The following is a 57671-nucleotide window of genomic DNA, read 5'->3' on the forward strand; positions in this document are numbered from 1 at the left end:
CGCGATCTTCTCGTACAGGCGCACAGTCTTCACATCGAAACCTGTCGGACTGGTCCGGTCTGCCGTTTCAATCATGTCGAGATATCGCTGAACGCTTTCCTCGATCTGCTGCTGACGCTTGTCGATTTTGCCTGCCGTGTAGTTTCTGTCACGGCTGTTCACCGCCTTGAACTTGCTGCCGTCGATGGCCACCATGTCGCTGGATAACAGCTTCAGCCCACGACACAGTTCGACGAAGCGACGGCATACGCTACGAATGGCCGGGCCGTTGTCGCGGCGAAAGTCAGCGATCGTCTTGAAGTCTGGCACCAGCCGTCCTGTCAGCCACATCAGCTCGACGTTGCGTTGGCATTCGCGCTCGAGACGCCGGCTGGACGGCACCCGGTTCAGATACCCATAGACGTAGATCTTGAGCATCACGCCTGGGTGGTAGGACGGGCGGCCCGTGACGGCGGGCGTGATACCGTTGAATCCGAGTACCGCAAGCTCCAGTTCATCGACGAAGACATCTATGACCCGAACCGGATTGTCCTGTCCGATGTAATCGTCGACGCATTCGGGAAGTAGTGCGACCTGCTTGCGGTCATCGCCTTCAACGAATCGCTTCATGAGTCACCCGATCTCAGTGCGTTGATTCAGTGTAGGCGATCAGTGTGTTTTCACACACCCTCGGCCATCTACCGCCGTTCGAAGATCATTTGTGAATGTCCGCTTACCTGTGAGCTTGAGCCGGTGGCGTCTTTTAGTCATTGAACTCAGGTTCTACGCTGCAATCGAGCCATACGCGCGCAGATGCTCGCCGTCGTCAGTCAGTTGTGCTTTGTACGTGCATTGGCACGCGCGGCGTCGCATTGTCTCACTGCTCACCCGGGTTACTGATGGATCGGCTGAAGCGTCGATCTGCTTTCGTTAAGCCAGAAGATAAGTTCATTGACACGCATGGCCTTCGCAAACAACCAGCCCTGTCCATACTGGACGCCTCTCTGCACCAGATATTCGACCTGGACATCGTGCTCGACGCCCTCCGCCACGATTTCCACCCCCAGTTCGTGTGCCATTTCGATGATATGAGGCGCGACGACGCTGGATGCTGCGTCTTGTGCAATGGTGTCGATAAATGACTTGTCGATTTTCAGGACATCGATCGTAAAGGTTTGCAGATACGACAGGCTCGAATACCCGGTCCCGAAATCATCGATATAGACAGGGTGGCCGGCATCCCTGAATGCCGCTATGGTTTGCCGCGTTGCGTCGGCATCCATGAAGCTTCGCTCTGTTGCTTCGATTCTGACCTGAGCAGGTCGAATACCCGTCTCGTGCAACCGGGCCGTAAGGACGTTCAGGAAACGGCGTGTCCGCAAATCATCGCTGCTCACATTGATTGAGACGTAGAACGAAGGACGCGAGCGCAGGAGCTTCGACAACTCGTCAATCGTCTTGTCCAGTATGAGGTCCGTCAACTGCTGAATAAGACCGTTCTGCTCCGCGACCGCGACAAAGATTTCCGGCGAGATGTTGCGTCCGTTCAGGTTCCATCTGACGAGCGCTTCCACGCCAACGCATTCGCCACTCGTGAGGCGGACGATCGGCTGGAAAACCACGTCGATTCTCCTGCGTGCTATGGCCCATTCGAGCGTCGCCGGGAAGGAGACTTGCCGCGAGATTCGCCTGAACGCAATCCAGCCAAGCACACCTCCGACAACGACACCAATCGAAAGCCACATCACGAGCAAACCTGGCCAGTGACCCACGAGGCTACTGCGCGGAGACTTGACTACCACCCCGAGGGGCCTGCTTGACGAACGGGCGACAGCGTAGTGCCATTGTTCGCTGTTCACGTGCCCAGCCAGCTTCCATGCGTTGAGCATGTCGTCGGCGTCCGCACCAGATGACAACGCCAGGATTGTGTTTGTCTCGACATTGACCACCGCGATCGGTCGTCGGGCGGGGTCGATAAGATCGACGTAGGACTGCGGGTCGATCGAGACATAGTGTCCGTTGCGGCCGATCTGGATATCCTGGCGCTCGTCGCTGAGGGGGTTCTTATGCCTGAACCAGACCAGATAGCCGTCTTTGGTTCGCCAATCGGGCGCAGGCATCGTCAGCTGTTGCGCTCGAACGTCGCCTAAAAGCGGTGAGCACAGATAGCGTCCACCACCATACGCCCCCCCGTCCTGCACGTATCGGTAGTTAAAAGACACGCGGGCAAACCTTGCGATCTGGGCGGGAGAGCAAAGACTGCCGGGGGCCGCCTCCATGTCCGCGATAGCGGCGAATGCCTGGTAGGTGACAAGCTCCGTGCGCATCACCGCTTTCGCCGCGAACTGCTGCAGATCTTCCTGCTCGCGACGTTCTGCATCCTCGTCGGCGATATAGATGCTGGTCAGTACCGGGGCAACCGTAACTATGCAGCCCAGTGCGACAGAAGCAGAAATAAGCGACAGCCGCTTGATCATTTCGCAAGTCCCGTCGTAAATGACCCTAAGGGAGGCTTCGCGCCACAAGTGCGGCATGCTCAGGGTCGAACGCGTGGAATTGCGATGCCAGCATGAAGAATAGTATCTGGAGCTATTTTTTCAACGCGCGCCATCAAACTAATGATGTGCTTCAAGGATTCCGAGTGCGCCCGCATCATGCTGTCACGCATCGAAGTGCCGCACATGATCAGGAAAGGACAGGTGCTGAACGATGGTGCTGTGCAAACCACCGCCGCTCACCTATATTCGCTAAAGGGGTAGGAATCCTCACAACAAATGAGGTATTTCGCCGCGTCGCTCTTATCGCGATACAACCCGAAAATGACCATTCGTAAAACCGCTCTCCAGGCGTCTATGGCGGCGCTAACATTGCCGCTCCTCATCTTTGAGCCAGCCTGGGCAGACGGAGGGAACGGAGGCGCCGGCGCCGACAGCGGCATCGGCGGCGGGAGTGGCGGAACCACGAGCAGCCCAACTGGCAACTCCGGTGCCGCTGGCAGCGGCAACGATAGTGGTGGCGGTGGTGGTGGCGGCAGCGTGAATCTGGTGACCGGCGAAGGCGGCGCCGGCGGGACTGGCGGCACTGACAGTGCGAATGACCCACCCGGTGCGACTGGCAGTGGTGGCTTGGCCGGCACGACTGGCAGCCCGACTGGTCAGTCTGGGAGCAACGGTGGCGACGGCACCAGCAGCCTGGGTGGCATCGACATCGGCAGCGGCGGCAGCGGCGGGGGTGGCGGCGGATTTGGTCTGGTGCTCCCAGGGGCCAGCGCAATCTCTAATTCCAGCCCGATTACCGGCGGCAACGGCGGCAGCGGCGGCAGTGCCGGCAGCAACAATAACAGCGCCCCCTCCGGCGGTGGCGGCGGCGGCGGTGGCGAAGGCGGCGGGGGTGCACTGCTCACAGGCTCTGCTACATTCGATAACTTAAGCGCGATTAACGGTGGCATCGGCGGCAACGGCGGCAACGGTCAGAACGTCGTCGCCAACGGTTTCGGCATCGGTGGCGATGGTGGCAGGGGCGGATTTGGCCTCGTTTCTACAGGAACCGGCTCAGTCACTAACGAGAACTCCGCCACGATTACCGGCGGCGCAGGAGGCAACGGCGGTTCCGACACCGGCACCAGCATCAGCGGCACCGTCGCCGACGGCGACAGCGGCGGCGACGGCGGCGGTGGCGTTCAATCCACGGCGGCTGGTGCCACGCTCACCAATAACGGCGCCATCACAGGCGGCGGTGGCGGCGCTGGCGGCGGTGGCACCGGCGGCGGGGCCGCCAACGGCGGCAACGGCGGCAACGGCGCTCAATTCACCGCCACCACTGCCACGCTCACCAATAATGGAGCCGTCACCGGCGGTGTCGGCGGCAGCGGCGGCAGCGGCCCCGCCGGCAACGGCGGTAGTGGCGGCAGCGGCGTTCAATTCACAGCCACAGGCGCCACGCTCACCAATACCAGTAATGGCACCATCATCGGTGGCGATGGCGGCAACGGCGGCATCGGCAACGGCGGCAACGGCGGCAACGGGGTTCAATTCACAGCCACAGGTGCCACGCTCACCAATAGTGGCGCCATCACTGGCGGCGTCGGCGGCGGCAGCGGCTTCGGCGGCGGCGTTGGAGTCGGCGGTATCGGCGTTGTCGGTACAGGCCTTACGGTCATCAATAGTGGGACGATCTCGGGCGGTTTTTCCGGTGATGGTACGACGCAGGCCGACGCCATCGACTTTACCGCGGGCAGCAACACGCTGACGTTGCAGAGCGGCTCGACGCTGAACGGCAATATCGCGATCGATTCAGGTAGTGTCACCTTCAACCAATCGAGCGCGCAGACCCTATCCAACAGCATCACTGGCGGCGGTGGTGTTGTGCAGAACGGCACGGGCACGCTGACCCTGTCGGGCACCAACACCTACAGCGGCGGCACGACGATCAGCGGCGGCACGCTGCAGGCATCGGCCGACGCGAACCTGGGCGGTGCGGCGGGGGGCATCACGTTCAACGGCGGCACGCTGCAGCTCGGCAGCAGTTTCAATCTGAATAGCACGCGCGCGATCACGCTCGATGCCCCAGGCGGCACGATCGACACGAATGGCTATGTCACGACAGTCTCGCAGGCAATGGGGGGCGTCGGTGGGCTGACCAAGGCGGGTGCGGGCACGCTGACCCTTTCGGGCGCGAACACTTACAGCGGCGGCACCACGATCGGCAGCGGTACGCTCGCGCTAAGCGGTGGCGGATCGGTGGCCACCTCCTCGGTCGTGACGGACAATGGCGCATTCGATGTGTCCGGGACCACTAGTCCCGGTACCTCGATCATGAGCCTCGCCGGCAACGGTACGGTCAATCTCGGCAGCCAGACGCTGACCCTCACCCATGCCGCCGATACCTTCGCCGGCACCATCGGCGGGACCGGCGGACTGAGCCTCACTGGTGGTACCGAAACCCTCACGGGCGCGAACACCTACAGTGGCGGCACGACGATCAGCAGCGGTACGCTCGCGCTCAGCGGTGGCGGATCTGTGGCCTCCTCTTCCGGCGTGACGGACAACGGCACGTTTGATATATCCGGGGCGAGTAATGGTGCCTCGATCAAGAGCCTCGCGGGCAACGGTGTGGTCAGTCTCAGCAGCCAGACGCTGACCCTCACCCAGGCCAACGATACCTTTGCCGGCACTATCGGCGGCACTGGCGGACTGAACGTCGCGGGCGGTACCGAAACACTCACGGGCGCGAACATCTATACGGGCGGGACCACGATCGCCCCCGGCGCGACCCTTGCGCTGGCCGCAGCTGGCAGCTTGCCGACCAATGGCGCACTCGCCCTGACCGGCACGGGCGCCACGTTCGACATGTCGGGCGCAGGCGGACAGAGCATTGGCGATCTGAGCGGCGTGTTGGGCAGCAATGTGAACCTGGGAAGCAATACGCTCAGCACAACGGATAACACGACCTCGACTTTCGCCGGAACGATTGCCGGCACCGGGGCGCTCGTCAAGAAGGGCACCGGCACGCTGATTCTCAATGGTAACAGTGCGGTGTTCGCCGGCACGACCGAAGTGGCCAACGGCCTGCTGGAAGTGGGCGATATCAATACGCCGGGCGCAGTGCTTGGCAGCAACGTAAGCGTGGATGCAGCCGGCACACTTGGGGGCCACGGGACCGTAGGTGGCAGTGTGACGAACAATGGCACCGTGGTGCCGGGCGGCACAATCGGCACGCTCACCGTAGGGGGCAATTACATCCAGTCGGGCAACGCGACGCTCGCGATTGAGGTCAGCCCCACGGCCGCCTCGCAACTGAAGATCAACGGCAGGGCCACGCTCAACGGTGTGCTGGCGATCACCTATGACCCGGGAACCTACACGGCGAGGCAGTACACTATTGTCTCGACCGCCGGCGGCGTCAGCGGAAGCTTTGCGCATGCGACCAGTACGTTGCTGAGCGGCGCGAGCCTCGGTGCGCTCCAGCAGAGTCTCGCCTACGGCGCGAACAGCGTCGATCTGGTGCTGGCCGCTGCGGCGCCCGCCACACCGCTCGTGGTTGCCCCTGCGGATACGAGCATCTTCACCGCTGTCGGTTCCACCGCCCTGCTTGCCGCGCAGGCGGCCAATGCTGAGTTGCTTGACCGGCTGGGTAGCGCCTCCGCCACAATGGGCAATTCGCCCAGCGGCTGGATTTCGGCCACTGGCGCACACACGAAGGTGAGTGGCACCAGCGGCGAGCCGGGCTATCAGGCGAACCAGTACGGCTTTCTCGCGGGTCTGGACCGTAAGGTCGGCGACTACATGCTGGGTGTCGCAGCAGGCTATACCCATGCGGACATCGACGAGCAGCACACCGGCGACTCGGGCACGGTCGACACGCTGCGCGCAGCGCTGTACGGCAGCCGCTGGCTGGGACCGGTCGACCTGTCGGCGACCGTGGGCTACGGACTTGATTTCCTGTCGCAGAAGCGGCCCTTCGGGCCGGTGGGCACGGCTGAGGGCGACCACATCGGCCAGGAGGTCACGACGGGCGCGCAGGCGAGCCTGCCGATGACGCTTGGCAGCGTGGTCATCACGCCGCGGGTGGGACTGCGCTACGCATATTTCCATGCCAACGGATTCACCGAGAGCGGTGCAGGCGGACAGGACCTGGGCGTGGGAACCGACAACATTCATAGCCTGCAGCCGTATGCCGAAGTGACGCTCGACAAGGCTTTCGGTGATGAACTGAAGCCCGTGAATGTGCAACTGAGGCTGGGCTATGCGCACGAGCTCCTGGACGCAAACCGTGCGGTGACAGTGGGCACGCAGGACGGCACGCTGTTCGCTGCGCCGGGTACGAGCTTGCCGCGCGGCTATCTGACGACGGGGGTGAGTGTGAGCATGAAGCCGGCTCGGGCACTGACGCTCTCGCTCGGCTACGACGCGTTGTTCAACACGACGCATGCGTCGGCGCAGGCCGCGAAGGTGAATCTGGATTACAGATTCTGAGCAACGAACGCAATAGGGAAAGCAGGGAGGCGCCGTCGGGTGTCGTCCGGGCTGAACAATGGCGAGGCACGAGGCAATCATCCATTTCGTGCATGTATGGCAAGGACGGATACCCTGAGGCGGCCGGCATACTCGAAGTACGATCATCCTGCGTTGGCCAAATAGCTGCGCCGTGCGAGCCCGCGCTGGATGCGCAACAGTCATGCGGGTTACGCACTGGCGCACCATGTTGAGTGCAGAGTACCGAGGCCTTTGGTCCACGCAGGACCGTACCGCTTCCGCTCACTTATCGCACTTTGGCGCCCCATTCGACGGACGCCCCCCGATTTGCGCGCCCTATCTCCGCTCCAGGGCGAGTGCGAACAGCCGATCTTCGACGATAAGCGGACGTTTATAGGTTCGTCGTCTGAGTCCGCTTCGGGTCGACTGCTGCCTGACGTGGCCGAACAACGACCGACCACGGGCAGGACGCCCGCGCTTTTGCCGTCGGTGCAGTCAACCGCGCAAGTGCCGGCGGTATGAGCACACCTACGTGTTGGTCCTGCGAAAGGGCGGAATCCGCTTAGGGGACTGGCGCTCAACCAGTTGTCGTTTGTCCGGTAGCGAAATGCGAACGTCCTGCCTCGCGTATCTCTGTTTGCGCAATCGACATCAGGAGCGCGTAGAGCACGAACAGCATGACCACCCGCGATGCCCGGGGACGCGTCCCGACTCCGACGACCTGACATCCCCATTCTGTGTCCCAGCGCGTGGTTCCGGTTTTCTGAATGGCGCGGCCGCTCAAGCAAGGCGCAACAAACCACAAAACCGGTAGCCCGTACCCGAAGCCCAGACCCCAAACCCAAAGATTTCGCTGGAGGTATTCAGCGGGCGAGAGTGGTTCGCCAGAATTTTTTTGCACGGAGAGGGAAAGAAGCGCTTTACCGGGAGTATTTCCAAAACAGCTATAAAGAAGCGCGTCGAAGCAAATGTGCACGAGGAAAAACAGGAACACACAAAAAGCACCTACGACGAACTGCGCGATAATGGGATCTTCCGCGAAAGATACGGCTAACACGATCGTGAAATGCGTGAATAAGTAGCTCAGCGGATATCCCAGCAGAAAAAGCAATAGGGTAAGGTCGAAGCCGCGCGCCTCAAAGCGGGTCGTAAGCGACCGGACCGGCGCCCTTGTTTCCGGGACAGGCTTTGACTCGGGTTCCACTCCTGCCTCGATGGCGCTCCTTGGACCACGGAAGGCAGAGGCGACCCAAGCCAGGCCCCATACGAAAACTAGAGGTACGACGCACCATACGACAAATGTGGGACCAGACATGTGCCCGTCCGGCGCGGCGACGACGTATGCGAGGCAACTCCAGAGGACCGACAGCACAATCGCCACTCGCATCCACCACAACGACATACTAGGCATCGCGCCTCCCCATATTTATTCGCGTCCGCCGGATTTTAGCGGGCGTTAAACGAACTGAATGTGCGGTATATCGCGTTGTATCCGTCAGTGAAGTCGGACCAGCACAAACCGGCGGTCGAAAGGCTACTCGACAAGGGAAATCTAGAATCCGTTGTCACGATGACGAGGCGGATCGTACTAACGCTGTAGCGTTGAAGGTCAGTCGCAGAAACTTTGTCCCAAAGTCGCACAAGTGTGGCGCCAGTCGCACTTACTCTGGCGCCCGCCGACGCCTCTAACGCCTTCATACGCGGGGACGTCGCACTGCAGATTCTTGCTAGCGCCCTATGTGCGTCCAGTCTTTCCTCGACATTCCTGCAACGCCCCGCCGGCGTGGCTTCTGCGGTCTCACGCGCGACACACTCTTAATCTGTTGGTGTGGGGCGCTATTCGCTATTTCAACCAAAAGAAGTGTCGCATTGCCTCTTCAATCGCCTGCCTCCACTGAGGCGGGCAGGGCTTTATTCTCATTGTCGCGCGACCAGATCGTAAAGTCAGTCCACATAATTCTTTGACGTGCGCAATCCAGCAGGTCTGCACAACAATGCCGTGCTCTGTCTTCACGTAGTCCTGTATGTCCTTGTACGTCGCCATGTTTCCCCCTGTCGTGTTTGTCATCGTAGCTAGGGCGACGCCGGAAATCGAGTCGAAAGTAGTTCTTCGTAGCGTAACAAACAGTGCCGCCTGAGACTGCCCGAAGAACCTTTGGTCGACAGTCGGCCTGACGAAGGCGCCCCTGCGGCATCTGGTGTCGGAATTGGTCTCCTCGGTTGGAGGCGACAGAAGCTTGGCTGCACGTGTCGCAAAATATGCAAACCGAAAGGTTGAGTTTCGGCCGAAAAGCAGGCTTTGCCCTTTCTCACTAAATCAGACGCTCGTTCAACGTCCGCGAGCTCGGGTCGGCTGCTGCGCCCGCCAGATTAATTTGGTTGGAACTCGCGCCCTCAAGTGCGTGAGGAGCTCGCGGATGGCGAGTGTCATCACTGGAATTCCGACCGACGACTCTCGATAGGTTGCCTTGTTCGCTGATGGCACAGTCGTCGCAGTACAAGAGGTTCTGGTCAGCACCTGACGCGAAGCTGCTCTAGGCTTCTTTCGAAACGAGAATTGTCGCTTGCAGCTCGTGCTGAATCCCCGGACGCGCAGGCTGGACAAAAAAGAACGGGCTACCTATGCTGCAACGCATATCCGAGCAAGAAAGTCGGACGGACATTTGGACTAAGTGAGGGGAGGAGACCCATGGAAACCGCCGTCATTGCTGCGACCATCACTGCCACTGCTGCAGTGATCGGCCCTATCGTCACCTACTACGTGACGAAGCGGACTCCGTCCGATACGCTCACCGTGGAGGTCTTGAAGGGACGTGCCGGTGTCTATGAAAAGGCGGCGTCGCTACTTCGTGATGCTCGGTCTGTATATGACACTACTTGGGGCAGCGACTCAGTGCCCACAACTCAAACGGAGATTGAGGCAAAAAACAAGTATCTGACTAACATGACGAGAGCGAAGGAGCGCGATAACACGACGTATCGAGAAGTCTTCACATTGACAGACTCGGAGGATCGCCGCCAACGGTACGAGCGCGCGCGTCAAGAGGCATCAACATGTCCAAGTTGCGAAATACGTTGCCTCGCAGGACTTGACACGGACTTTCCCTTGATCGACTTTCTCGTTGTTGATGAGGAGCACGTCATTCTTTCGCACCTCAGCGCGTCGGGGGCACGTGAGGGCTATCAGCATATCTACGTGAAGTCATCCGCCATCGCGAAACATTTAATCGAGTATTTTGAGATCTGCTGGCAAATGCCCTCGCGGCCACTCCACGCAGAGGCGGCGCAGAACACCGGTCTTGGCACTGACCAAATTTCGAGTCGGCCGCCTGAGTCCGACGCAACATTGCCCGCGGTCATGCGGAATGAAGCGCGACGGGTCTTTGTATCGCATGGACGTTCTCCAGACTGGCGCGAGGTCCAGTCGTACATCGAGAAGGATTTGATGCTCGGCACGCTAGAACTGGCACAAGAGCCAAGCGGTGGTCTAACCATCATTGAAAAGCTCGAATCAAACTCGCCACGCTGTGACAGCGCAGTGATTGTTATGAGCGGTGACGACACCGACGCCGTCGGACAGGTGCGGGCTCGGGAGAACGTGATACATGAAATTGGTTGGTTTCAGTCCCGTTACGGACGCGGAAGGGTCGTACTAATGCATCAAGAAGACGTCACCATTCCGACTAATCTTAGTGGCGTTGTATACGTTTCCTACCCAAAGCAATCCATCAGTGCAGGTTTTTACGTGCTTGCGCGTGAGTTGAAAGCAATGTATATCGCGTCTTGACGCGTCGTATTCACAGCTTCATCTAGTTCTCGTATCCGAATTTGCCTGCGGCAGAAAGCTTGGCCGATGTCTGATCGTCTTGATCGGTATCGTCCACTATGGGTCGACTCGGCTATTCGCGATCTAGCTTGTGGCGTTGTGCAGTGCTGCCTTTACACGAAATGGGGCGATAGAAAGCTACGGTGCGTGCGCTGTTATGCGCGGCGCGTTCCGTTTTTGCAACACTTACCCATCGACCCGCCTTGCGCCCAAAATGCGCCCGGTCCGAAATTCAAATTCACGTGTTCCGTGCTGGCGGTGGGCTTGCGGCATGTCACCAACACACTTCCAGTCTGTTTGCTCTCTGTGCCTTGTGGAATAAGGCTTGCGGGCCTGAATCGTGTTTGTGTAAACTTCGATTATTGACACAGGCTTCTCAAGGGAACATTAAATGTCGAAGTTTTACCCTCGCGCCGCTGTTGCGTATGTCAACGTCGAGAAGCGCGCTGGCCGCGTCGCCGATCAACCGTCAGAGGTGCATTCGTTTGAACGCACACTCTCCGAAAAAGACTACATGGTCCTGCGCAACGCCAATCGCCTGCTGGCCGTCTATCGCATCCGGCGCGACAACGAAACGTTGAAGCGGTTGAAGCGCTGGCCGGGCCTGCTCGACGACGTCGAGTAACAGAAGACGCTCGCCGACAGGTGGGTACCGTTCCGTCTACGTAGTACTACTAAAAAGGTAAGAGGATGAGCAACGGCACAAAAGCAAGGTTTATGGCGGTACACCGCGCGAAGATGCAGATCGCTGTGGCCGCGCAAGAGAGGGTTCGCGAGATCGAGCCGCCGAAGAGGGCTGAGCAAATGCCTCGCCGTCCGATGCATGGGATTGGACACGATGTTTTGCCGGACCACGAGGAGAAACAGATGAAGGTCACGGTTTCGGAGCGCGCCCTGCTGGCGTGCGTCAATCGGCAGCTTGCCAAGGAAGGGAAAACCTTGCGTACGTCGCGTAGCGCAGCGGAGCGGTCGAGCTTCAGCAACTACTACGCGAGGGACGCGAGCGGCAATGTGACGGCCAGCGGCATAGACGATTTGGAAAAGTGGGTGCACAAAGAATTCGCGGGGATGCTAAAGCCGTTCGAGACGCTGGAGTCCGCCGGAGGTGCGCGATGAGCTTCGACACTTCGGAGGTGATCGAGCAGCGGCTCGAGAGCAACCAGTACTTTGAACTACTCGGCCACAACGGCGACGCCGTTTTCATGCGCCACGCGCGCAGCGGATCGGTCGTCAAGTTGCGCGGCAAGCTAACCCCGTTCATGCTTGCGCAGGTCGCGCCGATGACCTGGTGGGAGCGTAATTTTCCCAAGCGCCCAGGGTGGCACGACAAGCTGACGGCCGCGAAGTCTTTCGTTATTCACGCGGCCTATCGAATGGGCTTGTACGACGAGGAGGGCATCGCGCGGCGCCGGATCGCAGACGAAAAACTGGCGGCGCAGCCGGCGCCTGTGATCACGGGAAACGGATTGCCGGCGGCGCTCGTCGTGAAAGAGACGAAGACTCACTTTCACGTCAGGTGCCCTTTCTGTGGAGATGAACATCAGCATGGGGCGCCATTGCTGGGCGCGCGGGTGCCGCATTGCTCGATGAACTACCCGGGCGGCCTACCCGATTACGAGCTGGTGCGCGATAGCGTGGCGAGGGCAAAGTAAATCACGGCCGCCGGCGGGCAGTCATCTGGTTGTAGCAACACGACGAGCTCGGCATTGTCCGGGCTTTTCTGCATCTGCCGTCGGCTCGTGCATATGTGTGTATGTACCGATGTACCAGTGTGCCCATGTACCCACGTATGTGCCTGAGGCGCGACGTCGTGCGCGTGGCTGGGTTGGTGGCCGGCGGAGGTGGCTATGTGGTGGTGCTCGAGGAGGGCGTGTGCGTCACGTGCGCGCGCGGTGACGTCGTCGGCGAGATGGTGATCAGGGAAGGGCTTAAAAACCGGCCGTAAAAACCAAAACGCCCAATTGGTCCGTGACGAGCGGATGGTTCCAATTGGGCGACTACGTATCTGGTTCAGCGGGGCTGAAGGCAAAAGCTTTGAACGGCAAGTTCAGGAACGATTATATCCGAATGACGTGCTGTCTCAAAGAACAAAATGCACGCATGTAGTCCTGCTCAGCGCGTGTCACGAAAAATCGCGCGCGTTTTAGTCGGTCAATGGAGTGGCGTGAAAATTCCGAAAATAAACGCCTTTGAGTTCATTTGCGAGGTCGGTAGAATTTTTCGAATTGCATGATGGACCGACGATCCGGAATGTTTAACCTAGTCGACCTGCCGTGACGAGACGGAAGGGCGGCGCATCTAAAGGCACCTTAGTTTTGAACGGCAATCTGAATAATAATCCGGCCTCAGCCGGAGATAGAGCACTTCGCTCTAAAAAATTGCCCCTTCTCGGGGGCACGCATGCTGGTTAATGAGAGCGCCGATCTCCTGGCGTCGTCCGAATCGGCCAGTGCTATCGCTAAGGCGCGTGCTTCAGCGAAGTCTGTCGGGCATACGCTGAAGGCGATCGTTGATACGGCGCCTAAGCTGCCGGTGTTCGCGGATCCGTGGTCGCTGCCGAAGGTTGATATTGGTAGCGCGTCGCTGTACAAGCATCTGGAAAAGCTGCTGCCTTTTGCCAAGCTCGACATCACGCACGAAGGCGTATGCCTCGATGCCGCTGCGCTGGCGTGGTCGATTTGCATACGTCATTGCAACACCGTGCCGGTGAAAACCAGTGTCGACGCCATCATATCCGGCATCCGGTGGACGGGCGCACCGCTGCACCCCGACACCCTGGCGGCAATGCAGTCCGCTATCGAAACGCTGGTCGACAAGCGCAAACGCGAAGCGCTGGCGCACGTAAGTACTTCTCCTGAGGTGTTGGCGCGTCACGATCATGTCGTGCTCGACAAGCTGCCGGAGCTGACCGAAGACGACTACGCCGGCGGCATAGTGTTGTGGGCACCGATGGCAAGCGGCAAGACGCGCCATGTCATCAAGCCTTTCGCGGAGTGGTCGCGCGACGCAGGAGAGGGCCGGTTCGTCGCCGTATTTCCGCGCCAAAGCCTGACGCGCGAGGGCACGAATGTACTCAGCAAGGACATGCCTGAAGGGCGCGCCGTCGCGCACTATGAGGCTGTCGACAAAGAAGGCGCATTCGGCGTCGACCTGCTGGGCACGTGCCTGCCGTCGATCACCAAAGAATCGCACGCGCAGATCATGGGCGAGTGCAAGTACCTCGTGATCGACGAGCTCACACAGAACCTCGGGTTCATCCCGGCCGATATGTGCCGCACGAAAGACGGCGACAACCAGGACGTCTATTTCAAGCTGAAGTCGATGATCGGAAGCGCGAGGTGCTTTATGGTCGCCGACGCCGACATGAATGACCGTGCGATCGCGTTTCTGGAAAAGTGCCGGCCAGAAGGTGAGCGGCTCAAGATTTTCGAGGTCCGCAAAGCCGCCCACAAGATGCCGGCTCGATTAGGTCACGACGATCGCGATCACCTGATCCAGCTCGCGGAAGCCTCAGCGTTTCTGGAAGCCGATAAGCCTATCATTTTCGCGTGCGAGACGGTCAACCTAGCGACCGACGTCGAGCAGTACCTGCGCGATGAGAACCCGACCAAAAAGATCCTCCGGATCGACGGCGACAATAGCGGTCACCCCGATCAAGCTGCATTTCTAGCTGACGCTGAGAACGAAAGCCGGAAGTGGGATGCGGTCATTCACACGCCGGTGATCTCGAGCGGCCTGTCGATCACGCACAAGGTTTTCAACCCGGAAACGGGCAGGGACGAGTGCGTGCCGCACTTTCATCATGCGTTCTTCGTTGGAAACGGTCACGCGATCAAGCCGTCTGACGCGCTGCAGATGATGCGCAGGGTTAGATACGTGACCGGATTCACGGTCGTCACCATGACGAACAACCGGCGGGGCGGCATCAACGACGCCGACGAGCTGCTCGACGCACTTGAAGACGGCGCGCGCCTCGAGCACCGCCCCGACGAGGGCAACGCCGACGGCGGCGACAACGAGTTCAACCGGTTCGTGGCGGACGAAAAGACGACGGCCCTGCGCGCACGCGTGGCTCAGTTCGCGGCCGGGCTGCGATGGATCATGGAATACGACGGGTTCGCACTCGAGGCCATTGATCAGACTGAGCAACAGGCCGACCGGCTGCAGCGCGACATGCTGGCTGAGAAGTACGACGAGCGGGTCAAGGCGGCCATTCTCGCTGCCCGTGATCTGGAAAAGGAAGGATTCGACCAGATGGACCGTGCGGGATCCAGGACTGAGGAGGAGCTCGCAGAACTGCGTCGCTACTGGATCAAGGCGCGCCTTGGTGCCGATGCGCTCGACCATGACGACGTATGGGATGCGTGGCTCAATGGATCCGGCGTCAAGCTGCTAGATCTGTTCATGGCGGCCGTCGATGGCCGGGCAGATACGCGCAATCAGGCCGTGCTGCTCGCGCACCGTAAATTCAACGCGGCGCGTGTGCGTGGTCTCGGGTACCTGTTCGACGGCGACGCGGTCAAGCTGTCGATGATCAGGCCGGGAATGTTCTTCACACAGGACATGGCCGATGAGATCGTGAACCGGGCGATAGCCAAGCGCAAGGTGTTGTCGGCGATCGGCGTGGTTCCGGAGTCGATGGGCGAAGGCGCGACGTACACCCCGCCGGAAGGATCGATGAGGCTGGCCCTGTCGATGTTCAGGCGGATGGGTCTGAAGTTCGATCGCGTCGATCCCGTGAATGGCATCTACGCGATGAAGGACGAATCGTTCCTGTTCATGCGCCGGTGGGCAGACATGCGCCGTGAGGCGATCGGTATCGGTGCGCGCGTAGTCGACCCGCTGGTGCCGGCGGCGCCTACGACCCTCGATCAGACCGTGTGCGACGTGTTGCACCAGTTCGGCGGCGGTGATTTGCCGGGCGCAATTTCTGCCGCTGTGCTGCTGACTGCGGTCAACGAGCGGATGCCGGAGGATCGGAAGGTGGGGAAGGCTGACGAGCTGGCTAAGCCCTTGCGGCTGGCTGGGATGGCTCGGCACGGCGTCGACAAGAAGCGGGTCAAGTGGAACGGCAAGATGCACAGCGTATGGGTTATTGCCAACACGAAGCCGAGCGATGCGCAGGCCCGCTTAGTCATGAATGAAGGGCTGAAAAACGCCTCTCGGGAAAAGGATCACCTTTTACACATCAGTCCTGTTTTAAAGAATCTATTGAAACACCCGGGAAGTGTAAAAGGTGAGCCTTCCCAAGAAGCGACTGGATACCACGTCGACGAGCCCGTGAATCTGCCCGTGCCGGGCAACGACGGCGAGCGGGATCTGAACCCTCTGGCAGCGATGGACGACGGCGCCGGATACCGTGCCAAGGGTGCAGCTAAGCGCCCCGCGAAGCGGATTCTGCCGAACTACTCGCACTTGTCGCGCGAGGAGATAGACGAGCTGATTTTCGGGTGATGGAAGGATCGGCACCGTGAACGTGATTAGGATCACGGCGCCGAACCCCTGCGGCGACGGTCGAGCTGCTCGAGGTGATCCGGATGACGGTGTGCCGGCGACGCCTGATGATCGATATCGACTGTCCGATAACGGCGACGGGTAACCCGGCTTTCCTCCCAATTGCGCCCCGCAAAGGCCACGTCCAGCGCGGCCCGTATGCGTCGACCCGGCATTCTCCCAATTGGCGAGCGCCCCCCATTTATGCGCGCCCGGGATCCGGATGTCGTCCGGATGAGGCAAGATGGGTGCATGGTGCGGCCGTCATGGCGAGGCATCAACTCAGTGGGTTTTTCTGCAGGAGTGACAGATGAAAGACCAATACGAAAAGGCCCCGGCCGGAGCCTTCCAGCAAATGAAGGCGACGCTTGAGGAAGTCGAAGAGGATGTCAGGACGCTCGAAGAAGAGGGCCATCCTATATCGGCGGAGATGCGCCGAAAGCTTGAAAAGCTGCGAGTTCAGTTTGCGGCTCTTAGCGGGGAGCGGCTCGACGACAAATGACGTGCCGACCGACTACGTCGACGACGAGATGAACGGCCGAATCGCGGAGGCCTGCCGGGAAGATCGTGAATCGCTGGAATACGCGGTAGCCTGGTGAGCGAAGGGATCGGCAACCGTGAACGTAATCGGGATCACGGCGCGCGAACCCCCGCGACGACTGGCGAGCCGCTCGACATGATGATGCGCGACGGCGCCGTGTCTAGGTCATGACGACGTGGCGATGCCGTGACCGTGTGCGGCGGGACGGCGTCGCCGATGGTCTGCCGGATCGCATGCTCGAGTTCGAATGAAACGGCATTCCCTGGACAGCGACTCGGACGCTCTGAAGCGTTTTGGGGCCAGATTCGCTACACTGTGAGCACTTTTGGAGCGGCGAAATATGCAGCGGCTCTATCGACACGAACGCGAAGCGCAATCGACAGGTGAATCTTCATGCGAGGTCCGATGACAAACGCCGAAATTCTCACGCTTGTGTTCTCCGCCGTGATCGCGGTTACAGGGGTCATCGGAGCGATCATTTTCAACAACCAATTGTCCGTAATGCAAGGGCAATTGAACGTGATGCGCGCCGACCAACGCCCTTGGATTTCGCTCAGCATGCAAGCTGATGGGCCATTGGTTCACGACGCAACCGGCTGGAGCTTCCTCGTAAAATACAGCGTGGCGAACGTCGGGAAGTCTCCCGCTGCTAACGTTGATTTCGTCGCAACGATGATCCCGTGGGGGCCGCCGCAGCCCAACAGTGATGGCTCGCCGACGACGTTCCCTGACGCCACAGCAGACATACATGCCGCCACTGAGAACATCTGCAATGCTATGGAGGGTTTCGGCGGGGCGGCAGGATATGGCCAAATTCTGTTTCCCGGCGAGCAGCAAGGGCAGCAGTTTCGCGTGCACCCCAACGGCACGATCGCCGGCACGGGTTTTGTCCGTGATTTCATCGTTATCGGCTGCGCCACATACAAATTCCTCGGCGATCCCGTTACCCATAGGACCGTGAGGATTATTGACGTGTCCAAAAGCGCCTATGGCCAGTTGATTCATCTTGGCGGAGAGACCATCCCGCTTGAGGGGCTCGCGCCCATTCCACATCCCGGCGGGACCTTCGCCAATTGATATCCGCTGTGCCAGGCGTCCAAACAGGCGCCGGTAGCAGAAAACAGCGTGCATAGCGTCCGAGCGGCTGTCTGCGCTGGCCCGCGCGACGCCTGTTCGTCGTGATGCCAAACTGTTCGTGTTGCATCTCGAACATGACGAACGAACAGGGCGATTTATGGCTGCAGCACCGCACCCACAAAGGGATGAAGCGATTTCCGTCATTCGGAACATGACGGCGTTTCACGGCCAGGCGGAGGGCGAACGACTCGCGCGTGCGAAGTATTCCAGTATTCCCAAGGGCACCTTTAGCGGCTGGCTGAAACAGGCAAGACTACCTGCTGAGCCGCCGTCGCTGGCTGTGCCGTGCTCGGCGGCGGCAACCGGCGGCGATGCAGCACCGCTGACCTTCGAGGAGCGGATCGCGCGGATCGATCAACACGTGCGGCTGATCGTTACACAGTGCACGGGCGAGGTTGTAGACCCGGCGACAGGCGTGCGCACGGTCAAGGCAAAGAATCCCGTCGTTTTGGGCCAGGCTGTGCGGCTGCAGGTCCAGGCGGCGGAACTGCTCACGAGGCGCGCGGAATCCGTCTGGACGACCGAAAAGCTCCAGGAGTGGGCGGAAGGGTTGATCGAGTGCATCGCAGGCGTCGTAAATCGCGCGGGCGACCGCCAGCTCGCCGAGCAGATCTTTGCAGCGATGCAGGCACACGATAAACGCTGGGCCGGCACTGGCATCCGGTTTGGCATAGCTGGGCGCGCGCCGAGCGCCACCCCGGCATTGGAAGGAGCGCGCGATGGCGAAGCCTAGAGTGTGTACTCAGGCAGATTTGGCGCGCATGTTCGGCCGCATGATCGAGACGCTCGAGGCGAATCTGGCGGCCCGAAAAGCGGCTGAAGCGCAGAAAACTGAGCAGGCCGCGGAGACCGTCGGCGAGCGGCCCGCGCGGGCACACTACGGATTCGCCGGCGAGGCTTCTGTATGACGCTCGATCAAATGATTGCTGATCGTATCGCAGGCCTAGCGCTCGACGCACCTGGCTCGACGACTGACGACACCGGCGCGGCGTTTATCGCCGGCTACGTCAAGGCATTGTCGGATCTCGATCGCGGCGCTCTGCCTGCTGACACGCTGCAGCTCGCGCGCGACGTGAGGCTCCAGCTCGGTATGCTGCGTGGTCTGTACCTGCGCGATGACGACGCCGGCATTGCCAGCGTTTTCAGGACGGTTGAGCGGCTCACAGCGGCGACGGATGCTGTGCTAACGGCTCGCCAGCGGCGGATGTTTTGGTCGGTCGCGACGGCGTAGTCGACCGCACGCATCTGCAGATACGCGGCCGCCCACGGATGGCTGCTGTCACGTCCTGCACGCTGTACGTCATAGGTGCATGTCCCTGACGATGAGGCCGACGGCGCTGGCGTACGGCGAGGTCCATGCGGACGTTTATGGACTGCCAACTCGGCGATCACAGCGCACCGCCACATTCTGTTATCCTGACTACATAGAAGGAGATCAGCATGGCAGAGCAGAATAGACCGGAAGACAGTGAGCAGGTGAACGGTGTAGATCATCGCCTGTTTGATGGGTATGACGGCTCGGCGAGGGAACCCTCAGATGACTATATCGCATATCTCATCGCTTCCGCTCCAGATGCTGTACGCGCCAGGATTGCGGAAGCCGCCAAGGAAAGAGCGGGGCGACAGAAGTAGTCGCCCTCACGGCACTGACCCGCTACACCTGCAACGCGGCGCCTACGTACGCCGTTTTAACGTCCTGCGCACGGTGTGCCGCTCGAGTGGCTCTGATCGATTCGCTATTGAGCCGCTGTGAGCTTGAGTCCCGGCCGCAACGCCTGTGAGGTCTCTTGTTGACCTTTGCGTTGGTCGGCCACCTGCTCGATACCGTTTTTGATGACGTCCTCGCAAAAAGCCAGGCGTGCACGGTAGTAATCCGCATGCATCTGCGCATCGAGGATTCGTTGCTCCGCCTGGAAAAGCTCCAGACGTAATTCCCGCAACGCTCTTTCAGCTTGTTTCTCAGGCGTGAGTGCGTTGTGCGCAGCCCAGTTCGCGATCCATCTCAGCATGGCGAAGTCCTCCTGTCGTTGGATGCTCGTCCTCTGCTACGACAAAGGCTACCAAAGTCTGGGATAGGCGTGTGTTAAATAGTAGGCGTCGCCTGTTGCAAACCGCACACAGTTCTGTCCGGTTCTTGGTATAGCGGAGACGGTCGTTCGCGGCAAACGGCGCGCCCTATCTGCGCCCGACCGAGTCATCAGATCCCGGAAGCGCTCACCTATATAGCCGCCGCGCGCCGCTGCAAACAGATCTTTTATCTGTTGATCTTCGAAGTGCATGCCGCGGTCCAGTCCCTCAAGGCTCATGGCCAGAGCACATCTCAGCGACTAACGATCGCGAGATACCAATGCGGCGTCTGGAAGTGTGCGCGCCGATAGGACAGGTTTGCAGCTAAACGCGATCTATACTGCTTGCGGTTTGCGCAGGTATGCGAAGCGCGCTGCTAGAATCGACTGATTCACGGGCACGTGCTATGCCGGTTGGGTGACCAGCTCCCCCGCGCAGAGATCGCCGGAGTGCCGCTCGTAAGGGAACGCGGACCGCAGTATGCGCAAACACACAAGAAAGATTCCAATGAGAAAAAATAAGGTCAAGGGATTTCTATCGTTCACGTTACCTCAACTGCTTGCGGCAGACGTTGGCAGCTTACAGGCTTCGGTGAAAGTGACGACGAAGATGAGCGAGGACGAACGCTCAGAGCTACATGCCGACTTACTCGCGAACAGTGAGCAATGGGTTGATGCGACTCACGCGTACGAGGCATTGCGGCGCGCCACGTGGCGCACCAAGGAGAAACTGGCTTATTGTCTGTTCCGACAGGGCGACAATTCAGGTGCGCTCGCGGTTTTTTCGCAGGCGCCTGCAAAGCAATCTCCGGTCGCACACTGCTTCCATATCTATTGCCTTCTGGACGGCAAGCAGTGGGTGCCGGATGACGTCAAGCCCCAGGTGAAACAGATATTGGCCTCAGCTTTGTCGGAGATTAGGCTAGCCCCGCGCGCTGCGTTTCGACTTCTCGATATTTTGTACGGTTCGAGTAACGACGACGCAGAGCAGCGCCAAGCGTGGCTAACGCAAGCGATCGACCTCTATCCGACGTCTCCAGACGTGCTCTCGGCGTACGCGCGCCTTGCTATCGCTCACCCTTTCGAGTCACTTGAGAATGTGAGCAATCGACTAGTGGCGAATGCTCACGAAAATACGAGTCCGCTATTCATTTGGCTGGCCTACACAGTAGCCGTTCGCGCGGGCGCAGACGCGGCCGAAGGGCTGTTGGATAACCTGCGACGGCGAGCGGACCTAGAGAACAACCGTTGGTTGTCGCTGGCAGCTGCGGAGGAGCAATTCACGGCAGGAAACTGGGATGCCGCGACCAAACTTTATGTGGAAGTTGAGCGGGGAGGCGCCGAGTTCCGGCGCTACGGGGGCAGCGAGCGGCATGATTGGGAAATAGTTGCATATGCTAGCAGGGGACGATTGGCCGTCGCTCTGTCGATGAATGACGAAAGTCTAATTCACCAGCGCGCGATTGAGTTCGAGAAGAACGTCAGACGTACGTCGGACGAGTGGCGATATGCCGGGGATGGAATCATGGGCGGTAGCCCACGGCCGTTCTGGATAGAAAACGAGATGTTCAACTATGAGCCGTGGTTCAACTTGCTGCCTCATCGTGACAGATTGTTAAATTCGGTAATTACGTCCGAATCCCGTGGTTTTTTGCGGTTGGTGTGGGCGCAGTTTGAACGAGACGAGGAGGGGGAGTTTACGGCCGATGGGTGTGAACAGATTGATCTCGCTTCTCAGGAGTTGACGCACCCCATGCTTGGTGAAGCTTTATATGAAGTCGCCAGGCGGCGGGGTGACTGGCTTGCCGCCGGCAAAGCGCTGACGCGCTTCGAGATTTTCAGGGAGCTCGAAAAGGAATGGATTGGCGATTCGATATATATGGGCGTGCTCGAAAAGGAGAAGAAGAAGCACGTGCGCGACTTTGTGAAAGGATTTCGCGATGCTGTCCAGCACGTATCGATGCAAACGGAACTAGAAGCCGCTGTATGTTTTTACGAAGAGGTGCTCCGACAGCCGCTGCTTGACCACAAGTTGCACGAGGAGATGTTGCAGTTGCTCAGTGATCTAAAGGCGCGGGCCGAGCTTGACATCGGCTTCGACTACGCGCTTGTCAATGACTTGTTGGGACGTCATGACATCGCAAAGGACGGCTATTGGTCACTTGCTCCGGAAATGCCAGAAACCGCTGTTAAGAATTTGCTTCGAATCGCATCAATCCAACGTTCCGACGCGGACATGATCCGTCTGGAGCAGATGATCGCCGGGGAACTTGCGTCCGTTGAGGGTGAGCGACGACAAACGCTCGAGAGCTTGGCTCAAAGCGTTGCCGAAAACCGCACAAAACTCTCGAACGATCCAGTCATCGTCAAGAAAGCGGCGATTGCGGCGGAACTGGCTCGGTATCCTGGCGTCGTGCAGGTGTCACATCTCACGGAGTTGCCATTTGAGGAAGCCCTGACGCTCATCAGTCTTTTTCGAGTATGTGGGGATCTGCAGCAGGACCTTAGTCTCGAGCCCTACGGATCGTCAGAGACTCCGTTCGCACCAGATTCCCACGACACTCAGGGTGTTTTTGGGTTGATGAAAAGAGGTCTAATCTCAGTTTCTCCGGACACGTCCGACGACGCATTTGATTTTAGTAACGGAGAGATTGCTTATTTCTTTCATCGAATCAGATGGCTTGTAACTGCCGAAACGCTAGATTTCATCGACCGAATAGAGCAGGTCGCGGCAAGCGGGCTGTGGCCAGGCCGGTGGTTCAGGGATGCGCCTAATGTAGTGCTTTCATTTGCAATGTCTGAGTGTCTAACGTATTTGGCGCATTGTGCCGACGAACGCAAAATGCAGGCTCCGCAGGGTGAGAAGACTCGTTTCACCGTTGCAAATGTGTTGCGCGATCATTCCGTTGCGCAAGCGTACGCGCTCATTTGGAGAAGTGCGGCAAACGCGGCTGACTACCTCGTAAGATCTGGCGTACCTAGAGCGCAGGCTGCCAATTCGATTGTGACGCGCCTCCAGACAATGGTCGACCGCGGGAGAGCGGAAGGTTGGGAGGTAAAGGGCTATGGACGATCAAAAGGCTGCCCACGCTCGCAGATGAGCCACGTGCTTTATGACGTGTTCCTAAAAGTCGGCGAGCGTGGGTTCCATGACTGCCTTACCGAAATCAATCTGCCCAATGGCAACCCCGTATTGCTGGCGGTTTCGTAATTGTTCGGAGGCTCCCGATGCTGAAAAACTTCGTCCCTCGGTACAACCCAGTATGAGTGTTCGGATGACCCGTTCTGTGCTGACAGGCAGATGCAAGACGCGGCGCGCCCCACCTGTGCTCGAGATTTGCGCGCGAATCTTGTAAGTCCTCACCAATCGAGGGCGGCGCGCAGCCGATCAAGCTACACCGACTGGCACGTCTGCCAGCATAGAAAGTGGCGGGCTCACAGGGCAGCACCCGCCTCCGCCAGGGCGAAACGTGGGATGGGCTACCGCTGCGGGGTTTCCGGTTTCCCGACACAACAAAACCGGCCTAAAGAGGGTGCTCGCTCAGATAGACGCGCAATGCCGCGTTCATTCGCGCCTGCCATCCTTCTCCGGTCGCGCGAAACGCCTCGAGCACGGCGACGTCGTATTCGAGCGCGATCTCCTCTTGCGGCGTTGCCGGATGACCTGGTTCAGGAATCGTCTCACCATGCGCGCGGATATCGGCGACTGCCTCAGCGACTACCCGCCGGATTCCGGCCATGGCCTCCTCGGGCGTCTGCGCAAGCCATGATAGAGAAGGAAATTCGGCGCACAGTCCGGCGTATTCCCCGTCATCCGGGGACCACGCGACGCGGTAGGTGTAGTGATCAAGGGGCATCGCTTACCTCACGCGGGGTAATCTCGGCCTCTATGCGCTCTCCGAAGGCGCGCTGGGCGATCTTAAGGTCATAGGCCTGCTGCAAGTTAAGCCACGACGCCGCGTCGCCGCCGAAGAACCTCGCGAGACGCAAAGCCAGCTCCGCCTCGACTTCACGGCGCTCGTGCACGACGTCTTCGATTTTAGAGGGTGCCGAGCACAGCGCATTTGCAAGCGTGTTCGTCGTCATGCCTAGGGGCACGAGGAACTCCTCGCGCAAAACCTCGCCTGGATGAACCGGGCGCAGGCCGTTTTTCGGCCGCGCGCTCATCTGGCTAACCGACTCGATCAGACCGCCTTCAGGCTGCTCCATTTGCTTATCCATTGCGATTTACTCGTGAATGTTTAGTCGCGCTTCTGGCGCTTCGTGGCGACGTCGATGAGCGCCCGCATGTCGGCCAGTTCCTGGCCGTGTGGGATGCCGGGCCGCGTGTCGGCGAGCGAGCGCTCGACCTTGGCGCGAAACCAGCAGTCGTATGCTTCGGCTTCTTCGACCGTCAAAACTGCGATTCGATGGGTGAAAGGGGCGTCGTCATGAGATTACTCGCGGATCTGTGCTCGAGCAACGGTGCCCGACTCATTCTACTGCGCGAGTGGAGAAACGCCGCGCCTCACTCCATGTAATGTGCGACAAACGCCCTATATTCGTCTTCCGATTTGCACGTTCGCTCATTGCCGGTTGATGCGACTAATCTGCAGACTGCGGGTGGCACTTTGTCAAAGCTCTTGCCCTCTTGTGGCATCCAGTCGTATTCGGCATATGTCCGATTTTCATAGGCGTCAAATAGAGACTTGAACTGAAAGCCGCCTTTGAGCATTGTTTCCAGGGTCATAAAACACTGGTTGTGCTCCGCGCTGTAGTGGCTCTGGTAGGTAGCGCTTATGACATCGCCGGTTGATTGATCTTCCTTGTACCCTAGCCGATGAAATGTCTGCTCTGCCTGAGAAGCGCACTTCTGTTGAAGATCAAAACTCTCCCGTCTTGCCTTGTCAGCCAATCTCGCCGACAGGCTTTGAATCTCGGCGGCTTGCAGGCGGTTTGCGTCAATCTCGTTCTTGAACTGCCACGTCACACCGAGGAGCGCCACTAACAGGATGGCGCAAACTATTCTCATCAAAATGACCTCCGTGAATTACCTTCATCCAGAAGACCGCTAACCTGCGGTGGTCGCGGCCTTTTGCTCGGCGATGATCCTCTGCACGGTGCCGGTGCCGACGCCTACCTGTTTTGCGATCTTCAGCATGCCTAGGCCGGTCGCGGCAAGTGCGAGAATCTGTTCCTCACGAGGTCCGGCAATCCTCGGACGTCCGAATGTCTTCCCCTGCGCGCGTGCGCGATCAAGGCCGGCATGAACGCGCTCCTGGACCATCGCGCGTTCGAACTCAGCGAATACCCCGCACATTTGAAACATGGCGCGGCCCGCCGGCGTCGTCGTGTCGATGTTCTGCTGATGCAGGTATAGGCCGACGCCTTTCGCCCGGATCTCCTCCATGAAGTCGATCAGATTAATCAGCGATCGACCCAAGCGGTCGACGGACCATGCCGCGATCAGATCAAACTCTCGCCGGTTCGCTGACTTCAGCATTCGATCGAAGTCCGGACGCTTGTCGCGACCCTTGGCGCCACTCACGGCGTGGTCGACGTACTCGGCGACTATTTCCCAACCGTGACGCTCAGCGGCGGTGCGCAGCTCGAGCAACTGGTTGTCTGTGGTCTGTGAATCCGTCGATACGCGGGCGTATAGCGCGACTCGTTTGTTCTTCGGCATCGTCGTGCATCTCCGGTTGGATGCCGGGATCATAGGTCGGACACATACGAAAAACAAGTGATTTTCGTATGACCCAAAAATCGGCCGCAATCGGTTGTCGCACCGTTGCCGTTTTCGCCCCCGATTTCTGTATGGCCGTCCCGCGTTCAAGTCGTGATTGCAAAGTTGGTCTGTCTACAGAACCAACGAGATTAGAACGATGACCATGACGACAAGCCGCCCCGATGACGGCGACCACCTCGAGCGTGTACGGCGAGCAACGCGTACGCACGCAGCTGCACAGCGCGCTGCTGATCGTCTGGAGTATCGCCGCCCAATCACACCTGCGATGCTGGGCCGGATCATGCACACCTGGGTGTCAATGGCGCTCGCCGCAGGATCGGCAGCATGAGTACCGGTCTGCTGACTCAAGCGTTGGTCGATACTGCCGGCCCTGGCGAGCACTACGACGGCGACGACACGCGCCTCGAGCTCGTTGTCAGTGTGGACCGCAAGCGGCGGCAATACCGCGTGCGATCGGGAGTGGGCGTATCGCGGAGCGCGGAGCGTGTCGGCGCAGTCAGCATGTATTCGCTTGAGCAGGCGCGCACACGTGCTGCACGAATCTTGGCGCAGCTCGCTGCCGGCGACGCGAATCCGGAAGCGCTAGAGCGCAAGCGCGCGCAGACGTCGGCGAATATCGGAGGCTTCTTCGATTCGTGGGCACGTAGCCGGCAGGGATGACGCGACGCACTCAATTCGAATCCTGAGGAGGGGTGCCGCTCCCCCCGATGAAAGCCGCCTCCGGACGGTTTTTTTTCATCGATACCATCTGGTGTCGGTCGTATCGGCTAAGCAATTGATTTTAAAGGCCGGATACCAAAAATACCGAGATACCATTCCTGCGAGAAGATATATATAGGTACGTAGACACATATATACCTCCCATAAGACACAACACCTCTATATATATCTATATCTGTAAATAAGGTATTTTAGTATCTGTATCTCTGAAAGCCTTACCAGGCAAGGATTTCGACGGATACCATGCATGGTATCGGCGTGGTAACTGACAGTGCGTTTGGTATCGGGACGTGCGGATCGCATCGGCCTAAAGCCGGCAATGGACAGGCGGCGGCGATCACTGTGTTCTTCGATAGTTGAGTGCGCGGCCGGCGAAGGCGACGTGATGCGGCGCAAACAGCAACAACGTCTTGGAAATCTGACGCTTTCCCCCTCGAATCGCTTGACCGATTGCCACAGGGTATGAAGCTGTCGGTTGCTGATCCTCACTTGAATGACTGCTTGGCTGGGCGAACCGGTCAAAGCCGGCCCAGCACCTCGCGATGCTGTTGCGAAAGAAAAATCGACGCGATTGACCTGCGCCATTGCGGTGCGGCTACGTCAGACCTTACAATCGACCGCCGCCCCGGGCACCACTTAATCTCGTCCGCGTTAACGCAGACGTTTGCAGCATGGTAACCCCGGTCCGCTCGGCGATCCGGATTGTCCGATTGCGCGCAGCAGGTACAGGAGAAAGCTCCCCGGGGCGGCACTCTCCCTTATGAATACCCCGATCACCAGCACGCCGCAGGACTTGGCAGAGCACCAGACCCTCATGGAAGCCTGGGAGCGCATGGACGTCCATATGTTTTCGACGGGCGTCCTCGGCGCCCCGTACGACGACGTCCAGAAAATCCTCTACCCAAACCCGCCGTATAAGGCGTTCCTGATGGCGAAGCGCAGCGGTGGCTTCCGGGTCATCCGGGAGCCGCGCTATCGGTTGAAGGTTTTGCAGGAAAAGGTCCTGGCTTACCTGTACGAGCGCGCCGGAACGCCGAAGCCCTGCGCCCACGCGTTCATCAAGGAACGCAGCATCGTCAGCAACGCGCGCAAACACTTGGAGCGTCGCCCAACGTTCGTGCTAAATCTGGATCTCGAAGCGTTTTTCCCATCGATCAACTTCTATCGGGTGCGTGGCGTCCTCAAAAAAGCCCCGTTCGGCTTTTCGCACCAGGTCGCCACGGTTCTGGCACAGATGTGCGTCGTCGGGAACGAGCTGCCCCAAGGTGCACCGACGTCCCCGTTCCTGTCGAACCAGGTGTGCCGGTCGCTTGACCGCGATCTCATGGACCTGGCTAAGCGCCACCAAGCCACCTACACGCGGTACGCCGACGACATCACGTTCAGCTTCACGCGCGCCACGGCCGCCACGCTGCCGGCGAACATCTGCACGTTCGACAGCGGCGAGGTCAAGCTCGGGAACGAACTGGTCGGTATCATTGAGCGGCACAACTTCAAGGTCAACCCAACAAAGACGCGGATGTCTACCCGCCGACGCCGGATGGAGGTGACCGGGATCGTCATCAACGAGTTCCCGAACGTCAAGCGGTCGTTCATCGACCGCATCCGCGGTGTGCTTCACGCCTGGGAAAAATACGGCTACGAGGCCGCCCAGACCAAATGGGAAGAGCGCGTCGCCCTGGGCGCGTCGCTCGCGTATGAGAAGCGACCTTGGAAGCGACAGACCCGAACCGGTAAGCCCCCCGCTCTGAAGAACGTTCTGTGGGGCAGGCTCCTCTACGTTCGGATGGTGCGCGGCGCCGACGACGCGATCTACACCCGATTGGCCGAGCGCTACAACCGGCTGGTTCAGGCCGAGTGCGTGATGAACGAAAACTTCCAGGCGTCCACGCTGCCGGTCGAAATGATCGTCCGCAACGGCGACGATGTGGCGCGTGCCGTCTTCGTTCTGCACTGGTCCGGAAACTTCAAGCCGCCCGAAGGGCAGAACGTCGGCATGATGGGTGGTCAAGGGACGGTTTTCGCGTACAAACGGCACAATCGCCTCATCACCTGCCAGCATGCCCTGGTGGATACTACGGTCATCAGGGAAACGGTAGACGGTCCGGAAGGACAGGTGATCACTGAGACGTTATACAAGGCCGATGTGACGTCGCCGCACCTGGAAGACCTGGCCGTCGTTGCGATCAATCCCGTGAACGGACGGGAATGGCCCCTGCGGGTTATGCACATGGACCGAGGTCGCGACCTCGCGCTCCTGGAGTTCGTCGGGGAACCGCCAGAGCATCGCCACTTTTCGGGCATGGACTCGCCGATCACCACGCACGCATCCGGGCGCTTGATCGGCTTCCCCAACTGGAGCCACGGTCGCCGGGTCAACGTCGAGCCGGCGGTGGTCACGAACCGCTACCCACGCAGCGCTTTGCAGCGATTCGAGATCAACTCACTCATCCGGAAAGGAACCTCTGGCGGCCCGATGGTCGACGAGCTGTTCCGGGTCGCGGGCGTTGCCCAACAGGGCGCGACGCAGGCGAACGGCAACAATGAGTGCTTGTGCGTCGCCGAGCTGGACGCCTGGATTGCCGCGTACGAGGCGTCGCTCCTGCCAGTTCCCGCCCCGGTTGCTATCGCGCCGGCACCGGCAGGACCCGTCTGAGCTACACGCAGAACTACTTGCCGGACGGCACTAGCGACGTTCACTACACCTTCGGGGCGTGGTGGCGCATCGTATTCAATGGCGTCGAAGTCCTTAACACCTCGGCGCATCCCTTGTTCGACACTGCGTCGGGGGCGCATATTCGGGGCTATGTGCCGGCCATGGCGCACACCACGACCTACGACCTTGCCGTGGGCGTTTGAAACAACCCGCATCCGCTGATTCAACAGTGGCCTGTCCTGCCGCCGAACTACCCCGCCCCCGTCGTGATCGATCCCTAGCCGATGACGACCCTTCTAGATCAGCTCCGCCGGCGACCGGCCGCCGCACACGACATGACGTAGATCATCGTGGGGCGCGTGATTCAGGGGATGGGCGCGGTATCGTCGGCGGTAATCACGTTTATTGCCGATCTGACCGCCGAAGAGCATCGCACGAAGGCAATGGCGATGGTCGGCGGCAGCATTGGCGTGTCGTTCGCAGTGGCGATCGTCGGCGCGCCGATCGTGTTCGAGTGGGTTGGCATGAGCGGCCTCTTCGCGCTGGTCGGTGTGTTCTCGATTCTCGCGATCGGCGTCGTGCTGTGGGTCGTGCCCGATGCACCGAAACCGGTCCACGTGCGGGCGCCGTTCGCTGAAGTACTGCATAACGTCGAACTGCTGCGCCTGAACTTCGGCGTGCTCGTGCTGCACGCGACGCAGACCGCATTGTTCCTCGTTGTCCCGCGTATTCTGGAAGCAGGCGGCCTGCCGGTCGCGTCGCACTGGAAGGTGTATCTGCCGGTGATGGGTCTGGCGTTCGTCATGATGGTGCCGGCGATCATCGCCGCTGAAAAGCGCGGCAGGATGAAAGCAGTGCTGCTCGGTGCGATTGCGCTTATCCTGATTGGCCAGTTGTTGCTTGGCCTCGCACCTCATACCATTCTGACTGTGGCGGCGATTCTTTTCGTCTACTTCCTCGGCTTTAACGTGCTCGAGGCGTCGCAGCCTTCGCTGGTGTCAAAACTTGCACCAGGAACGCGCAAGGGCGCGGCCGCCGGCGTGTACAACACCACGCAATCGATCGGGTTGGCGATGGGCGGTGTGATCGGCGGATGGCTGCTGAAAGTGGACGGCCAAAGCGCCGTGTTTTTTACCTGCTCGGGGCTCGTGTTTTGCTGGCTTATAATCGCCGCAAACATGAAGCAGCCGCTGCGCAGGGCGTAGCAGAACTTACCCGGCGGATGGCTGCGGCGCAGTTTTCGATCTTCGGTCAACAGGACCCTACGATGAAAATCATGCGCTGCCGCCCCGCCCGAAACGGAAGCAACTGGAGAAACTCATGGCATCCGTGAACAAGGTCATTCTCGTCGGCAATCTCGGAGCCGATCCCGAGGTCCGTTATCTGCCGAGCGGCGACGCTGTAGCCAACATCCGTCTGGCGACGACTGACCGCTACAAGGACAAGGCATCGGGCGAAATGAAGGAAGCGACGGAATGGCATCGCGTGTCGTTCTTTGGCCGCCTCGCGGAAATCGTGAACGAGTACCTCAAGAAGGGCTTGTCGGTGTATATCGAAAGTCGCAATCATCGCGAACTTACTACTGAAAGTGGAAACGCCGTCGTCAGCCCGCGGTCCCGTTTCTTGGCGCAACGAGCAGGACTGCGACCGACACGCGCTGCCGCTTTCGAATATGAGGGCTAAAAGCAGGTAAGCTGTCTCTTGAGCGTGGTTAGTGCTCAAAAGGAAACGGCGCCGTTGTCAGCGCCGTTTCAAAAAGGGGAAGGGACTTCGCCCACGTCCGTCGAAAGATCAAGGGCGGGTCCCTTCGGATCACGTACCCACTTTTTATGGAGGGCACATGACTGCTGCAAACTTATACTGGCTTCTCGCAGGCCACTATTTGTGCATCGGCTCACTGTACGTGTTCGTCGCAATGAGTCACTGAAGTGTGCGGTATCGGTCTGTCGCCGGCCCGTACAACTGCAACTATTGGTTGTAGGTTAGCACATCCCGTCCGGTGACATAACACTGGCCTAGAGAACGGTGGTCCGCTGTCGCGGATCGCCGTTCGCTTCTGGGGCCGGAAGCGCGGTCGACGCCGCAGGGATTGTGCCCGAGCATCATTGAGGTAGAACACCGGCCATGCGGTGCTCGATGAAACTGGCCCACAGCTCGAGCGCGCCGCGCCGCTCGCCGTAGTATGTGTGTTGATCGTAGATCCCCTCAACTCCTGCCAGCTTGTGATTCAGGCACATTTCAGAGATGTCACGTGGTACGCCGAGTTTGCGCATGTTGGACTTCATCGTCGAGCGCAGATCGTGGGGCGTGAACCTGCGAATCGTCGGCTTGTGGTTGGTGATCCAGAAGTCGATCGCCTCGCGAATGCAGTCCTTGTTGATATGCGTGTCGCCGCCGAGGCGTTGCGCGCGGCTACTCGCGCGCGCTGGCAAGACGTAGTCCGACCCGACGGCCACTCCACGCAGTTCGCTGAACCATTCAACGGCGACAGGCGCGAGCGGTATATCCATCGCCGGCCCCGTTTTACTCGCTGGGATATGCCACCGTGCCTCATCGAGGTATACGTCACTCCATTGGGCTGTAAACAGCTCCGACGCCCGCACTCCAGTCGCCAGTAGCAACCGGACCGAGAGCAGGTTTTCCTTGCTCATTTTGGCGTTGGTCAGGACGTTGATTTCCGCATCCGTGAGCATCAGGCGTTTCCTGATTTCGGGTCTTTCGCCGATGACTGCTTCGAGTGATACGCCGGTACACGGGCTGGCGACAATTAACTTCTTGCCCGCCGCGTGCTTAAAGATCGCTTTGAGCACACACCATAAGGTGAAGGACTCCACCCAGCCGACCTTTACGCGCTCGAGTTGCGCGACGATATCAGGCCCTTCAACGTCGCGAACCGACAGTGCCCCCATGCCGGCGGCTATTCGGAGAAGGTTGCGCTTATAGCTGCGTTGGGTGCTGTCCGCTAAGCCCGGGAGGATCTTTTCTTGGTAGTCGGCGATCAGCTGCCGCACTGTCCACTCCTTGACGGACTTCTGCTTTCGAATGACCGCGGCCGGGTTTAGACCCTGTTGCACTTCGACGCGCTTTGCGCTGGCGAGGTCGCGCGCCGCCTTCAAAGAGATATCGGGATACCGTCCAAGCGTGAGTTCGTGGCGCCGGCCGCCGTGGCTGAATCGTAGTACCCACGCGGCCAGGCCAGCCGCCGAAAGCGTGAAAGTGAGGCCGTCGCCGTCGGACTTGGCGACCGGAGTACCCGCGCGGATCCACCGGCGGAGCTGTATGTCTTCAAGGATCTTTGATTCTCTGCGCGCCATCACGGCCCCTCGCTCTAGCTACCAGTCTAGCTACCAATTTTACATGAGCTTGGGTGACCTCGGATGACCCCGCGTGATTTATCTTTTTTCTTGTGATCCTTGCCAGATAAGGCTGTCGTGACTGTTGGTGATCCCGGATGACCTCGCGTGAACCCTACATCAGAACAATATCGTACTGTTCCTGACTCAGATTCGACTCCACCTGCAACGACACCGGCTTGCCGATAAAGTCGATCAGCATCGCCAGATGCTGTGATTCTTCTTCGAGAAAGAGATCGATCACCTGCTGCGAAGCGACCACGCGAAACTCGCGCGGATTGAACTGGCGCGACTCGCGCAGAATCTCGCGCAGCACGTCGTAGCACACCGTGCGCGGTGTCTTGACCTGACCCTTGCCCTGGCACACCGGGCAAGGCTCGCACAGCACATGTGCGAGCGATTCGCGGGTGCGCTTGCGCGTCATTTCCACGAGACCCAGCTGCGAAAACCCGTTCACGGTCACGCGCGTCCGGTCGCGCGACAGCGCCTTCTTCAGTTCACCGAGCACCTGTTCGCGATGCTCGACGTTTTCCATATCGATGAAGTCGATGATGATCACGCCGCCCAGATTGCGCAGGCGCAACTGTCGCGCGATGGTGTGCGCGGCTTCAAGGTTGGTCTTGAAGATCGTATCGTCGAAGTTGCGTGCGCCGACGTAGCCGCCGGTGTTCACGTCGATGGTTGTCATCGCTTCGGTCTGGTCGATCACCAGATAGCCGCCCGATTTCAGATCGACGCGCCGCGACAGGGCGCGCTGGATTTCCGTCTCGATGTTGTACAGGTCGAAGAGCGGTCGCTCGCCTGCGTAGTGATGCAGCTTCGACGACACCGCTGGCGTGAACTCCGCTGCGAATTCCGTCAGCATCTGGAACGTTTCGCGTGAATCGACCTGGATGCGCGATGTCTCGTCATTGACGAAGTCGCGCAGCACGCGTTGCGCCAGATTCAGATCCTGATAGAGGAGGCTCGTCGGCGGCAGGCGTTGACCCTGCGCCACGATCGTCGTCCACGTCTTGCGCAGATACGCGACGTCGGCGGCGAGCTCTTCGCTCGTCGAATCTTCGGCGATGGTGCGCACGATATAGCCGCCTTTCTCATCGGCGGGCAGCACGGCGGTCAGGCGCGCACGGATCGCTTCGCGCTCGGCTTCGCTTTCGATCTTCTGCGAGATGCCAATATGCGGTTCCTGCGGCAGATACACGAGCGTACGACCCGCGATACTGACCTGCGTCGAGAGTCGCGCGCCCTTGGTGCCAATCGGATCCTTCACGACCTGCACCATCAGCGACTGACCTTCGAATACGATCTTTTCGATCGGCTGATGCGGCGCCTGATGTTGCGGTTCGCCCGCGATGCGCGGATGCCAGATATCGGCCACATGAAGGAATGCGGCGCGTTCGAGTCCGATATCGATGAAGGCCGATTGCATGCCCGGCAGCACGCGTACCACCTTGCCGAGATACACATTGCCGACGCGGCCACGCGAGAGCGTGCGCTCGACATGAAGCTCCTGCACAGCGCCTTGCTGGACGAGCGCGACGCGCGTTTCCTGGGGCGTGACGTTGATCAGGATTTCTTCATTCATGGTCTTGTTCTAGAAGTCGATGCGCGCTGCACGAAGGAGGGCAGCGGTTTCAAAAAGCGGCAAACCCATGATACCTGAATAGGACCCGTCGATATGCTCGATAAACTCGGCGGCGCGGCCTTGCACGCCGTAAGCGCCAGCCTTGCCGAGCGGCTCGCCCGTGGCGACGTAGCGGCGCAGCGCGTCGGGCTGCACGGCAGCGAAACGCACGCGCGAAGTCGAAAGCACAGCGGGCAGCAACGCGCCGTCCGCAGCGATAACGGCGACTGCGGTCAGTACTTCATGGTCGCGTCCGGCGAGACGTTCGAGCATCGCGACGGCATCATCGGCATCGGCGGGTTTGCCGAGGATCGCATCGTCGATCGTGACGGTTGTGTCCGCAACCAGAATCGGCGCGTTCGCATGGCCGCCCGCGACCAGTCGCGCGCGTGCCGCTTCCGCCTTCGCGACGCATACGCGCATCACGTAATGGTGCGCGAGTTCGAGAGGCAGTTCGGCTTCGAGCGCTTCGGCGTCCTCGTCGGGGCGCGGCAGCAGCAATTCGAAGCGCACGCCGAGTTGCTGCAGCAGCTCCTGACGACGCGGACTTTGCGAAGCGAGATAAACGAAGGGATGAAGCGCAGCGGACGACGAAGGCATGAACGGATCTCGTTAATCTCGTTAGAGCAAATCGCATGAGGCACGCATGAAAGCGACCGAAGCGAAACGGGACCGTCACACTGTGGGATCGAGGTCAGAGGCTAGCGGTCGCCCGGCGCTCACGCGCGGTGATAGGGATGATTTTGCGTGATGGTCCACGCCCGGTAAAGCTGTTCGGCGAGCAGCACGCGGACCATCGCATGCGGGAGTGTCAGACTGGAGACGCGCAGCATCATATCGGCGCGTGCTTTCAGCTCAGGATCGAGCCCGTCCGCACCGCCGATCAAAAACGCGACGTCGCGCCCATCCTGCTGCCAGCCGGGCAGGGCGCCGGCCAGCTGCATCGTGGTCCAGTCGCGGCCGTGTTCGTCGAGCGCGACGATGCGCGCGTTCTTCGGCAACGCGGCTTCGATCCTGACACGCTCGGCAGCCATCACGCTCCCGGCCGGGCGGCCCGACGAACGCTGCTCCGGCTTGATCTCGCGTAGCTCGATGCGCAGCTCGGGTGGCATGCGCTTCGCGTACTCGTCGAAACCGGTGGCGATCCAGTCCGGCATCTTGTGGCCGACGGCGAGGATATGCAGCTTCACAGCAACGTCCTGCCAGCGATCAGCGACGACGTGCCGGTGCCTTGCGTGCGGGCTTCGCGGCCGGCGCTTCGTCTTCTTCCTCGTCGTCGAGCGGCTCGCTTGCGCGGGCGCCGCCGAACGGGTTCGGGGTCGACAGCTTGATGCGCACCGGCTTGTCACCCCAGATTTCCTCGAGGTTGTAGTACTGGCGCAGCGCCGGTTGCAGGATGTGTACGACCGCGTCGCCGCAATCGACCAGCACCCATTCGCCGATGTCCTCGCCCTCGGTGCTGATCACGTCGCCGCCGTTTTCCTTGACCTTTTCACGCACGCTGGAAGCCAGCGACTTGGTCTGCCGGTTCGACGTACCGCTCGCGACAATCACGCGGTCGAACAGCGAGGTCAGATGGGTGGTGTTGAACACCCTGATGTCTTGCCCTTTCACGTCTTCGAGGGCGTCGACGATCACGCGTTGCAGTTTGCGAATATCCATATTTACCGATGGTACAGATGATGTTGAAGAATATAGTCCCACACGGCTTCAGGGACGTGGCTGACTGCGCTGTCCAGGATGTTGCCGCCCGCGTGGTGCTGGAGCCGCTCGCGCAGATGCGAGCGGATGTCGGTGGCCGAAACGTCGAACGCAAGCGTCGTATCGATCAGCAGATGGCCGCAGGGGGTTCCCTGCAAAACTTCCGCGCTGGCCTTGCGCGCGGCGATCTCGTCGGCCACCACTGGCGGGATCGTCGTCAATTCAAAACCGGGTCGCGTCGCGGCGCAGATGTGCGCGTAGTCGAAGAGCCGTTTCCAGTCGCGCCACGTGTCGAGATGCACGAGCTGGTCGGCGCCGACCAGGAGCGACAGCGAGACGTCCGCGCCTTCGCGTTCACGCCAGCGTTGCAGCGTATCGACGGTGTAGGTCGGACCGTGGTGCTCGATTTCATCGGTCGCGACGCTCACCTTGACGCCCGGCAGCACGAGCGATCGGGACGCCGCGCGCGTCATCGCGAGCCGGTGTTTTGCCGCCGACACGTCCGCTTTCTGCCACGGCTGGCCCGCGGGCAGCAGCACGAGTTCGGTCAGACGCAACACGTCGGCGAAACGCCGCGCGAGCGCGAGGTGGCCGTCGTGGATCGGATCGAAGGTGCCGCCGAGCAGACCAATCCGGCGAGGCAGCGCGACAGGATGAGCGTTCGGATTCAGGTGCGGGTCCTTTCGTGACGGTGACGGTGCGTTCAGGCTGACTGGCGGGCGACGGCCGGGCTCAGACCCACTCGCGCGGCACGAGAAAGTCGGAATACAGGCGCGCTTCCGGCGTGCCCGGCTCCGGCTGCCAGTTATAGCGCCAGTTCACCACAGGCGGCATCGATATCAGGATCGATTCGGTGCGTCCGCCGCTTTGTAGCCCAAACAGTGTGCCACGGTCGAAGACCAGGTTGAACTCGACATAACGGCCACGTCGGTACGCCTGGAAATCGCGCTCCGCTTTGCCATACGGCTGCGAACGGCGCTTTTCGATGATCGGCATATAAGCCTTCAGGAACGCATCGCCGACGCTTTTCAGCATCTCGAACGAACGGTCAAAGCCGGGTTCAGCGAAGTCGTCGAAGAAAATCCCGCCGATGCCGCGCGTTTCGTTGCGGTGCTTCAGGAAGAAATACTCGTCGCACCATTGCTTGAAGCGCGGGTAGAGGTCCGCGCCGTACGGCTGCAGCGAATCGCGGCAAACCTGGTGAAAATGCCGCGCGTCTTCCTCGTAGCCGTAGTAGGGCGTCAGGTCCATGCCGCCGCCGAACCAGAAAACAGGCGCTTCGCCGGGTTTCGTCGCGATCAGCATACGCACGTTCATGTGCACGGTCGGGCAATACGGATTGTGCGGATGCAGCACGAGCGACACGCCCATCGCTTCAAAACCGCGTCCGGCGAGCTGCGGTCGTGCCGCGCTGGCCGAGCCCGGCAATGCATCGCCGGCCACATCCGAAAAACCGATGCCCGCGCGCTCGAAGAAGTTGCCGCCTTCCAGAATCCGCGTGCAGCCGCCGCCGCGCAGCTTCTCGCCGGGCGCGCGCTGCCACGTATCGGTGGCGAAAGGCGTACCGTCGAAAGCGCCGAGTGTATCGGCGATGTGCGTCTGCAGGCCCTGAAGCCACACGCGGACGGCCTGTACGTCACAGGTTGAATCGGTCATGGATGTTGATCTGCGGCCGGATAGTCAGGCCACGGGTTCATGAATGGGCGGTGATGAGGCGGGTGGGGCGTCCGGAAATCCAACCCGGAAATTCTCCCGGGAATTCACCTGGGAATTCACCCCAACGCGCCGCCTGAATCGATTTGCAGCGGGCGGCAGAGAGCGCCACCGGTCAAGCCGCTACACCGCGGGACACCCCGAAGTGTAGCGTTCCCTGCGAAGAGCGCCATGCTGCGCTGCGGGTTCAGTGCTTGCGGTTGACCGCGCGATAACCGATGTCGCGACGGTACTGCATGCCGTCGAACGAGATCTGGTTGATCGTTTCGTACGCAACCGACTGCGCGCTGCGCACCGAATCCGCGAGGCCCACCACGCACAGCACGCGCCCGCCCGACGTCACGAGCTTGCCGTCCTTCAGTGTCGTGCCTGCATGGAACGTCACTGAATCGACGGCTTCAGGCGGAATGTCGCCGATGCGGTCGCCCTTCCTCGGCGTGTCCGGATAGTTGTGCGCGGCCAGCACGACGCCGAGCGCCGTCCGGCGATCCCACTCCAGTTCGACCGTATCGAGCGTGCCCGCGATCGCCTGTTCGACGACCTTCGAAAAATCGCCCTTCAGACGCGCCATGATCGGCTGCGTTTCCGGGTCGCCCATGCGGCAGTTGAATTCGAGCGTCTTCGGGTTGCCCTGCGCGTCGATCATCAGGCCGGCGTACAGGAAGCCGGTAAAGCGGATGCCTTCCTTTTCCATCCCGCGCACGGTCGGCAGAATGATCTCGCGCATCACGCGAGCATGCAGTTGCGGCGTGACGATCGGCGCGGGCGAGTACGCGCCCATGCCGCCCGTGTTCGGGCCCTGATCGGCGTCCAGGAGACGCTTGTGATCCTGGCTCGATGCGAGCGCCAGCACGTGCTTGCCGTCGACCATCACGATGAAGCTCGCTTCCTCGCCTTCCAGGAATTCTTCGATCACGACGCGCGCGCCGGCATCGCCGAGCTTGTTGTCCGACAGCATCATGTCGACGGCGGTGTGCGCTTCTTCAAGCGTGGTCGCGACCACGACGCCCTTGCCGGCGGCGAGGCCGTCCGCCTTGATGACGATCGGCGCGCCCTTCGAATCCAGATATGCGTGCGCGGCGGCGACATCGGCGAAGGTTTCGTATTCGGCGGTCGGAATCGCGTGACGCTTCATGAAGGCCTTCGCGAAATCCTTCGAGCTTTCGAGTTGCGCAGCTTCCCTCGACGGCCCGAAAATCTTCAGACCACGCGAGCGGAACAGATTGACGATGCCTGCGGCGAGCGGCGTTTCCGGCCCGACCAGCGTGAAGGCGATCTGTTCTTTCTCGACGAAATCCGCAAGCTCGTTCAGATCGGTGATATCGACGTTGCGCAGACGCTCGTCCTGCGCGGTGCCGCCGTTGCCCGGGGCAACGTAGACAAGCTGAACGCGCGGCGACTGCGCGAGCTTCCATGCGAGCGCGTGTTCGCGACCGCCGGACCCGACGACGAGTAACTTCATGTGATTCCCCGAAGACTAAAAAACAGTGACGGCCGACGCGCCTGCGTCAGCCGTGGTTTGCCGCAATAACTGCACTCAACGCAACCGCTGCGGGACGCGCGCGAACCGGGCGGCGCATCGCACAGCAGCCTCGCACAGCGCGGGCGCGGCGCCGGCGGGCGGCGCGCAGAGGGCGCCCGGCCGGCTGTGCCGCGCACCACGCTCATTCGTCGGCGATGGCCGCGTTTGTATAGACTTCCTGCACGTCGTCCAGATTTTCCAGGGCGTCGAGCAGTTTCTGCATTTTTGCCGCGTCGTCGCCGGTGAATTCGACTTCCGTCTGCGGCTTCATCGTGACCTCAGCGACTTCTGCCTTGAAGCCGGCGGCTTCCAGCGCAGCCTTCACCTTCGGGAAATCGTTTGCCGGGCAGACGACTTCGATGCTGCCGTCTTCGTTCGTGACGACATCGTCGGCGCCGGCTTCGAGCGCGGCTTCCATCAACTTGTCTTCCGGCGTGCCGGGTGCGAACAGGAACTGGCCGACGTGATCGAACATGAACGACACCGAGCCGTCCGTGCCCATGTTGCCGCCGAACTTCGAGAACGCGTGGCGAACTTCCGCGACGGTGCGCGTGCGGTTGTCGGTCATCGTATCGACGATGATCGCCGCGCCGCCGATGCCGTAGCCTTCGTAGCGGATTTCTTCGTAGTTTGCGCCGTCGACGCCACCCACGCCACGCTGGATCGCGCGGTTGATGTTGTCCTTCGGCATGTTGGCGTCGTACGCCTTGTCGACGGCGAGCCGCAGACGCGGATTCGTGTCGGCATCGCCGCCGCCCATGCGGGCTGCGACCTGAATTTCCTTGATCAGCCGCGTCCAGATCTTGCCGCGTTTGGCATCGGTCGCCGCCTTCTTATGCTTGATGTTGGCCCATTTCGAATGACCCGCCATTACTTTCTCCGTCGCATGCGCCGGACGGGCGCACGCATTAATCCGATTTGTCGATGCGTTTTCGCTGCTTGATCACGCACGCGCGAGGCGCGCTTCACAGGTACGCGAGAGGTTCGAGGCCGGTTCGGGGCCGGTTCGCGCCGCGTGATGAGCGGATTCGAATTTTATCATGCCGGCGCGAGGCGGCAGGGGGTAAGGGCGGGGAAATGCCGTCAAACCCCCGGCGCGCAGAGGACGAAGATCGACCCGGCCGCGTCGGCGTTCTCGGCGCTGGGCAGGCGCCTCGGGTTTTCCGTGGTGCCGGCCTGACGCCGACGCCAACCCTCAGTTCTTCGTCCCGAACAACCGGTCGCCGGCATCGCCCAGACCGGGCACGATGTACGCGTGCTCGTTCAGATGCGAATCCAGCGAAGCGACATACAGCTTCACGTCCGGATGCGCGTCCTGGAACACCTGGACGCCCTCCGGCGCGGCCACCAGCGCGAGGAACATGATGTTTTCGCCCGGCACGTTGCGGCGCTTGAGCACATCGACCGCGTGCACCGCCGAATAGCCGGTCGCGACCATCGGATCGCACAGGATGAAGATCCGGTCTTCCAGATCCGGCAGGCGCACCAGATATTCGACCGGCCGGTGATCGTCCGCCCGGTACACGCCGATATGGCCGACGCGCGCCGACGGAATCAGTTCCAGCAGCCCGTCCGACATGCCGATGCCCGCCCGCAGCACCGGCACGATCGCCAGCTTCTTGCCGGCGATCACCGGCGCGTCGATGTCGACCAGCGGTGTCGAGACCGGGCGCGTCGTCATCGGCAGGTTGCGGGTGATTTCGTAGCCCATCAGCAGCGTAATCTCGCGCAGCAGCTCGCGGAACGTACGTGTCGATGTGTCCCGGTCGCGCATGTGCGACAGCTTGTGCTGGATCAGCGGGTGATCGAGGATGAAAAGATTGGGAAAACGGCTGTCCTGTGTCATGGCTGTGGGCGCAAGCGGCGGCAAGAGGGATCGGCTGGCACGTCTGCGGCGCCGGAAAACCGGCCGGCCGCGCGCGCCACGGCTGCAAGTTTACCGAAAGTGCCGCCGGAAGATACCGGAGATTGCGAGGCAAGCCCCGGCAGCGCGCCCGCGATTCTTCTAGAATCGGGGCATCAGTACGGCGCGATGGGTGCTACGCGAGGCAGACGCGGCGCGCCGGCCCTGGCAAAACCATCATTCCATTTCCCACACTGAACAGAAAGGACACGCACATGGACATGGGCATCGCAGGACGGACCGCGCTGGTGTGCGCGGCGAGCAAGGGTCTCGGGCGCGGCTGCGCCGAAGCGCTCGCCGCCGAAGGCGTGAACCTGGTGATCGTCGCGCGCACAGCGGCGACGCTCGAAGCCACAGCCGCCGACATCCGCAAGAACACCGGCGTCGAGGTCAAAGCGGTCGCCTGCGACATCACCACGGCCGAAGGCCGCGCCGCGGCAATCGCCGCGTGTCCGCAGCCGGATATCCTCGTCAACAACGCGGGCGGCCCGCCGTCGGGCGACTTCCGCCAGTTCACACACGAAGACTGGATTCGCGCGCTCGAAGCCAACATGCTGACGCCGATCGAACTGATGCGCGCGACGATCGACGGCATGATCGGCCGCAATTTTGGACGCATCGTCAATATCACGAGCTCGGCGGTCAAGGCGCCGATCGACGTGCTCGGACTGTCGAACGGCGCGCGCTCGGGGCTGACGGGCTTCGTCGCGGGCCTCGCGCGCAAGGTCGCGCCGCAGGGCGTGACGATCAACAATCTGCTGCCGGGCATGTTCGATACCGACCGCATCGTCACGACGATCGAGGCGCAGGCTAAGGCGCATGACATCTCGATCGAAGAATCGCGCAAGCGCCGGATGGCGGCGATTCCCGTGGGGCGCTTCGGCACGTCCGACGAATTCGGCCGCGCCTGCGCGTTCCTGTGCAGCACCCATGCCGGTTACATTACCGGCCAGAACTGGCTGATCGACGGCGGCGCCTATCCGGGCACGTTCTAGAAAACCGCCGCTGTCGCTATTCAAGGCTGTCGAAGCAACACCCAACCATAACAACACACTGAGGAGTATCGCTTCATGACAACCCGCGTCGCGCTGATCGCGCACGATCACAAGAAGGATGACATCGTCCAGCTCGCCGGCGAATACGTCGATACGCTCGCGCGTTGCGAACTCGTCGCGACAGGCACGACCGGCACGCGCATCGCCGCGGCGCACGGTCTGACGGTCGAGCGGATGCTGTCGGGCCCGCACGGCGGCGACCTGCAGATCGGCGCGCAGCTCGCCGAAGGCAAGGTCGACATGGTGATCTTCCTGCGCGACCCCATGACGCCGCAGCCGCACGAACCCGATATCAACGCGCTGGTGCGCGCCTGCGACGTGCACAACATCCCGTGCGCAACGAACATCTCGACCGCGCGGATGATTCTCGACGTGCTGACGCTGCGTCTCACGCAGAAGATCTGACGCCGTCTTTCCCGGACAATTTTCAGGTAAATCGCAACATCAGGAGACAGCATGGCCAAAGCGATCCGATTCGACAAGACGGGCGGCCCGGAAGTGATGAAGTGGGTCGACGTCGAGGTGGGCAAGCCGGGCGAGGGCGAGATCCGCATCAAGCAGCATGCGGTCGGCCTCAACTACATCGACATCTACTTCCGTACGGGCCTGTATCCGCTGCCGCTGCCGGGCGGCCTCGGCATGGAAGCCGCGGGCGAGGTGACGGAAGTCGGCGCGGGCGTGAAGGACGTGAAGGCGGGCGACCGTGTTGCCTACGTCGCGCGTCCACCAGGCGCCTATGCGCAGGAGCGCGTGCTGCCCGCCGCGCAGGTCGTGAAGCTGCCGGACGCGATCAGCTATGAAGACGCCGCATCGGTCATGCTGCAAGGCCTGACCGCGCAGTATCTTTTGCGGCGCACGTACCCGGTGAAAGCCGGTGACACGATCCTGATCCAGGCTGCTGCGGGCGGCGTTGGTCTGCTTGCATGCCAGTGGGCGAAAGCGCTGGGCGCGACGGTGATCGGCACGGTCGGCTCCGACGAAAAAGCGGAAATCGCGAAAGCGCACGGCTGCGATCATCCGATCGTCTACACACGCGAGAACTTCACGAAGCGCGTGCGCGAGATCACGAACGGCGCGGGCGTGCCGGTCGTCTACGATTCGATTGGCAAGGACACGTTTACGGCCTCGCTCGACTGCCTCGCGCCACTTGGGATGTTCGTGAGCTTCGGCAACGCATCGGGACCGCTGCCGCCGATCGATTCGTCCGAATTCGCCGGACGGGGTTCGCTGTTCTTTACGCGGCCGACACTCTTTACGTACATCGGCAAGCGCGCCGACTATGACGCAATGGCCGCGGAACTCTTCGATGTGCTCGTGACGGGCAAGGTGAAGACGAGCGTGAACCAGCGTTACGCGTTGCCTGATGTGGCAAAGGCGCACGCCGATCTCGAAGGCCGGCGCACGACGGGTTCGACGGTTTTGCTACCTTGACGTAACGTATGTGACGTATGTGACGTACGCGACAAGGCAGTAAGAAGCAGTAAAAGCAGAACGCACAAAGGCCGCGCCCCGGAAAACCGGGCGCGGCCTTTGTACGTTTACGCGTTTTTTATACGACGACTGACAGCTTTGACCCGTCCTTTACGCCGATCGGCATATCTTGGCAGCCATCCAAAGTCCGTACATGGAGAACGCTAAATGGATGTGCTGTACATCGGGGGCCTGGTGCTTTTCTCAGCGCTGACCTTTGCATTGATCGCCGGCTGCGAGAAGTTGATGCAGTTCCGCCGTGGCCAGGGAGTGCGCTCATGACCTGGATCCTGTGGCTTTCGGGCACGGCAACAGCGTTGCTGTTCGCCTATCTCGTCTATGCGCTGCTGCGCGCGGAGGACATTGAATGAACTCGAACAATGTCCTGCAAAGCGTCCTCTTTCTCGTCGTCCTGCTGGCCGCGGCAGTGCCCGTCTCGCGCTACATCACGAAGGTGATGGATGGCACCTCGCGCGCCGTGCGTTTCGGCGGTCCGATCGAGCGGTTGCTGTATCGCATCGCGGGCGTCGATCCGTCGACGGAAATGAGCTGGAAACATTACGCGATCGCAACGCTCGCGTTCAACGTGTTCGGTGTCGCATTCCTGTACCTGCTGCTGCGCGTGCAGGGCTGGTTGCCGGGCAATCCGCAGCAGTTCAGTGCGATGACCGCCGACGGCGCGTTCAACACGGCCGTCAGCTTTGTCACTAACACGAACTGGCAGGATTACTCGCCAGAACAGACCGTCGGCTATCTCGCGCAGATGCTCGGCTTCACGGTGCAGAACTTCCTGTCTGCGGCAACGGGCATCGTCGTGGTGATCGCGTTGATCCGCGGTTTCGCGCGGCATACGGCGCAGACCATCGGCAACTTCTGGGTCGATATCACGCGGGTCACGATGTACGTGCTCCTGCCGATGTCGATCGTGCTCGCCGGGCTGTTCATGAGCCAGGGCGTGATCCAGAACTTCAAGTCGTATCAGGACGTGCCGACGCTGCAAACCACGACCTACGCCGCGCCGAAGCTCGACGCGCAAGGCAACCCGGTGAAGGACGCAAAGGGTAATCCGGTCACGGTCGATACGCCGGTGAAGACGCAGACCATCGCCATGGGTCCGGTGGCTTCGCAGGAAGCGATCAAGATGCTCGGCACGAACGGTGGCGGCTTCTTCAACGGCAACTCGGCGCATCCGTATGAAAACCCGACGCCGTTCGCCAACTTCCTGCAGATCTTCTCGATGCTGCTGATTCCGGCGTCGCTGTGTCTCGTGTTCGGACAGATGATCGCGGACCGCAAGCAGGGCATCGCCGTGCTCGCCGTGATGGCGATCGCGTTTGCTGTCTGCGTGGCCGGTGAAATCGGCTCTGAACAGCGCGGCAATCCCGCGTTGACTGCATTGCACGTCGACCAGTCGGCCAGCGCGCTGCAGGCGGGCGGCAATATGGAAGGCAAGGAAACACGCTTCGGTATCGCGCAGTCCGGCATCTTTACCGTGGCCACGACCGCGGCTTCGTGCGGTGCGGTCAACACCATGCACGATTCGCTGACACCGCTTGGCGGCCTGATTCCGATGCTGCTGATCCAGCTCGGCGAAGTGATCTTCGGTGGCGTCGGTTCCGGTCTCTACGGGATGCTCGTATTCGCGCTGCTCGCCGTGTTCGTCGCGGGGCTGATGATCGGCCGCACGCCGGAATACGTCGGCAAGAAGATCGAATCGTACGAGATGAAGATGGTGTCGATCGTCGTGCTGCTGACGCCGCTGCTCGTGCTCGTCGGCACCTCGATCGCGGTGCTCACGGATGCAGGCAAGGCTGGTATCGCGAACCCCGGTGCGCACGGTTTCTCCGAAATCCTCTACGCGTTCAGTTCCGCTGCGAACAACAACGGCAGCGCATTCGCTGGCCTGACTGTGAGCACGCCGTTCTACAACTGGCTCCTCGGTATCGCGATGTGGTTTGGCCGCTTCGGCTCGATCGTGCCGGTGCTGGCGATTGCCGGTTCGCTCGCCGCGAAGAAGCGCATCGCCGTAACGGGCGGCACGCTGCCGACGCACGGTCCGCTGTTCGTGGTCCTGCTGCTGGGCACCGTGCTGCTGGTAGGCGCGCTGACGTATGTGCCTGCCCTTGCGCTCGGGCCCGGTGTCGAACATCTGATGATGATCGTCGGCCATTGATGTGGCATTTCACTGGAATTCGGACAAAAGAAAATGACTGACCATTCTGCAACCCGGTCCATGTTCGACCCGGCGCTGGTGCGCCCGGCGATCGCGGACTCTTTCAGAAAACTCACGCCGCGCACGCAGTTCCGCAACCCCGTGATGTTTTGTGTGTACGTCGGCAGCATCCTGACGACGATTCTCTGGATCGCCGCGCTAGTCGGTGAGGCCGAGGCGCCCGCGGGCTTCATACTCGCGATCACGCTGTGGCTGTGGTTCACGGTGCTGTTCGCGAACTTCGCGGAGGCGCTGGCTGAAGGCCGTTCGAAGGCCCAGGCCGCGTCGCTGCGTAGCGCGAAGAAAGACGTGATGGCGAAGAAGCTCAACGAGCCGCATCCGAAGTCGCCGATCCGCATCATGACGGCTACCGATCTGCGCCGCGGAGACGTCGTGCTGGTCGAAACCGGCGACGTGATTCCGGCCGATGGCGAAGTGATCGAAGGCGTCGCATCGGTCGACGAATCGGCGATCACGGGCGAATCCGCACCGGTGATCCGCGAGTCGGGCGGCGACTTCTCGTCGGTGACGGGCGGCACGCGCGTGCTGTCGGACTGGATCGTCGTGCGTGTCACCGCGAATCCGGGTGAGGCGTTCCTCGACCGCATGATCGCGATGGTCGAAGGCGCAAAGCGTCAGAAGACGCCGAACGAAATCGCCCTGACGATCCTGCTCGTCGCGCTGACGATCGTGATGCTGCTCGCCACCGCGACGCTGCTGCCGTTCTCGATGTTCTCCGTCGAAGCCGCGAAGATGGGTCACGTGGTGACGATTACGGCGCTGGTCGCGCTGCTGGTGTGCCTGATCCCGACCACCATCGGCGGTCTGTTGTCCGCGATCGGCGTGGCCGGCATGAGCCGCATGATGCAGGCCAACGTGATCGCCACCTCGGGCCGCGCGGTGGAAGCCGCCGGCGACGTCGACGTGCTGCTGCTCGACAAGACCGGCACGATCACGCTGGGCAACCGTCAGGCGTCGCTGTTCCTGCCTGCGCCGGGCGTGACGGAAGAAGCGCTCGCAGATGCCGCGCAACTGTCGTCGCTTTCCGACGAAACGCCGGAAGGCCGCAGCATCGTCGTGCTCGCGAAACAGCGCTTCAACATCCGCCAGCGCGACCTGGCAACGCTGCATCCGGTGTTTCTCTCGTTCAGCGCGCAGACCCGGATGAGCGGTGTGGACCTGTCCCCCACGGGGACTTCCTCCGGGGCGCCGGGCCGCGAGATCCGCAAGGGCGCCGCCGATGCCATCAAGCACTACGTCGAAGCCCATGGCGGCCGTTATCCGACTGAAGTCAGCAACGCCGTCGCGGAAGTTGCACGCCGTGGCAGCACGCCGCTCGTCGTTGCCGAACAGGTCGAAGGCGCTGCACGCGTGCTGGGCGTGATCGAACTGAAGGACGTCGTAAAGGGCGGCATCAAGGAACGCTTTGCCGAACTGCGCAAGATGGGCATCAAGACGGTGATGGTGACCGGCGACAATCGTCTGACAGCGGCGGCCATCGCAGCCGAAGCGGGCGTCGACGATTTCCTCGCCGAAGCCACGCCGGAAGCGAAGCTGTCGACGATTCGCGCACACCAGGCCGAAGGGCGGCTCGTCGCAATGACCGGCGACGGCACCAACGACGCCCCGGCGCTCGCGCAGGCCGACGTCGCGGTGGCGATGAACACCGGCACGCAGGCCGCGAAGGAAGCCGGCAACATGGTCGACCTCGATTCGAATCCGACCAAGCTGATCGAGATCGTTGAAATCGGCAAGCAGATGCTGATGACGCGCGGTTCGCTCACGACGTTCTCGATTGCCAACGACGTCGCCAAGTACTTCGCGATCATCCCGGCCGCGTTCGCAACGACGTATCCGCAACTGCGGGTGCTCGACGTGATGCATTTGAGCTCGCCGTCGTCGGCCATTCTTTCAGCGGTGATTTTCAACGCGCTGATCATCGTTGCGCTGATTCCGCTTGCGCTCAAAGGCGTGAAATATCGGCCGCTGGGTGCGGCGTCGCTGCTGCGCCGCAATCTGCTGGTGTACGGGCTGGGCGGCATCCTGCTGCCGTTCCCGTTCATCAAGCTGATCGACATGGTTCTGAACGCATTCGGCTGGGTTTAACCAGACCCGGTCTAAAGGGAATTACTCATCATGAAATCGTTATTTCGTCCGCTGATCGTGATCTTTGCCGTACTCAGCGCGGTCACGGGTCTCGCTTATCCCGCTGTCATGACCGCGGTGGGGCAGGCTGCGTTCAACGATCAGGCCAACGGCAGTCTCGTCGAGGCGAACGGAAAGGTGGTCGGCTCGAAGCTGATCGGCCAGCAGTTCGATGCGCCGCAGTACTTCTGGGGCCGTCTGTCGGCAACGTCGCCGATGCCGTACAACGCGCAGGGTTCGTCCGGCTCCAATCTCGGCCCGCTCAACCCGGCGCTCACCGATGAGGTCAAGGGCCGCATCGATGCACTGAAGGCGGCCGGTACCGACATGTCGCAGCCGGTGCCGGTCGATCTGGTGACGTCGTCGGCCAGCGGTCTCGATCCTGAGATCAGCCCGGCTGCGGCGGCGTATCAGATCGACCGCATCGCGAAAGCGCGCAAGATGAATGTGAACGACGTGCAGGCGCTGGTGGACCGTTATACAAGTGGCCGTCAGTTCGGCATCCTGGGCGAGGCGCGCGTGAACGTGCTGCAATTGAATCTCGCGCTCGACGCTGAGCATCACGGATAGGTTTTGACGAGAGGCGTGCAGGTGCAGGTCGGGGCGGCGCTGCGGCGCCGCCTTTTGTCTTTCCCGCTGAAAGCCCTCAAATTGCAGTTGTCTTGCCGGCGTGCGACCATGCACGGATGACCCGCCGTTCGCGCGCACGCCGCGGCGGCAACATTAAAACGACCACGCATGAACCGACCCGATCCCGACGCGCTCCTCGACAAGCTGCAACGCGAGGAAGCCAGAAGCCTGCGCGGCAAGCTGAAGATTTTCTTCGGCGCGTCGGCGGGCGTGGGGAAAACGTATGCGATGTTGCAGGCCGCGCGCCGTCGCGCCGACGAAGGCGTCGATGTGGTCGTGGGCATTGCGGAGACGCACGGGCGCATGGAGACTGCGGCGCTGCTCGATGGCCTCGATGTGCTGCCGCTCGCGCCCATCGAATATCGTGGCCGCAAGCTCGGCGAATTCGATCTGGACGCTGCGATCGCCCGCAAACCGCAACTGATCCTCGTCGACGAACTCGCGCATTCGAACGTACCGGGCGCACGGCATCTGAAGCGCTGGCAGGATGTCCACGAACTGCTCGATGCCGGCATCGATGTCTACACGACAGTCAACGTCCAGCATCTGGAAAGCCTCAACGATGTGGTGGGCGCGATTACCGGCATCCGCGTCTGGGAGACAGTGCCCGACCGCGTGTTCGATGGCGCCGACGAAGTGACGCTCGTCGATCTGCCCGCCGAAGAACTGCTCGACCGGATGCGTGACGGCAAGGTGTATCTGCCGCAGCAGGCCGAGCGCGCGGTGCGCAATTTCTTTCGCAAGGGCAACCTGATCGCGTTGCGCGAACTGGCGTTGCGGCGCACGGCGGATCGCGTCGATGCGCAGATGCGCGAGTATCGCGCCGACCGTTCGATCCAGCGCATCTGGCAGGCGCGCGAACGGCTACTTGTCTGCGTCGGGCCGGGACCGGAAGCGCCGACGCTCGTGCGCGGCGCCGCGCGTCTCGCCGCCAGCCTCAGGGCTGACTGGATCGCCGTCTATGTGGAAACGCCGAAGCTGCAACGCCTGCCCGATGCGCGCCGCGAACGCACGCTCAACGCGTTGAAGCTTGCCGCGGAGATGGGCGCGGAAACCGCGACGCTCGCCGGTAACGATGCCGTCGCTGCGCTGATTGGCTATGCACGCGTGCGTAACGTGTCGAAGCTGGTTGCAGGCGCTTCGTCGCGCTCGGGATTCACACGCTGGATCCGTCGGCCGCTGGGTGACCGGATTGCGGAACGCGCGGGCGATCTCGATCTGACGTTGATCCGTGCGGCGAGCGAGAGCGCCGGAAGCGAACGTCGCAGACCGCTCGATGCCGGCGCAAGCGCCTGGCGCGACGCATTGAGCGCGGCCCGCGAGCGACGCTCGCCGCCGGCTGCGTATGGGTGGGCGCTGGCGATCTGCGCGGTCATCACGCTGGTCGCGAGCCAGCTTGAGAATCGCATCGATCTGACGAACCTCGTCATGCTGTATCTGCTCGGCGTGATTTTCGCGGCGGCGAAACTGGGCCGCGGCCCGGGCGTCGTGCTGTCGTTCCTGAGCGTGGCCGCGTTCGATTTCTTCTTTGTGCCGCCGCGCATGTCGCTGTCCGTGACGGATACGCAATATCTGCTGACGTTCTTCGGCATGCTGCTGACGTCGCTCGTGATCAGCCATCTGACGTCGAGCCTGCGGCGCGAGGCGAGTGTGGCGCGGCGGCGCGAGCAGCGCACGGGCGCGATGTACGAGATGGCCCGCGAGCTCGCCGCCGCGCTTGCGACGGAACAGATCGTCGGCATCGGTAGCCGGCACGTGAGCGACGTGTTCCGGGCGCGTGTCGCGATCCTGCTGCCGGACAGCGCCGATCAGGTGAAGCAGAAGATCGAGGAAACCGACGCCGCCATCACGCTGGAGGGCGCCGCGCTCGATATCGACGTCGGGCAGTGGGTCTACGACCAGCAGAAGCCGGCCGGCCACGGCACCGATACGTTGCCGGCGGCCACGGCGCTGTATCTGCCGTTGAAAGCGCCGATGCGCACGCGTGGCGTGCTCGCCGTCGTGACGCACGACGAGCGTGAACTCGACGTGCCTGAACAGCAGCGCATGCTCGACGCGTTCGCCGCGCAGATTGCGCTGGCGCTCGAACGCGTGCATTACGTCGACATCGCACGCGATGCGCTGGTGAACATGGAATCGGAGCGCCTGCGCAATTCACTGCTGTCGGCGATCTCGCACGATCTGCGCACGCCGCTCACGGCCATCGTCGGTTTTTCGTCGATGCTCGCGCAGTCGCATGAATCGAACGTCGAGCCGAAACCGGGCGATGACCTCGTGGAATCGATTCACGAAGAAGCGCTGCGGATGACCGGCATCGTCACGAATCTGCTCGACATGGCGCGGCTCCAGGCGGGCGGGCTGCAGCTGAACCGTCAATGGTCGCTGCTCGAAGAGACGGTCGGTGCCGCGCTGCGTGCGTGTCGTCGCGTGCTGGCGCGGCATCCGGTGCAGGTGAAGTTGCCGCTCGATCTGCCGTTGCTTCAGCTCGATGCCGTGTTGATGGAGCGTCTCTTTTCGAACCTGTTCGAAAACGCCGCCAAATACGCGCCTCTGGATACGCCGCTCGCGATCGGCGCCGAGCGCATCGAAGAAGACGGTAAACCGTTCGTGCGCGTGAGCGTCGACGACGCCGGCCCCGGTTTGCCGGCCGGCATGGAAGCGCGCGTGTTCGAGAAATTCACGCGCGGCGAGAAGGAATCGGCGAAGCCGGGCATCGGGCTCGGCCTTGCAATCTGCCGTGCGATCGTCGATGCGCACGGCGGTACAATCGGCGCGTTCAATCGCGTGGCGTCCGACGGACGGATCGAAGGCGCGCGCTTCTGGTTCACGCTGCCGGTTGAAACGCCGCCGCCGTCGCCCGAAGGAACGGATGCGCTGGAGTCGCTTGAATCGCTTGAATCGCTTGAATCGCTTGAATCGCTTGAATCGTTCAATGCGCCTGACGTGATCGAAGACGAAGCCGCATTGAAGACATCGAAAGGCACGCCGCCCGCGAGCGCATCAGCCGTGTCACAGTCCACCATTGCGCACGAAACCCCGGCCGAACCCGAGCCGACTCCAAAGCCCGCCCATGAGTGACCCGAGCATCACCGTCGTCCTGATCGAAGACGAAAAGCAGATCCGCCGGTTCGTGCGCACGTCGCTGGAAGGCGAGGGCATGGCGGTCTATGACGCGGAGACTGGCAAGCAGGGGCTCGTGGAAGCGGCCACGCGCAAACCCGATCTGGTGATCGTCGACCTCGGCCTGCCGGACACGGACGGCCTCGACGTGATCCGCGAACTGCGCGGCTGGAGCGAACTGCCGATCATCGTGCTGTCGGCGCGTACGCAGGAAAGCGAAAAAGTCGCCGCCCTCGACGCGGGCGCCGACGATTACCTGACGAAGCCATTCGGTGTATCGGAACTGCTCGCGCGGATTCGCGCCCACATGCGCCGGCGCAATCACGGCGGCGCGAACGAATCACCGCAGATCCATTTCGGCGAGATCACGGTCGATCTGGCATTGCGTCAGGTCACACGCGAGGGTGCGCCGGTCCACCTGACGCCGCTCGAATACCGCCTGCTGGCAACGCTCGTGCGCCACGCCGGCCGCGTGCTGACGCATCGCCAGTTGCTGCGCGATGTGTGGGGGCCGTCGCACGTCGAGAGTCATCACTATCTGCGCATCTACATGGCGCATCTGCGGCAGAAACTGGAGCGCGACCCGGCCCAGCCCGAACATATCGTGACGGAAACGGGTGTGGGCTACCGGCTGGTCGGCGCCAGCTGATCATATGTCTCCGGATATACCGGACCTGCACGGTCAGATTCATCTTGATATAATTACAGACGTGTAAGGACGACCTTGCACGTTCTGTTCAGCGGGGACGACCCCATTTCATCCATGGAGGTCCCTCGTGTCCTGGATTCTTCTTTTGATTGCCGGTTTGCTGGAAGTCGCGTGGGCGGCCGGTCTCAAATCCTCCGAAGGTTTCACCCGCTTCTGGCCGTCGGCGTTCACGCTCGTGACGGCGCTCGGCAGCTTCGTCCTCCTCGCGATGGCCATGCGCCAGTTGCCGCTCGGCACGGCTTACGCCGTCTGGACGGGGATCGGCGCGGTTGGCGCCTTCATCTTCGGCATCGTGATGCTGGGCGAAGCGCTGAGCGTGGCGCGCGTCGTCAGCGCGGCGCTGATCGTCTCTGGTCTCGTCGGGCTGAAGCTGTCGTCGGGGCACTGAGCGCATCGGGTGCCCGTTCGTCGACCGTTCTGACGAGTGGGCATCGCGCAACGTTGGCCTAAGGTCCAGGTCGGTCATTCAGCGGGCTGCGAATCAACGTGGCTATAATGAACCCAGATCCAGTCACAAATAGCCTCGCGCGGCTGGTCTGGCGTCGCTTCGGGTCTGATTGACCGCTCTGGCGCAGCGAGATCCGTCATCGTGCCGGCCAGCGCATTCGCCATGCACGTCGCCATTACGGCGCGTGCGAGCGTGAAGCACGGCACGCGCAGCGCGTCAGGAGGCAACCATGCTTGAACCACTTTCGCTCGCAGCAGGCCTCTCATGGGGCAGCGGCTTGCGCCTCTATCTGACCGTGTTGCTGGCGGGTGTCTTCGAACGGCTCGGTCTTATCCATCTTCCCGAAACGCTTTCCGTGCTGTCGTCGCCGTGGGTGATCGGCGCGGCCGCGATCCTGACCGTTGCTGAATTTCTCGCCGACAAGATTCCTGCGGTCGATTCCCTCTGGGACGCGATTCACACGTTCATCCGCATTCCTGCTGGCGCGATGCTCGCTGTCGGCGCGCTCGGTCACGCCGATCCGGCGCTGCTGACGGTCGCGGCGCTCGCCGGCGGCACGCTCGCCGGCACTGCGCATCTGGCCAAGGCGGGCACACGCGCGCTGATCAATCTGTCGCCGGAACCGGTGTCGAATGTGGTGGCTTCGTCGGCGGAAGATGGGCTTGTGTTCGGCGGCCTGCTGCTCGCGCTCTTCGTGCCGTTTCTGTTCCTGCTGCTGCTGACCGGCTTCCTGATGGCGGCCGCGTGGGCGTTGCCGCGCTTGTGGCGCGGCGTGCAGGGCGGCTTTCGCGGGATGGCGAACCACATGGTGTCGCGCCTTGTCAGGAGCCGGCACGATTGAGCGATTCGCAGCGCATTTCGATCAGCATTCCGGCAGGCGAAAGGGCAGCGCGACGGTTCACGCTGTCTGATCTCATCAGGCAGGCCGGGCGCATGACGCTGCGCGACTGGCGCGCCGGCGAACTGACGATGCTGCTGCTCGCGCTGGTGCTCGCGGTCGCGGCGCTGTCCAGCGTCGGCTTTCTCGCCGACCGCCTGCATCAAGGTCTCGAACGCGATGCGCGACGGATGATTGCCGCCGATTTCATCGTGCGTGCCGATCATCCGGTCGATCCGCAGTTCAGCCGCGAAGCGCAGGCGCTGAAGCTGAACACGGCGACCACCGCCATTTTCCCGAGCATGATCAGTTCGACGCCGGGTTCGAACGCGAACCAGCCGGTGTCGCGGCTCGCCGCGATCAAGGCCGTATCGGACGCCTATCCGTTGCGTGGCGCACTGCGCATCGCGCCCGCGCCCGATGCGCCCGATCACGCCGTCAACGCGATTCCGCCGAAGGGCACCGTATGGGTCGATCAGGCGCTGCTCGATGCGTTGAAGTCGCGGGTCGGCGATGCGGTGAAGGTCGGTAGTCGCACATTTACGATTGGCGCGGTCATCACGCGCGAACTGGATCGCGGATTCTCGTTCGTCAATTTCTCGCCGCGCCTGATGCTGCGCGAAGACGAAGTCGCGTCGACCGGCCTGATTGCGTACGGTAGTCGCGTGACTTATCGGTTGCTTGTCGCCGGTCCGGACGAAGCCGTCGCGCAATTCGCGCAGTGGTCGCATGAACGCGTCGACGGCGGCAAGATGCGCGGCGTCGCGCTCGAATCACTGCAGGACGGGCAGCCGCAGGTGCGCCAGACGCTCGATCGCGCGAGCCATTTCCTCACCCTCGTTTCACTGCTGACGGCGTTGCTTGCCGCCGTCGCGATTGCGATGGCGGCGGATCGTTATATGCGACGGCATCTCGATGGTTGCGCAGCGATGCGTTGCCTCGGCGTCAGCCAGAAGACGCTGCGCTCGCTCTTCACGCTCGAATTCGTCGGGCTCGGTGTGATGGGTGGTGCGCTCGGCGTGGCGCTTGGATTCGGCGGACACCTCGCGTTGTTGTGGTGGCTCGCGAGCCTGATCGACGTCGCGTTGCCGTGGCCGACCGCGTGGCCCGCACTCGAAGGCATCGCGGCCGGTCTCGTGCTGCTGCTCGGCTTCGCGTTGCCGCCGTTGCTGCCGCTGACGCGCGTGCCGCCCGTGCGGGTGCTGCGTCGCGAGTGGGGCGACGAAGGGCGCATCGCGTGGGCGGCATACGCGCTCGGCATCGTGCTGTTCGCGGCGCTGCTGATCGTCGCTGCAGGCGAACTCAAGCTGGGCGGTATCGTCGCGGGCGGGTTCGCGGGCGGGCTGCTCGTGTTCGCGATCATCGCCCGGCTCGCATTGTGGGGCGCATCGAAGCTCGTGCGCAGCGAGCGTCTGAATGCGGGCATCGGCTGGCGATACGCACTGGCTTCGCTCGAACGACGCAGCAACGCGAGTGCGTTGCAGATCACGGCGCTCGGCATCGGACTGATGTGCCTGCTGCTGATCGCGATGACGCGCAACGACCTGGTTGCCGGCTGGCGCAAGTCGACGCCGCCGGATGCGCCGAACGAATTCATCATCGATGTCCAGTCCGATCAGCGCGAAGTTGTCACGCAGTATCTGAATGCGCACGGGCTGCCGGGCACCGAACTGTCGCCGATGGTGCGTGGCCGTCTGATTGCCATCAACGGCAAGCCGGTCAATCCCGATTCGTACAAGACCGAAGACGCGCGGCGCCTGGTGGATCGCGAATTCAACCTCTCGTACACGACGAGCCTGCCCGACGACAACCGCATCGAAGCCGGCACGTGGTACGGCGAGGCGACGAAGCCGCAGATTTCGATCGAGCAGGGTCTCGCGAAGATCATCAATGTGAAGCCCGGCGATACGCTGCGCTTCGACGTGACCGGCCTGCAGATCGACGCGCCCGTCACGAGCGTGCGCAAGCTCGACTGGGGCTCGTTCAAGGTTAACTTCTTCGTGCTGATGCCGCCCTCGTCGTTGCAGGACTTTCCTGCGACGTTCATCACGAGCTTCCATCTGGCGCCCGAAAAGCGCGCGACGATCGACGGCCTGATTTCCGCGTATCCGAACCTCACCGCGATCGATACCGGCCCGATTCTCGCCCAGGTGCAACGCGTGTTGCAGCAGGTGATCGGCGCGGTGCAGTTCCTGTTCGCTTTTACGCTCGCGGCGGGCGTGCTGGTGCTGTACGCGGCGCTCGCCGGCACGCGCGACGAGCGTATGCGAGAATCCGCGCTGCTGCGCGCATTGGGCGCGTCGCACCAACAGGTGCGCGCCGTGCAGGTGGCTGAGTTCGTCGCGGTCGGCGCGCTCGCGGGCCTGATGGCGGCGGTGGGTGCGCAGATCATCGGCTGGGTGCTCGCGACGCGCGTCTTCGACTTTCATCTCGACTTCAACCCGTGGCTGCTGCCGACCGGGATCGCTGCGGGCATCGCGTGCGCGGGCATCGGCGGCTGGCTGAGCCTGCGGCATGTCCTGTCGCGTCCGGCACTGCAATCGCTGCGTGACGCCTGAGGCCTCACGTCCGACACGAGGCCGCATCTGATTTTTCGACTTTCTTCTGTTTTCACGTATGACTGATCCGATCGACGAAGCGCCCGCTCAAACCACGGCGTTCGAACTCGTGGGCGGCGAGACGCGCGTGCGCGAACTCAGCGACCGCTTTTATGACCTGATGGACCTCGAACCGGAATTCGCCGGCATCCGCGCACTCCATCCGCCGACGCTCGAAGGCTCGCGCGACAAGTTCTTCTGGTTCCTCTGCGGCTGGCTCGGCGGGCCGGATCACTACATCAGCCGCTTTGGGCATCCGCGTCTGCGCGCGCGGCATCTGCCGTTCGCGATCGCGTCGGACGAGCGCGACCAGTGGCTGCGCTGCATGGCGTGGGCGATGGAAGACATTGGGCTACCTGAAGCGCTGCGCGAGCGGCTCCTGCATTCGTTTTTCGAAACCGCGGACTGGATGGTCAACCAGAAATCGTTAGTAAAGAAGATGACGTAAGTCTGAGGGGCCGCGGCTTCGACTTCCTCTAGCCTCCACGAGGCATCCTGCTGTGCCCGGATAACTGCTTCATCCAGGACTGCTTCGACTTCGCAGAAAAGTTGCAAATCTGCGTCGCCATAGCCCGCTTTCCAAAGCAGATATGCGAGATATGTGACACGGATTATTTCATTTAGAGAATGGCGGCTTCCTCCGCCTCGACCACAACCGACTAAAGCTAAGTGACAAGCCAACGACTGTTCGCGGACATAGTCGTTAGGTATCGTCTGGCCCAAAGTGCTTGAGAAGCAGCGTAAGGAAGTCCTTGGCGCATCGTTACTCGGAGTGCCTGGTGTATGGCAGTGCGAAGGTGAGGCACGACATCTCGTGGCTCAACGCCTCATCGACATGTCGTATCTGCTTGGCGAGCTGCCATCAATGAGTCGCAACTTTCACCGAAGCGCTATCTCCGCTGCATCACTGGCACCCGACGTGGCTCACCATTTCATCTGACCTCAAGACACAGTGGCGACAGCTATCTCTATCAAAGGACGAGAATGAGAAATGCGACGGAAATGACGTGACGGAAATGTGCACTACACCTCTCGCATGTAAGCATGGTGATGTCCTTTTCTTCACATGTTATGTGTCGACATAGTTAAAGTAGGCTAGTCCATCATCTGGCAAATACCATTGGGCGTTTCCCCAGAAGAGAATCGAGACGCGCATTGGTACCCCGCCTGAACAAAGCAACCCATGTTTGACGTGCCGGGTGAACGGCCCAATGATTCGGAACACTGCTGGAATCGTCGACTTTCCAATCCATTGACCAGGTGTAAACGGATGGTCGGTGCGACTCGATAGGTGTATGCAGCGTCAACCGCGCTCGAGGCGTACTTCTGCGAGGAAGCGCACCTACTGAGCTCCAGGCGAGTGCGCAGTTTGCCCATTTGTGTCCCGCGACCGCCGTCTGCCTGAAGAAAACTCTTTAGCTCCGGCGGGTCGCCCTCTTCGGTTTAGGTCGGGGCCCGACATTGTCCCGAGT

Annotated in this window: 49 protein-coding genes and 3 pseudogenes; 33 read left to right on the plus strand and 19 right to left on the minus strand. The window is 61.4% G+C overall.

Annotated elements, in window-relative coordinates:
• The coding region (locus P3T16_RS27715; RefSeq protein WP_429344726.1) for a transposase at window positions 1-609 on the minus strand (609 nt) is incomplete at its 3' end.
• A gap of 263 nt (window positions 610-872) precedes the next feature.
• Entirely contained in the window at window positions 873-2456 is a 1584-nt protein-coding gene (locus P3T16_RS27720; RefSeq protein ID WP_429344727.1) for an EAL domain-containing protein, read from the minus strand.
• A 567-nt stretch (window positions 2457-3023) separates the two neighbouring features.
• Here P3T16_RS27720 and P3T16_RS27725 point away from each other — a divergent pair.
• Window positions 3024-6953: an autotransporter domain-containing protein gene (locus P3T16_RS27725; protein WP_429344728.1), complete on the plus strand. Its 3930-nt coding sequence runs from the start codon at window positions 3024-3026 to the stop codon at window positions 6951-6953.
• Window positions 6954-7530: 577 nt separating this feature from the next.
• Here P3T16_RS27725 and P3T16_RS27730 read toward each other — a convergent pair.
• Window positions 7531-8157: an RDD family protein gene (locus tag P3T16_RS27730; RefSeq protein WP_429344729.1), complete on the minus strand. Its 627-nt coding sequence runs from the start codon at window positions 8155-8157 to the stop codon at window positions 7531-7533.
• 1485 nt (window positions 8158-9642) lie between these two features.
• Here P3T16_RS27730 and P3T16_RS27735 point away from each other — a divergent pair.
• The 12 genes from P3T16_RS27735 to P3T16_RS27790 all read left to right on the plus strand — a co-directional run bounded on the left by P3T16_RS27735 (window position 9643) and on the right by P3T16_RS27790 (window position 19582).
• Window positions 9643-10740: a TIR domain-containing protein gene (locus tag P3T16_RS27735; protein ID WP_429344730.1), complete on the plus strand. Its 1098-nt coding sequence runs from the start codon at window positions 9643-9645 to the stop codon at window positions 10738-10740.
• A gap of 430 nt (window positions 10741-11170) precedes the next feature.
• Window positions 11171-11404 (plus strand): hypothetical protein, encoded by a 234-nt coding sequence (locus tag P3T16_RS27740; protein ID WP_429344731.1) that lies wholly within the window; start codon window positions 11171-11173, stop codon window positions 11402-11404.
• 65 nt (window positions 11405-11469) lie between these two features.
• Window positions 11470-11895, plus strand: a complete 426-nt coding sequence (locus P3T16_RS27745) for a hypothetical protein (RefSeq protein WP_429344732.1) — start codon at window positions 11470-11472, stop codon at window positions 11893-11895.
• Window positions 11892-12431, plus strand: coding sequence for a hypothetical protein (locus tag P3T16_RS27750; protein ID WP_429344733.1), 540 nt, complete (start codon window positions 11892-11894; stop codon window positions 12429-12431). Before P3T16_RS27745 ends, P3T16_RS27750 begins: the two co-directional genes overlap by 4 nt.
• Window positions 12432-12556: 125 nt before the next feature.
• A complete protein-coding gene (locus P3T16_RS27755; protein ID WP_429344734.1) occupies window positions 12557-12724 on the plus strand; it encodes a hypothetical protein in 168 nt (55 codons plus the stop codon).
• Window positions 12725-13179: 455 nt separating this feature from the next.
• Window positions 13180-16233, plus strand: a complete 3054-nt coding sequence (locus P3T16_RS27760) for a DEAD/DEAH box helicase family protein (RefSeq protein WP_429344735.1) — start codon at window positions 13180-13182, stop codon at window positions 16231-16233.
• A gap of 349 nt (window positions 16234-16582) precedes the next feature.
• Entirely contained in the window at window positions 16583-16774 is a 192-nt protein-coding gene (locus tag P3T16_RS27765) for a hypothetical protein (RefSeq protein ID WP_429344736.1), read from the plus strand.
• A 444-nt stretch (window positions 16775-17218) separates the two neighbouring features.
• A complete protein-coding gene (locus tag P3T16_RS27770; RefSeq protein WP_429344737.1) occupies window positions 17219-17890 on the plus strand; it encodes a hypothetical protein in 672 nt (223 codons plus the stop codon).
• 211 nt (window positions 17891-18101) lie between these two features.
• Entirely contained in the window at window positions 18102-18683 is a 582-nt protein-coding gene (locus tag P3T16_RS27775) for a hypothetical protein (RefSeq protein WP_429344738.1), read from the plus strand.
• Complete coding sequence (locus P3T16_RS27780) at window positions 18670-18858, plus strand: hypothetical protein (protein WP_429344739.1); 189 nt, start codon at window positions 18670-18672, stop codon at window positions 18856-18858. Before P3T16_RS27775 ends, P3T16_RS27780 begins: the two co-directional genes overlap by 14 nt.
• Window positions 18855-19181, plus strand: coding sequence for a hypothetical protein (locus P3T16_RS27785; RefSeq protein WP_429344740.1), 327 nt, complete (start codon window positions 18855-18857; stop codon window positions 19179-19181). The genes P3T16_RS27780 and P3T16_RS27785 overlap by 4 nt, the downstream gene beginning before the upstream one ends.
• 209 nt (window positions 19182-19390) lie before the next feature.
• Complete coding sequence (locus P3T16_RS27790; RefSeq protein ID WP_429344741.1) at window positions 19391-19582, plus strand: hypothetical protein; 192 nt, start codon at window positions 19391-19393, stop codon at window positions 19580-19582.
• Window positions 19583-19686: 104 nt separating this feature from the next.
• On the opposite strand, the gene P3T16_RS27795 is transcribed toward P3T16_RS27790, so the two are convergent.
• Window positions 19687-19959, minus strand: a complete 273-nt coding sequence (locus P3T16_RS27795; RefSeq protein WP_429344742.1) for a hypothetical protein — start codon at window positions 19957-19959, stop codon at window positions 19687-19689.
• Between the two features lie 538 nt (window positions 19960-20497).
• Here P3T16_RS27795 and P3T16_RS27800 point away from each other — a divergent pair.
• A complete protein-coding gene (locus P3T16_RS27800) occupies window positions 20498-23227 on the plus strand; it encodes a hypothetical protein (RefSeq protein WP_429344743.1) in 2730 nt (909 codons plus the stop codon).
• 313 nt (window positions 23228-23540) lie between these two features.
• On the opposite strand, the gene P3T16_RS27805 is transcribed toward P3T16_RS27800, so the two are convergent.
• From P3T16_RS27805 to P3T16_RS27825, 5 genes are all read right to left on the minus strand, one after another.
• Window positions 23541-23873: a BrnA antitoxin family protein gene (locus P3T16_RS27805; protein ID WP_429344744.1), complete on the minus strand. Its 333-nt coding sequence runs from the start codon at window positions 23871-23873 to the stop codon at window positions 23541-23543.
• A complete protein-coding gene (locus tag P3T16_RS27810) occupies window positions 23863-24183 on the minus strand; it encodes a HigA family addiction module antitoxin (RefSeq protein WP_429344798.1) in 321 nt (106 codons plus the stop codon). The genes P3T16_RS27805 and P3T16_RS27810 overlap by 11 nt, the downstream gene beginning before the upstream one ends.
• A 74-nt stretch (window positions 24184-24257) precedes the next feature.
• Window positions 24258-24413 carry a type II toxin-antitoxin system RelB family antitoxin gene (relB, locus tag P3T16_RS27815; protein WP_429344745.1) on the minus strand — a complete coding sequence of 52 codons (156 nt, stop codon included), beginning with the start codon at window positions 24411-24413 and terminating at the stop codon, window positions 24258-24260.
• A 110-nt stretch (window positions 24414-24523) separates the two neighbouring features.
• The gene (locus tag P3T16_RS27820) at window positions 24524-25030 is read right to left on the minus strand and encodes a hypothetical protein (RefSeq protein ID WP_429344746.1); all 507 of its coding nucleotides are present in this window, start codon (window positions 25028-25030) and stop codon (window positions 24524-24526) included.
• Between the two features lie 36 nt (window positions 25031-25066).
• Window positions 25067-25714 (minus strand): recombinase family protein, encoded by a 648-nt coding sequence (locus P3T16_RS27825; protein WP_429344799.1) that lies wholly within the window; start codon window positions 25712-25714, stop codon window positions 25067-25069.
• A gap of 354 nt (window positions 25715-26068) precedes the next feature.
• Here P3T16_RS27825 and P3T16_RS27830 point away from each other — a divergent pair, with 354 nt between their 5' ends.
• The 4 genes and pseudogenes from P3T16_RS27830 to ssb form a co-directional block, all read left to right on the plus strand.
• A complete protein-coding gene (locus P3T16_RS27830) occupies window positions 26069-26404 on the plus strand; it encodes an integrase arm-type DNA-binding domain-containing protein (protein ID WP_429344747.1) in 336 nt (111 codons plus the stop codon).
• 820 nt (window positions 26405-27224) lie between these two features.
• Window positions 27225-29120 carry a reverse transcriptase domain-containing protein gene (locus P3T16_RS27835; RefSeq protein ID WP_429344748.1) on the plus strand — a complete coding sequence of 632 codons (1896 nt, stop codon included), beginning with the start codon at window positions 27225-27227 and terminating at the stop codon, window positions 29118-29120.
• 320 nt (window positions 29121-29440) lie between these two features.
• Window positions 29441-30325 (plus strand): annotated as a pseudogene (locus tag P3T16_RS27840) (MFS transporter); the annotation flags it as partial.
• Between the two features lie 115 nt (window positions 30326-30440).
• Window positions 30441-30677 (plus strand): annotated as a pseudogene (gene ssb, locus P3T16_RS27845) (single-stranded DNA-binding protein); the annotation flags it as partial.
• A gap of 545 nt (window positions 30678-31222) precedes the next feature.
• Here the strand turns inward: ssb and P3T16_RS27850 are convergent.
• The 10 genes from P3T16_RS27850 to upp all read right to left on the minus strand — a co-directional run bounded on the left by P3T16_RS27850 (window position 31223) and on the right by upp (window position 40879).
• Entirely contained in the window at window positions 31223-32434 is a 1212-nt protein-coding gene (locus P3T16_RS27850; RefSeq protein WP_429344749.1) for a tyrosine-type recombinase/integrase, read from the minus strand.
• A 154-nt stretch (window positions 32435-32588) separates the two neighbouring features.
• A complete protein-coding gene (gene rng / locus P3T16_RS27855) occupies window positions 32589-34058 on the minus strand; it encodes a ribonuclease G (RefSeq protein WP_429257945.1) in 1470 nt (489 codons plus the stop codon).
• A 9-nt stretch (window positions 34059-34067) separates the two neighbouring features.
• Window positions 34068-34697 carry a Maf family protein gene (locus P3T16_RS27860; protein WP_429344750.1) on the minus strand — a complete coding sequence of 210 codons (630 nt, stop codon included), beginning with the start codon at window positions 34695-34697 and terminating at the stop codon, window positions 34068-34070.
• Window positions 34698-34816: 119 nt separating this feature from the next.
• The gene (gene rlmH, locus P3T16_RS27865) at window positions 34817-35287 is read right to left on the minus strand and encodes a 23S rRNA (pseudouridine(1915)-N(3))-methyltransferase RlmH (RefSeq protein WP_429344751.1); all 471 of its coding nucleotides are present in this window, start codon (window positions 35285-35287) and stop codon (window positions 34817-34819) included.
• A 19-nt stretch (window positions 35288-35306) separates the two neighbouring features.
• On the minus strand, window positions 35307-35759 hold the full coding sequence (rsfS, locus tag P3T16_RS27870) for a ribosome silencing factor (protein WP_429344752.1): 453 nt from the start codon (window positions 35757-35759) through the stop codon (window positions 35307-35309).
• A gap of 2 nt (window positions 35760-35761) precedes the next feature.
• A complete protein-coding gene (locus P3T16_RS27875) occupies window positions 35762-36505 on the minus strand; it encodes a nicotinate-nucleotide adenylyltransferase (RefSeq protein ID WP_429258034.1) in 744 nt (247 codons plus the stop codon).
• 25 nt (window positions 36506-36530) lie between these two features.
• The gene (gene hemF, locus P3T16_RS27880) at window positions 36531-37454 is read right to left on the minus strand and encodes an oxygen-dependent coproporphyrinogen oxidase (protein ID WP_429257949.1); all 924 of its coding nucleotides are present in this window, start codon (window positions 37452-37454) and stop codon (window positions 36531-36533) included.
• Window positions 37455-37698: 244 nt separating this feature from the next.
• Window positions 37699-38973: a phosphoribosylamine--glycine ligase gene (gene purD, locus P3T16_RS27885; RefSeq protein WP_429344753.1), complete on the minus strand. Its 1275-nt coding sequence runs from the start codon at window positions 38971-38973 to the stop codon at window positions 37699-37701.
• A gap of 202 nt (window positions 38974-39175) precedes the next feature.
• On the minus strand, window positions 39176-39904 hold the full coding sequence (locus P3T16_RS27890; RefSeq protein ID WP_429257951.1) for a YebC/PmpR family DNA-binding transcriptional regulator: 729 nt from the start codon (window positions 39902-39904) through the stop codon (window positions 39176-39178).
• 324 nt (window positions 39905-40228) lie between these two features.
• The gene (gene upp / locus P3T16_RS27895) at window positions 40229-40879 is read right to left on the minus strand and encodes a uracil phosphoribosyltransferase (protein ID WP_090531435.1); all 651 of its coding nucleotides are present in this window, start codon (window positions 40877-40879) and stop codon (window positions 40229-40231) included.
• A gap of 272 nt (window positions 40880-41151) precedes the next feature.
• On the opposite strand from upp, the gene P3T16_RS27900 reads away from it, so the two are divergent.
• From P3T16_RS27900 to P3T16_RS27970, 15 genes and pseudogenes are all read left to right on the plus strand, one after another.
• Window positions 41152-41931, plus strand: coding sequence for an SDR family oxidoreductase (locus P3T16_RS27900; protein ID WP_429344754.1), 780 nt, complete (start codon window positions 41152-41154; stop codon window positions 41929-41931).
• A 75-nt stretch (window positions 41932-42006) separates the two neighbouring features.
• Window positions 42007-42396: a methylglyoxal synthase gene (locus P3T16_RS27905; RefSeq protein ID WP_429344755.1), complete on the plus strand. Its 390-nt coding sequence runs from the start codon at window positions 42007-42009 to the stop codon at window positions 42394-42396.
• A 51-nt stretch (window positions 42397-42447) separates the two neighbouring features.
• Window positions 42448-43422, plus strand: coding sequence for a quinone oxidoreductase family protein (locus P3T16_RS27910; protein WP_429257955.1), 975 nt, complete (start codon window positions 42448-42450; stop codon window positions 43420-43422).
• A gap of 207 nt (window positions 43423-43629) precedes the next feature.
• Window positions 43630-43743 (plus strand): potassium ABC transporter ATPase, encoded by a 114-nt coding sequence (locus P3T16_RS27915; protein ID WP_429257956.1) that lies wholly within the window; start codon window positions 43630-43632, stop codon window positions 43741-43743.
• Window positions 43740-43832 carry a K(+)-transporting ATPase subunit F gene (kdpF, locus tag P3T16_RS27920; protein WP_429257957.1) on the plus strand — a complete coding sequence of 31 codons (93 nt, stop codon included), beginning with the start codon at window positions 43740-43742 and terminating at the stop codon, window positions 43830-43832. Before P3T16_RS27915 ends, kdpF begins: the two co-directional genes overlap by 4 nt.
• Window positions 43829-45634 (plus strand): potassium-transporting ATPase subunit KdpA, encoded by a 1806-nt coding sequence (gene kdpA, locus P3T16_RS27925; protein WP_429344756.1) that lies wholly within the window; start codon window positions 43829-43831, stop codon window positions 45632-45634. The genes kdpF and kdpA overlap by 4 nt, the downstream gene beginning before the upstream one ends.
• A gap of 33 nt (window positions 45635-45667) precedes the next feature.
• On the plus strand, window positions 45668-47779 hold the full coding sequence (gene kdpB, locus P3T16_RS27930; protein WP_429344757.1) for a potassium-transporting ATPase subunit KdpB: 2112 nt from the start codon (window positions 45668-45670) through the stop codon (window positions 47777-47779).
• Window positions 47780-47809: 30 nt separating this feature from the next.
• Window positions 47810-48388: a potassium-transporting ATPase subunit KdpC gene (kdpC, locus tag P3T16_RS27935; RefSeq protein WP_429344758.1), complete on the plus strand. Its 579-nt coding sequence runs from the start codon at window positions 47810-47812 to the stop codon at window positions 48386-48388.
• A gap of 168 nt (window positions 48389-48556) precedes the next feature.
• Window positions 48557-51526, plus strand: a complete 2970-nt coding sequence (locus tag P3T16_RS27940; RefSeq protein ID WP_429344759.1) for a DUF4118 domain-containing protein — start codon at window positions 48557-48559, stop codon at window positions 51524-51526.
• Complete coding sequence (kdpE, locus tag P3T16_RS27945) at window positions 51519-52217, plus strand: two-component system response regulator KdpE (protein WP_429257962.1); 699 nt, start codon at window positions 51519-51521, stop codon at window positions 52215-52217. The genes P3T16_RS27940 and kdpE overlap by 8 nt, the downstream gene beginning before the upstream one ends.
• Window positions 52218-52344: 127 nt before the next feature.
• Window positions 52345-52665 (plus strand): quaternary ammonium compound efflux SMR transporter SugE, encoded by a 321-nt coding sequence (sugE, locus tag P3T16_RS27950; RefSeq protein WP_429344760.1) that lies wholly within the window; start codon window positions 52345-52347, stop codon window positions 52663-52665.
• A 289-nt stretch (window positions 52666-52954) separates the two neighbouring features.
• A complete protein-coding gene (locus P3T16_RS27955; protein WP_429257964.1) occupies window positions 52955-53566 on the plus strand; it encodes a DUF4126 domain-containing protein in 612 nt (203 codons plus the stop codon).
• Between the two features lie 92 nt (window positions 53567-53658).
• On the plus strand, window positions 53659-56160 hold the full coding sequence (locus P3T16_RS27960) for an ABC transporter permease (RefSeq protein ID WP_429344800.1): 2502 nt from the start codon (window positions 53659-53661) through the stop codon (window positions 56158-56160).
• A 58-nt stretch (window positions 56161-56218) separates the two neighbouring features.
• Window positions 56219-56647, plus strand: a complete 429-nt coding sequence (locus tag P3T16_RS27965) for a group II truncated hemoglobin (protein ID WP_429344761.1) — start codon at window positions 56219-56221, stop codon at window positions 56645-56647.
• A gap of 261 nt (window positions 56648-56908) precedes the next feature.
• Window positions 56909-57139, plus strand: a pseudogene (locus P3T16_RS27970) (hypothetical protein); the annotation flags it as partial.
• Window positions 57140-57671: the final 532 nt, after the last annotated feature.

The sequence above is a fragment of the Paraburkholderia sp. GAS42 genome (assembly GCF_050436565.1).
In the GTDB taxonomy this organism is placed as follows: Bacteria; Pseudomonadota; Gammaproteobacteria; order Burkholderiales; family Burkholderiaceae; genus Paraburkholderia.

Excerpts from the sequence above, each read along its gene's own strand:
- P3T16_RS27720 (WP_429344727.1), bottom strand. The coding sequence starts at position 2,456 with ATGATCAAGCGGCTGTCGCTTATTTCTGCTTCTGTCGCACTGGGCTGC.
- P3T16_RS27735 (WP_429344730.1), top strand. The coding sequence starts at position 9,643 with ATGGAAACCGCCGTCATTGCTGCGACCATCACTGCCACTGCTGCAGTG.
- P3T16_RS27740 (WP_429344731.1), top strand. The coding sequence starts at position 11,171 with ATGTCGAAGTTTTACCCTCGCGCCGCTGTTGCGTATGTCAACGTCGAG.
- P3T16_RS27745 (WP_429344732.1), top strand. The coding sequence starts at position 11,470 with ATGAGCAACGGCACAAAAGCAAGGTTTATGGCGGTACACCGCGCGAAG.
- P3T16_RS27750 (WP_429344733.1), top strand. The coding sequence starts at position 11,892 with ATGAGCTTCGACACTTCGGAGGTGATCGAGCAGCGGCTCGAGAGCAAC.
- P3T16_RS27755 (WP_429344734.1), top strand. The coding sequence starts at position 12,557 with ATGTACCCACGTATGTGCCTGAGGCGCGACGTCGTGCGCGTGGCTGGG.
- P3T16_RS27760 (WP_429344735.1), top strand. The coding sequence starts at position 13,180 with ATGCTGGTTAATGAGAGCGCCGATCTCCTGGCGTCGTCCGAATCGGCC.
- P3T16_RS27765 (WP_429344736.1), top strand. The coding sequence starts at position 16,583 with ATGAAAGACCAATACGAAAAGGCCCCGGCCGGAGCCTTCCAGCAAATG.
- P3T16_RS27770 (WP_429344737.1), top strand. The coding sequence starts at position 17,219 with ATGACAAACGCCGAAATTCTCACGCTTGTGTTCTCCGCCGTGATCGCG.
- P3T16_RS27775 (WP_429344738.1), top strand. The coding sequence starts at position 18,102 with ATGACGGCGTTTCACGGCCAGGCGGAGGGCGAACGACTCGCGCGTGCG.
- P3T16_RS27780 (WP_429344739.1), top strand. The coding sequence starts at position 18,670 with ATGGCGAAGCCTAGAGTGTGTACTCAGGCAGATTTGGCGCGCATGTTC.
- P3T16_RS27785 (WP_429344740.1), top strand. The coding sequence starts at position 18,855 with ATGACGCTCGATCAAATGATTGCTGATCGTATCGCAGGCCTAGCGCTC.
- P3T16_RS27790 (WP_429344741.1), top strand. The coding sequence starts at position 19,391 with ATGGCAGAGCAGAATAGACCGGAAGACAGTGAGCAGGTGAACGGTGTA.
- P3T16_RS27795 (WP_429344742.1), bottom strand. The coding sequence starts at position 19,959 with ATGCTGAGATGGATCGCGAACTGGGCTGCGCACAACGCACTCACGCCT.
- P3T16_RS27800 (WP_429344743.1), top strand. The coding sequence starts at position 20,498 with ATGCGCAAACACACAAGAAAGATTCCAATGAGAAAAAATAAGGTCAAG.
- P3T16_RS27805 (WP_429344744.1), bottom strand. The coding sequence starts at position 23,873 with ATGCCCCTTGATCACTACACCTACCGCGTCGCGTGGTCCCCGGATGAC.
- P3T16_RS27810 (WP_429344798.1), bottom strand. The coding sequence starts at position 24,183 with ATGAGCGCGCGGCCGAAAAACGGCCTGCGCCCGGTTCATCCAGGCGAG.
- P3T16_RS27825 (WP_429344799.1), bottom strand. The coding sequence starts at position 25,714 with ATGATCCCGGCATCCAACCGGAGATGCACGACGATGCCGAAGAACAAA.
- P3T16_RS27830 (WP_429344747.1), top strand. The coding sequence starts at position 26,069 with ATGAGTACCGGTCTGCTGACTCAAGCGTTGGTCGATACTGCCGGCCCT.
- P3T16_RS27835 (WP_429344748.1), top strand. The coding sequence starts at position 27,225 with ATGAATACCCCGATCACCAGCACGCCGCAGGACTTGGCAGAGCACCAG.
- P3T16_RS27850 (WP_429344749.1), bottom strand. The coding sequence starts at position 32,434 with ATGGCGCGCAGAGAATCAAAGATCCTTGAAGACATACAGCTCCGCCGG.
- rng (WP_429257945.1), bottom strand. The coding sequence starts at position 34,058 with ATGAATGAAGAAATCCTGATCAACGTCACGCCCCAGGAAACGCGCGTC.
- P3T16_RS27860 (WP_429344750.1), bottom strand. The coding sequence starts at position 34,697 with ATGCCTTCGTCGTCCGCTGCGCTTCATCCCTTCGTTTATCTCGCTTCG.
- rsfS (WP_429344752.1), bottom strand. The coding sequence starts at position 35,759 with ATGGATATTCGCAAACTGCAACGCGTGATCGTCGACGCCCTCGAAGAC.
- hemF (WP_429257949.1), bottom strand. The coding sequence starts at position 37,454 with ATGACCGATTCAACCTGTGACGTACAGGCCGTCCGCGTGTGGCTTCAG.
- purD (WP_429344753.1), bottom strand. The coding sequence starts at position 38,973 with ATGAAGTTACTCGTCGTCGGGTCCGGCGGTCGCGAACACGCGCTCGCA.
- P3T16_RS27890 (WP_429257951.1), bottom strand. The coding sequence starts at position 39,904 with ATGGCGGGTCATTCGAAATGGGCCAACATCAAGCATAAGAAGGCGGCG.
- upp (WP_090531435.1), bottom strand. The coding sequence starts at position 40,879 with ATGACACAGGACAGCCGTTTTCCCAATCTTTTCATCCTCGATCACCCG.
- P3T16_RS27900 (WP_429344754.1), top strand. The coding sequence starts at position 41,152 with ATGGACATGGGCATCGCAGGACGGACCGCGCTGGTGTGCGCGGCGAGC.
- P3T16_RS27905 (WP_429344755.1), top strand. The coding sequence starts at position 42,007 with ATGACAACCCGCGTCGCGCTGATCGCGCACGATCACAAGAAGGATGAC.
- P3T16_RS27910 (WP_429257955.1), top strand. The coding sequence starts at position 42,448 with ATGGCCAAAGCGATCCGATTCGACAAGACGGGCGGCCCGGAAGTGATG.
- P3T16_RS27915 (WP_429257956.1), top strand. The coding sequence starts at position 43,630 with ATGGATGTGCTGTACATCGGGGGCCTGGTGCTTTTCTCAGCGCTGACC.
- kdpF (WP_429257957.1), top strand. The coding sequence starts at position 43,740 with ATGACCTGGATCCTGTGGCTTTCGGGCACGGCAACAGCGTTGCTGTTC.
- kdpA (WP_429344756.1), top strand. The coding sequence starts at position 43,829 with ATGAACTCGAACAATGTCCTGCAAAGCGTCCTCTTTCTCGTCGTCCTG.
- kdpB (WP_429344757.1), top strand. The coding sequence starts at position 45,668 with ATGACTGACCATTCTGCAACCCGGTCCATGTTCGACCCGGCGCTGGTG.
- kdpC (WP_429344758.1), top strand. The coding sequence starts at position 47,810 with ATGAAATCGTTATTTCGTCCGCTGATCGTGATCTTTGCCGTACTCAGC.
- P3T16_RS27940 (WP_429344759.1), top strand. The coding sequence starts at position 48,557 with ATGAACCGACCCGATCCCGACGCGCTCCTCGACAAGCTGCAACGCGAG.
- kdpE (WP_429257962.1), top strand. The coding sequence starts at position 51,519 with ATGAGTGACCCGAGCATCACCGTCGTCCTGATCGAAGACGAAAAGCAG.
- P3T16_RS27955 (WP_429257964.1), top strand. The coding sequence starts at position 52,955 with ATGCTTGAACCACTTTCGCTCGCAGCAGGCCTCTCATGGGGCAGCGGC.
- P3T16_RS27960 (WP_429344800.1), top strand. The coding sequence starts at position 53,659 with ATGACGCTGCGCGACTGGCGCGCCGGCGAACTGACGATGCTGCTGCTC.
- P3T16_RS27965 (WP_429344761.1), top strand. The coding sequence starts at position 56,219 with ATGACTGATCCGATCGACGAAGCGCCCGCTCAAACCACGGCGTTCGAA.